The sequence below is a fragment of the Kibdelosporangium persicum genome, from assembly GCF_013280595.1.
Lineage (GTDB): Bacteria > Actinomycetota > Actinomycetes > Mycobacteriales > Pseudonocardiaceae > Kibdelosporangium > Kibdelosporangium persicum.
In genome coordinates, this window is the sequence record NZ_JAAATY010000031.1 from 1 (window position 1) to 56,589 (window position 56,589).

56 protein-coding genes and 1 pseudogene (1 of these 57 only partly in view) are annotated in these 56,589 nt (G+C 68.3%); 26 read left to right on the plus strand and 31 right to left on the minus strand.

Translation table 11 applies throughout. The features are described from left to right. Positions 1-188: 188 nt before the first annotated feature. The 4 genes from GC106_RS37275 to GC106_RS37290 all read right to left on the minus strand — a co-directional run bounded on the left by GC106_RS37275 (position 189) and on the right by GC106_RS37290 (position 4,864). Positions 189-1,421, minus strand: a complete 1,233-nt coding sequence (locus tag GC106_RS37275; protein WP_173140343.1) for a C39 family peptidase — start codon at positions 1,419-1,421, stop codon at positions 189-191. Between the two features lie 62 nt (positions 1,422-1,483). Continuing rightward, complete coding sequence (locus tag GC106_RS37280) at positions 1,484-1,978, minus strand: PadR family transcriptional regulator (RefSeq protein WP_173140345.1); 495 nt, start codon at positions 1,976-1,978, stop codon at positions 1,484-1,486. A 171-nt stretch (positions 1,979-2,149) separates the two neighbouring features. Further along, positions 2,150-3,859 carry a TIGR03767 family metallophosphoesterase gene (locus GC106_RS37285; protein ID WP_173140347.1) on the minus strand — a complete coding sequence of 570 codons (1,710 nt, stop codon included), beginning with the start codon at positions 3,857-3,859 and terminating at the stop codon, positions 2,150-2,152. A 189-nt stretch (positions 3,860-4,048) separates the two neighbouring features. Beyond that, the gene (locus tag GC106_RS37290; protein WP_173140349.1) at positions 4,049-4,864 is read right to left on the minus strand and encodes an NAD(P)H-binding protein; all 816 of its coding nucleotides are present in this window, start codon (positions 4,862-4,864) and stop codon (positions 4,049-4,051) included. Between the two features lie 66 nt (positions 4,865-4,930). On the opposite strand from GC106_RS37290, the gene GC106_RS37295 reads away from it, so the two are divergent. The 5 genes from GC106_RS37295 to GC106_RS37315 all read left to right on the plus strand — a co-directional run bounded on the left by GC106_RS37295 (position 4,931) and on the right by GC106_RS37315 (position 8,294). Next, positions 4,931-5,314, plus strand: a complete 384-nt coding sequence (locus GC106_RS37295; protein ID WP_173140351.1) for a winged helix-turn-helix transcriptional regulator — start codon at positions 4,931-4,933, stop codon at positions 5,312-5,314. Continuing rightward, positions 5,311-6,279, plus strand: coding sequence for a gamma-glutamylcyclotransferase family protein (locus tag GC106_RS49540; protein ID WP_312873189.1), 969 nt, complete (start codon positions 5,311-5,313; stop codon positions 6,277-6,279). Before GC106_RS37295 ends, GC106_RS49540 begins: the two co-directional genes overlap by 4 nt. Before the next feature lie 81 nt (positions 6,280-6,360). Beyond that, positions 6,361-6,972 (plus strand): DUF4232 domain-containing protein, encoded by a 612-nt coding sequence (locus GC106_RS37305; protein WP_173140353.1) that lies wholly within the window; start codon positions 6,361-6,363, stop codon positions 6,970-6,972. Between the two features lie 45 nt (positions 6,973-7,017). Then, positions 7,018-7,413: a hypothetical protein gene (locus tag GC106_RS37310; RefSeq protein WP_173140355.1), complete on the plus strand. Its 396-nt coding sequence runs from the start codon at positions 7,018-7,020 to the stop codon at positions 7,411-7,413. A 29-nt stretch (positions 7,414-7,442) separates the two neighbouring features. Beyond that, positions 7,443-8,294 carry a DUF3558 domain-containing protein gene (locus GC106_RS37315; protein ID WP_173140357.1) on the plus strand — a complete coding sequence of 284 codons (852 nt, stop codon included), beginning with the start codon at positions 7,443-7,445 and terminating at the stop codon, positions 8,292-8,294. On the opposite strand, the gene GC106_RS37320 is transcribed toward GC106_RS37315, so the two are convergent. Further along, a complete protein-coding gene (locus GC106_RS37320; RefSeq protein WP_246367738.1) occupies positions 8,281-9,870 on the minus strand; it encodes an FAD-binding oxidoreductase in 1,590 nt (529 codons plus the stop codon). The two genes, GC106_RS37315 and GC106_RS37320, sit on opposite strands and share 14 nt — an antisense overlap. A 16-nt stretch (positions 9,871-9,886) precedes the next feature. Here GC106_RS37320 and GC106_RS37325 point away from each other — a divergent pair, with 16 nt between their 5' ends. The 4 genes from GC106_RS37325 to GC106_RS37340 are packed head-to-tail and all read left to right on the plus strand — an operon-like array spanning position 9,887 to position 14,147. Beyond that, complete coding sequence (locus tag GC106_RS37325; protein WP_173140360.1) at positions 9,887-10,477, plus strand: TetR/AcrR family transcriptional regulator; 591 nt, start codon at positions 9,887-9,889, stop codon at positions 10,475-10,477. A 35-nt stretch (positions 10,478-10,512) separates the two neighbouring features. Further along, the gene (locus GC106_RS37330; RefSeq protein WP_173140535.1) at positions 10,513-11,964 is read left to right on the plus strand and encodes a glycerol-3-phosphate dehydrogenase/oxidase; all 1,452 of its coding nucleotides are present in this window, start codon (positions 10,513-10,515) and stop codon (positions 11,962-11,964) included. 54 nt (positions 11,965-12,018) lie between these two features. Next, positions 12,019-12,927, plus strand: coding sequence for an ABC transporter ATP-binding protein (locus GC106_RS37335; protein WP_217281442.1), 909 nt, complete (start codon positions 12,019-12,021; stop codon positions 12,925-12,927). After that, the gene (locus GC106_RS37340; RefSeq protein WP_173140364.1) at positions 12,924-14,147 is read left to right on the plus strand and encodes an ABC transporter permease; all 1,224 of its coding nucleotides are present in this window, start codon (positions 12,924-12,926) and stop codon (positions 14,145-14,147) included. The genes GC106_RS37335 and GC106_RS37340 overlap by 4 nt, the downstream gene beginning before the upstream one ends. 104 nt (positions 14,148-14,251) lie before the next feature. Here GC106_RS37340 and GC106_RS37345 read toward each other — a convergent pair whose 3' ends face one another. After that, positions 14,252-15,571 (minus strand): citrate synthase, encoded by a 1,320-nt coding sequence (locus GC106_RS37345; RefSeq protein ID WP_173140366.1) that lies wholly within the window; start codon positions 15,569-15,571, stop codon positions 14,252-14,254. Positions 15,572-15,774: 203 nt separating this feature from the next. Further along, positions 15,775-16,701, minus strand: coding sequence for a carbohydrate kinase family protein (locus GC106_RS37350; protein ID WP_173140368.1), 927 nt, complete (start codon positions 16,699-16,701; stop codon positions 15,775-15,777). 69 nt (positions 16,702-16,770) lie between these two features. Between GC106_RS37350 and GC106_RS37355 the strand changes: the two genes are divergently transcribed. Next, the gene (locus tag GC106_RS37355; RefSeq protein ID WP_173140370.1) at positions 16,771-17,919 is read left to right on the plus strand and encodes an acyl-CoA dehydrogenase family protein; all 1,149 of its coding nucleotides are present in this window, start codon (positions 16,771-16,773) and stop codon (positions 17,917-17,919) included. Between the two features lie 354 nt (positions 17,920-18,273). Here GC106_RS37355 and GC106_RS37360 read toward each other — a convergent pair whose 3' ends face one another. The 4 genes from GC106_RS37360 to GC106_RS37375 form a co-directional block, all read right to left on the minus strand. Continuing rightward, positions 18,274-19,488 carry an amidohydrolase gene (locus tag GC106_RS37360; RefSeq protein WP_173140372.1) on the minus strand — a complete coding sequence of 405 codons (1,215 nt, stop codon included), beginning with the start codon at positions 19,486-19,488 and terminating at the stop codon, positions 18,274-18,276. Between the two features lie 508 nt (positions 19,489-19,996). After that, a complete protein-coding gene (locus GC106_RS37365) occupies positions 19,997-20,404 on the minus strand; it encodes a cytotoxic translational repressor of toxin-antitoxin stability system (protein ID WP_173140374.1) in 408 nt (135 codons plus the stop codon). Next, positions 20,401-20,808, minus strand: a complete 408-nt coding sequence (locus GC106_RS37370; protein ID WP_246367739.1) for a RelB antitoxin-like protein — start codon at positions 20,806-20,808, stop codon at positions 20,401-20,403. Before GC106_RS37370 ends, GC106_RS37365 begins: the two co-directional genes overlap by 4 nt. A 59-nt stretch (positions 20,809-20,867) precedes the next feature. Further along, entirely contained in the window at positions 20,868-21,761 is an 894-nt protein-coding gene (locus tag GC106_RS37375; protein WP_173140376.1) for an aldose 1-epimerase family protein, read from the minus strand. 82 nt (positions 21,762-21,843) lie between these two features. Here GC106_RS37375 and GC106_RS37380 point away from each other — a divergent pair, with 82 nt between their 5' ends. The 3 genes from GC106_RS37380 to GC106_RS37390 all read left to right on the plus strand — a co-directional run bounded on the left by GC106_RS37380 (position 21,844) and on the right by GC106_RS37390 (position 24,355). Next, positions 21,844-22,650: a S1 family peptidase gene (locus tag GC106_RS37380; protein WP_173140378.1), complete on the plus strand. Its 807-nt coding sequence runs from the start codon at positions 21,844-21,846 to the stop codon at positions 22,648-22,650. 341 nt (positions 22,651-22,991) lie between these two features. Next, on the plus strand, positions 22,992-23,537 hold the full coding sequence (locus GC106_RS37385) for a TetR/AcrR family transcriptional regulator (protein WP_173140380.1): 546 nt from the start codon (positions 22,992-22,994) through the stop codon (positions 23,535-23,537). After that, positions 23,537-24,355 (plus strand): MBL fold metallo-hydrolase, encoded by an 819-nt coding sequence (locus tag GC106_RS37390; protein WP_173140382.1) that lies wholly within the window; start codon positions 23,537-23,539, stop codon positions 24,353-24,355. The genes GC106_RS37385 and GC106_RS37390 overlap by 1 nt, the downstream gene beginning before the upstream one ends. Here GC106_RS37390 and GC106_RS37395 read toward each other — a convergent pair. The 10 genes from GC106_RS37395 to GC106_RS37440 all read right to left on the minus strand — a co-directional run bounded on the left by GC106_RS37395 (position 24,352) and on the right by GC106_RS37440 (position 33,606). After that, positions 24,352-25,752 (minus strand): APC family permease, encoded by a 1,401-nt coding sequence (locus tag GC106_RS37395; protein WP_173140384.1) that lies wholly within the window; start codon positions 25,750-25,752, stop codon positions 24,352-24,354. The genes GC106_RS37390 and GC106_RS37395 overlap by 4 nt on opposite strands. Before the next feature lie 44 nt (positions 25,753-25,796). Then, on the minus strand, positions 25,797-27,035 hold the full coding sequence (locus tag GC106_RS37400) for an MFS transporter (RefSeq protein ID WP_173140539.1): 1,239 nt from the start codon (positions 27,033-27,035) through the stop codon (positions 25,797-25,799). Positions 27,036-27,350: 315 nt separating this feature from the next. Continuing rightward, the gene (pdxH, locus tag GC106_RS37405; RefSeq protein WP_173140386.1) at positions 27,351-28,022 is read right to left on the minus strand and encodes a pyridoxamine 5'-phosphate oxidase; all 672 of its coding nucleotides are present in this window, start codon (positions 28,020-28,022) and stop codon (positions 27,351-27,353) included. Between the two features lie 114 nt (positions 28,023-28,136). After that, a complete protein-coding gene (locus GC106_RS37410) occupies positions 28,137-28,844 on the minus strand; it encodes an urease accessory protein UreD (RefSeq protein WP_173140388.1) in 708 nt (235 codons plus the stop codon). After that, positions 28,841-29,536 (minus strand): urease accessory protein UreG, encoded by a 696-nt coding sequence (ureG, locus tag GC106_RS37415; RefSeq protein WP_246367740.1) that lies wholly within the window; start codon positions 29,534-29,536, stop codon positions 28,841-28,843. The genes GC106_RS37410 and ureG overlap by 4 nt, the downstream gene beginning before the upstream one ends. Beyond that, entirely contained in the window at positions 29,526-30,191 is a 666-nt protein-coding gene (locus GC106_RS37420; protein ID WP_173140392.1) for an urease accessory protein UreF, read from the minus strand. The genes ureG and GC106_RS37420 overlap by 11 nt, the downstream gene beginning before the upstream one ends. After that, on the minus strand, positions 30,191-31,909 hold the full coding sequence (locus GC106_RS37425; protein WP_173140394.1) for an urease subunit alpha: 1,719 nt from the start codon (positions 31,907-31,909) through the stop codon (positions 30,191-30,193). The genes GC106_RS37420 and GC106_RS37425 overlap by 1 nt, the downstream gene beginning before the upstream one ends. After that, the gene (locus GC106_RS37430; RefSeq protein WP_173140396.1) at positions 31,890-32,204 is read right to left on the minus strand and encodes an urease subunit beta; all 315 of its coding nucleotides are present in this window, start codon (positions 32,202-32,204) and stop codon (positions 31,890-31,892) included. The genes GC106_RS37425 and GC106_RS37430 overlap by 20 nt, the downstream gene beginning before the upstream one ends. A 9-nt stretch (positions 32,205-32,213) precedes the next feature. Further along, a complete protein-coding gene (locus tag GC106_RS37435; RefSeq protein WP_173140398.1) occupies positions 32,214-32,516 on the minus strand; it encodes an urease subunit gamma in 303 nt (100 codons plus the stop codon). A gap of 142 nt (positions 32,517-32,658) precedes the next feature. Further along, a complete protein-coding gene (locus GC106_RS37440; RefSeq protein ID WP_173140400.1) occupies positions 32,659-33,606 on the minus strand; it encodes an ornithine cyclodeaminase family protein in 948 nt (315 codons plus the stop codon). Between the two features lie 180 nt (positions 33,607-33,786). Here GC106_RS37440 and GC106_RS37445 point away from each other — a divergent pair, with 180 nt between their 5' ends. The 6 genes from GC106_RS37445 to GC106_RS37470 all read left to right on the plus strand — a co-directional run bounded on the left by GC106_RS37445 (position 33,787) and on the right by GC106_RS37470 (position 40,100). After that, positions 33,787-34,932: a citrate synthase 2 gene (locus GC106_RS37445; RefSeq protein WP_173140402.1), complete on the plus strand. Its 1,146-nt coding sequence runs from the start codon at positions 33,787-33,789 to the stop codon at positions 34,930-34,932. A gap of 440 nt (positions 34,933-35,372) precedes the next feature. Continuing rightward, a complete protein-coding gene (locus GC106_RS37450; protein ID WP_173140404.1) occupies positions 35,373-36,602 on the plus strand; it encodes a cytochrome P450 in 1,230 nt (409 codons plus the stop codon). 81 nt (positions 36,603-36,683) lie between these two features. Then, positions 36,684-37,520, plus strand: coding sequence for an ABC transporter ATP-binding protein (locus GC106_RS37455; RefSeq protein WP_173140406.1), 837 nt, complete (start codon positions 36,684-36,686; stop codon positions 37,518-37,520). Then, positions 37,517-38,326, plus strand: coding sequence for an ABC transporter permease (locus GC106_RS37460; protein ID WP_173140408.1), 810 nt, complete (start codon positions 37,517-37,519; stop codon positions 38,324-38,326). The genes GC106_RS37455 and GC106_RS37460 overlap by 4 nt, the downstream gene beginning before the upstream one ends. Beyond that, a complete protein-coding gene (locus GC106_RS37465) occupies positions 38,305-39,486 on the plus strand; it encodes a sensor histidine kinase (protein ID WP_312873194.1) in 1,182 nt (393 codons plus the stop codon). Before GC106_RS37460 ends, GC106_RS37465 begins: the two co-directional genes overlap by 22 nt. Then, positions 39,483-40,100: a response regulator gene (locus GC106_RS37470; protein ID WP_173140410.1), complete on the plus strand. Its 618-nt coding sequence runs from the start codon at positions 39,483-39,485 to the stop codon at positions 40,098-40,100. Before GC106_RS37465 ends, GC106_RS37470 begins: the two co-directional genes overlap by 4 nt. 69 nt (positions 40,101-40,169) lie before the next feature. Here the strand turns inward: GC106_RS37470 and serC are convergent, their stop codons facing one another. Both serC and GC106_RS37480 read right to left on the minus strand, forming a co-directional pair. Further along, positions 40,170-41,306: a phosphoserine transaminase gene (serC, locus tag GC106_RS37475; RefSeq protein ID WP_173140415.1), complete on the minus strand. Its 1,137-nt coding sequence runs from the start codon at positions 41,304-41,306 to the stop codon at positions 40,170-40,172. Positions 41,307-41,402: 96 nt separating this feature from the next. Then, positions 41,403-42,761: a serine hydrolase domain-containing protein gene (locus tag GC106_RS37480; protein ID WP_173140417.1), complete on the minus strand. Its 1,359-nt coding sequence runs from the start codon at positions 42,759-42,761 to the stop codon at positions 41,403-41,405. Between the two features lie 78 nt (positions 42,762-42,839). Here GC106_RS37480 and GC106_RS37485 point away from each other — a divergent pair, with 78 nt between their 5' ends. Continuing rightward, positions 42,840-43,406: a DUF7711 family protein gene (locus GC106_RS37485; protein ID WP_173140419.1), complete on the plus strand. Its 567-nt coding sequence runs from the start codon at positions 42,840-42,842 to the stop codon at positions 43,404-43,406. Here the strand turns inward: GC106_RS37485 and GC106_RS37490 are convergent. From GC106_RS37490 to GC106_RS37515, 6 genes are read right to left on the minus strand one after another with little or no spacing between them, the layout of a single operon-like run. Then, positions 43,403-43,657, minus strand: coding sequence for a YxzC family protein (locus GC106_RS37490; protein ID WP_217281445.1), 255 nt, complete (start codon positions 43,655-43,657; stop codon positions 43,403-43,405). The two genes, GC106_RS37485 and GC106_RS37490, sit on opposite strands and share 4 nt — an antisense overlap. A gap of 13 nt (positions 43,658-43,670) precedes the next feature. Next, positions 43,671-44,375, minus strand: coding sequence for an MBL fold metallo-hydrolase (locus GC106_RS37495; RefSeq protein ID WP_173140421.1), 705 nt, complete (start codon positions 44,373-44,375; stop codon positions 43,671-43,673). 56 nt (positions 44,376-44,431) lie between these two features. Then, a complete protein-coding gene (locus tag GC106_RS37500) occupies positions 44,432-45,661 on the minus strand; it encodes an ABC transporter permease (protein ID WP_173140423.1) in 1,230 nt (409 codons plus the stop codon). After that, positions 45,658-46,338, minus strand: coding sequence for an ABC transporter ATP-binding protein (locus tag GC106_RS37505; RefSeq protein ID WP_173140425.1), 681 nt, complete (start codon positions 46,336-46,338; stop codon positions 45,658-45,660). The genes GC106_RS37500 and GC106_RS37505 overlap by 4 nt, the downstream gene beginning before the upstream one ends. Then, positions 46,335-47,432 carry a peptidoglycan-binding protein gene (locus tag GC106_RS37510; RefSeq protein ID WP_312873195.1) on the minus strand — a complete coding sequence of 366 codons (1,098 nt, stop codon included), beginning with the start codon at positions 47,430-47,432 and terminating at the stop codon, positions 46,335-46,337. The genes GC106_RS37505 and GC106_RS37510 overlap by 4 nt, the downstream gene beginning before the upstream one ends. Then, entirely contained in the window at positions 47,429-47,968 is a 540-nt protein-coding gene (locus GC106_RS37515; RefSeq protein ID WP_173140427.1) for a hypothetical protein, read from the minus strand. Before GC106_RS37515 ends, GC106_RS37510 begins: the two co-directional genes overlap by 4 nt. Positions 47,969-48,126: 158 nt before the next feature. Here GC106_RS37515 and GC106_RS37520 point away from each other — a divergent pair, with 158 nt between their 5' ends. Next, entirely contained in the window at positions 48,127-48,783 is a 657-nt protein-coding gene (locus GC106_RS37520; protein ID WP_173140429.1) for a response regulator transcription factor, read from the plus strand. Continuing rightward, on the plus strand, positions 48,780-49,952 hold the full coding sequence (locus tag GC106_RS37525; RefSeq protein ID WP_173140431.1) for a sensor histidine kinase: 1,173 nt from the start codon (positions 48,780-48,782) through the stop codon (positions 49,950-49,952). Before GC106_RS37520 ends, GC106_RS37525 begins: the two co-directional genes overlap by 4 nt. A gap of 206 nt (positions 49,953-50,158) precedes the next feature. Here GC106_RS37525 and GC106_RS48375 read toward each other — a convergent pair. Then, positions 50,159-51,010 (minus strand): annotated as a pseudogene (locus tag GC106_RS48375) (glycosyltransferase 87 family protein); the annotation flags it as partial. A gap of 177 nt (positions 51,011-51,187) precedes the next feature. Between GC106_RS48375 and sepH the strand changes: the two are divergent. Both sepH and GC106_RS37535 read left to right on the plus strand, forming a co-directional pair. Further along, the gene (gene sepH / locus GC106_RS37530) at positions 51,188-52,279 is read left to right on the plus strand and encodes a septation protein SepH (RefSeq protein WP_173140546.1); all 1,092 of its coding nucleotides are present in this window, start codon (positions 51,188-51,190) and stop codon (positions 52,277-52,279) included. 289 nt (positions 52,280-52,568) lie between these two features. Next, a complete protein-coding gene (locus GC106_RS37535) occupies positions 52,569-52,721 on the plus strand; it encodes a hypothetical protein (protein WP_173140433.1) in 153 nt (50 codons plus the stop codon). 49 nt (positions 52,722-52,770) lie between these two features. Here GC106_RS37535 and GC106_RS37540 read toward each other — a convergent pair whose 3' ends face one another. Continuing rightward, a complete protein-coding gene (locus GC106_RS37540; RefSeq protein ID WP_173140435.1) occupies positions 52,771-52,992 on the minus strand; it encodes a hypothetical protein in 222 nt (73 codons plus the stop codon). 166 nt (positions 52,993-53,158) lie between these two features. Between GC106_RS37540 and GC106_RS37545 the strand changes: the two genes are divergently transcribed. Both GC106_RS37545 and GC106_RS37550 read left to right on the plus strand, forming a co-directional pair. Beyond that, the gene (locus GC106_RS37545) at positions 53,159-54,931 is read left to right on the plus strand and encodes an ABC transporter ATP-binding protein (protein WP_173140437.1); all 1,773 of its coding nucleotides are present in this window, start codon (positions 53,159-53,161) and stop codon (positions 54,929-54,931) included. Then, positions 54,928-56,589, plus strand: the 5' portion of a protein-coding gene (locus GC106_RS37550; RefSeq protein ID WP_312873197.1) for an ABC transporter ATP-binding protein. 237 nt of this gene lie beyond the right edge of the window; 1,662 of the gene's 1,899 nt are visible here — the first part of the coding sequence; its start codon is at positions 54,928-54,930; its stop codon lies beyond the right edge, outside the window. The genes GC106_RS37545 and GC106_RS37550 overlap by 4 nt, the downstream gene beginning before the upstream one ends.

Genomic DNA, 56,589 nt, shown 5'->3' on the forward strand with positions numbered 1-56,589 from the left:
AGCATTGACCACCCACCAAGGCACCCCCGCCCCAACAACTCACAGTGGAAAAGCTGGGCAGACCAGCGGCTCCCGCACGCCCACGACAGAAACCACCGGCCCACCAACACAACCACCCACGACCAAGATCACCAACAAAACCCATCGGTGGATCTGGGTTCTAACCCGGATAAACACTCACGAGGGGGTCATGGGGTGATGATGTAGGCGATGCCGCCGGGACCTCCCGCGACCGAACCGTCCGTGCGGTACCGCTTGGTGCGTTGCCAGATGTTTTCGAACTGGGCTCGCTTGTAGACGTTGCGGACACGGTCGTTGCTGGCGGACGCCGGGTCGTTGACGATCACGTCGCCGTCCTTCGTGAAGCCGATGACCACCATGATGTGGCCGGCCGTGCCGTAGCCCGCGCCATCGAGCTCCGAAGCCAGGAACGACTGCGAGGTGATCACCGGGATGCCGCGCCTGATGTACCGCTCCAGCTCGGCGAGCGAGCGCAGCCGGGTCACGTGCGCCTTCAGGCCGTACGTCGCCGCGTAGGCGGTGTTGAACGGCCAGTTGCCCGTTCCGTCGTAGTCCTTGTCGTAGGTGAACCGGGCCGCGTGGTCGACGCTCGGGTCCGCATAGGACGGATCGACCCATGCCAGATCCTCTGGGGAGGGCCGCTTTCCCCAGTACTCCACGACCATCTGCGTCGAGGTCGGGCTGCACCAGGCCTCACCGCCGCCGCCGTACTCCGGATACTGTCCGATGTGGATGTTCTGGGAGTACCGCGGCACCGTCAGCTCGATGCCCCAGGCACCGGCATTCGGGCTCGTCGGAACCGTGAAGCGGTCCGGGATCGCGGACGTCATCGCGCCGGCCATGGACAACGTCGGCGATTCGTCGGTTCCCGCGGCACGGTAGAGCGTCACGCGGAGCTGGTAGGCGCGCAGCGGCGACCGAGCGACGAACGTGTCGACGTCGATGTAGCCGTGCTCGTCAGTCTGCTGCGGCAGGCTCGTGCGGCGGATGTCCGTGTCGGGCAGGGCCCATCGGCCCATGCCGTACCAGATGGTCTCGGCCCCGGACGCCGTCTTCCCGCGCATGTCCACGCGCAGCCAAGTGCCCTTGGGCGTGGTGGCGTTCCACGAGGCGACGAGCTGCGTCGCGTCGAATCCCTGGCGGTAGTACGGCGACGTCCACGTGCCGTACTCGTACGCGCGGGTGCCCATGTCCGGCTCTGTATGGTCGATCGTGCCCGCCGGGCGCCCGATCCGCAGGCCGCGCAGGGTCGGGATCAGGCCGTCGCGCTGGCCCGCGAAGAAGAAGTCGTGCTTCTGCCACGAGTGGAAGTCGACCGGCGCCTGCGGCTGGGCCGCCGTCGCGGGAAGGACGGGCAACGACAGCAGGGTGGCTATGGTCAGCAGGGCTAAGCGGGTCATGGCGTCTCCCTCGGATCCGTGGGAGATATTTTCATCATTGTGATAGATCATGTAAACAGCTGTCAGGGTGGATCACGGTCGAGCTCGTCCAGGAAGTCCTTCCAGAACTGCTCCACCGTGCGCTCGTAGCGCAGCCCCAGCTCCAGGGTCTTGAGCTGCCACCGGTCGGCCACCGCCTCGATCTGGGCGCGCTGCTGGTCGTAGCCGTCCGCACGGGCCCGGTGCGACCGGTAACGGTCTCTGGCCAGTCGGCGGATGTCGTCGGGCGTCGCGCTGACTCCGAAGAACAGCTTGAGCAGACCGGTGTCCCGGACCTCGGTCTGCTCAAGGGTGGGCTCGGCGAGCCAGTCGGCCAGCGCTTTGCGGCCCTCGTCGGTGATCGCGTACGTCCTTTTGCGTCTGCCGCCCTTCTCGGTGGTCTGGGTGACCAGGCCGGCCGCGGCCAGCCGGGCGGGTTCGTCGTACAGCTGCGAGTGCGCGAACGCCCAGAAGTTGCCGACGGTCCGGCCGACCCGTTGTTTGAGCTCGTAGCTCGTGGCCGGACCGTACGAGAGCATGCCGAGAACGACGTACGAGGTCGCGTTGAGCTTGCGGGAGCGGCCTGCGGCCGGCTCGTCGAAATCGGCGGGCAGCGGGAGTCACCTCCTGGGAACGAGGCCCTGACCATAGCGATCACCCGGCGGTTGCGCCGCTCCCCATAGCACCACACTCCAGCGGTTCCCGCCTGGTCAGAACGGTTTCGCCAGGACCAGTTCCGTGTTGTGGTCGACGGCCGCGCCCATCAGCCCGGGATCCCTGTGCAGGTCGTTGAGTGAGATCTGCCGGTACAGCGACGCCAGCCCGGCAGGCGAGCTGTCGCCGTAGTCGGCCTCGTACGGGCTGTCGGCCTCGATGAGGGTGGTGAACAACGACAGCGTGCCGTCGCCGTTGTCGGTCAGCTCGATGATCCTCGCGTGCTGCGGGAAGTCGATGTGCGAGGCGGTGTTGATCTCCCAGAACCCCTGCGCGGGCGTGGCGCCGCGATGTGCGGTGATCGCGTTGCGGTGCGAGTGGCCGTTCACCCACGCGACGACGTTCGGGAACCGGTTGAGCAACGCGACCAACGCCTTGCCGTCCCGCCTCGGTTCGAGCAGGTTCGTCGGGTCCGGCAACAGGTTGTCCATCGTGGTGCTCGTGTGGTGGCTGAACAGGATGAACAACGTGTCCGCGGCACTCGTGCGGACCAGATCGCCTTTGGTGTCGTAGTAGCGGGAGCTGCCCGCTTCCAGCGTGCGCTCGATCCGCTTGAACTGTCCGTCGCCCAGCGAACCGTCCGCCAGTCCGGCGCGGTTGGTCGTGTCCATACCGATGCCGACGACACCGGGCGCGATCGGGAACGTGTAGTAGAGGTCGCGGCCCGTGGCGTTGGCGGGTCCGAAACCGTGACCGGCCGGGCCGGGGCCGGTGTTGCGCGGATCGCGGTGCGCGGCGACGTACTCCTTCGGCGTGAAGGGCCTTCGGCGCGCGTCCGGCGTGACCCGGCGGACCGGTCCGCTGAAACTCAGCAGCAGTTCGACGGCCCTGAGCGGCGACGTGCGCATGGCCTCGGCGAGTTTGGCGGCGTCCGACTGGGAGGAGAAGCCCTCGATCTTGAACGAACCGGTGTAGAGGGCGTCGACCAACGGCACACCACTGGGGAACGTGCCTTGCACGCTGTCGTCGTGGTTGCCGAAAACGCTGTACCAGGGCCGGTTCAGGCCGGGACTGGTGAACGGCTTGACGGCGTTGGCGAGCAGCTCCGGCATCTGCGGGAAGCCCTTGTCCTTGTACATGTCCGCGACACTGTCGCCGGGGTTCCAGTAGAGCTTCGACCGCGAGTTCTGCACGCCTTCGAACCGCGCGGGATCACCGGTGTCGGGCGTGATCGTGCCACCGTTGAGGATGGTCAGGAACCAGTCGAGCTCGACGAGCTCGTGGTTGTCGGTGTTGTCGCCCGTGCTGAGCACGAAGTCGAACGGCCGCCCGGTGTAGGGGCCCCGCGTCGCGTTGACCCGCTTGATCAGCGCGGCGGCGCCCTGCGTTCCCAATGTCTCTTGTGGACGATGTGCGGACCCGATGAACGGGTGCACGTACTCGACCCGCGCCGGGCTTTGCGCGTCGATCACGTGCATGTCGGTGAGCTGCACGAACGAGGTGAGCGCGGTCCGCCGGTCGTCCCGGCCGGTCCGCGGTTCGACGAGGTCGGGGCGCACGACGAGCGGCCAGCCCGGCCCCGGGACCAGACGCCGGAAGCCGGTGCCCGCCGGCACACCGACGACTTCCAGCGTCGTTCCGGCGGGATTGACCGTGCGCTTGATCGTTTCACGCGACGCGTGGTCGCGGGCTTGCGCCGGAGTGGCGGCGAGCAGACCCAACGCACCAGTGGCAGTCAGCAGACGACGACGGCTAAGGGTGGCCATGCGCCGATCCTGCCGGAGAACATGAAGAAAAGTCACTACTCCGAAGGTAGCTGCCGAGCCTCTTGGCTCCACTGTGGACGTGAGCACAAACTTGAGTTCTCACACGGGAAAGTGCTCAACTTTGGGCTTCGGGACGGGCGCGTTCGCCCCCGGCCGGGCGGCGGGAGCGAACGCGAAGCGCCCACGCGGTTACTTGCCGAGTGCCGCGCGGATCGCGTCGGCGACCGGGGTGGCCGGGCGGCCGATCAGCTTCTCCAGGTCCGGCCGGACCTCGGCCAGGGCGCCCCGCTCGATGTGCACGTGGATGTCGGTGTACAAGTCCGCCGCCTCGGGCGGAAGCCCGGCGGCGATGTAGCCCGCACGCAGGTCCTCGGCCGGAATGCTCTTGTGCACGAACGGTTCGCCGGAGATCTCGGCGACCAGCTCGGCGAACGTGTCGAACGTCCACGCGGTCGATCCGGTGAGTTCGTAGGCCGTGTTCTCGTGGCCGGGCGTCGTCGCGACAACCGCTGCGGCCAAAGCGAAGTCGTCGCGGGCGGCCGAGGCGAGCAGGCCGGAACCGGCGGAGGTCAGGAAGGTGCCGTCGGCGTGCGCGAGCTGACCGGTGTAGTTCTCGTGGTACATGTTGTTGCGCAGGAACGTGTACGCGATGCCGGAGTCGACGATCGCTTCCTCGGTTGCCTTGTGGTCAGCGGCGAGGGCGAGCGGTGACGTGGGCGCGTCGGTCACACTCGTGTAGATGATGTGCCGGACGCCTGCCTTCTTGGCCGCCGTGACGGCGTTGCCATGCAGCGTGACGCGGTCGCCCCCACTGGTCGAGATCAGGATCAGGGTGGTCACGCCGGCGAACGCCTGCTCCATGCCCGCGGGGTCGGCGAAGTCCACGACCCGGCCGTCCGGTGACGGCGTGCGTGAACCCACCACGAACGCCGCGCCGCGTTCCGTCAGGTGCTTTTTGATCAAAGTGCCGAGCTGGCCGTTCGCCCCGGTCAACAAGAGTGTCATGACACTAACTGTAAGCAGGGTACTAACTCGCGGTAAGTACCCACTTTGCTGTCATATACTTACTTCATGGAAAGTGCCTTGGTCGACGTCTTCGACATGAACTGTCCGTCGAGGGCGGTCATGGAACACCTGTCGAGCCGCTGGGGCGTGCTCATCCAGGTCATGCTGCTGCGGGAAGGCACTCTGCGGTTCAGCGAGCTGCGCCGGGCGATCGGCGGCGTCAGCGAGAAGATGCTGGCGCAGACGCTGCAGGCGCTTGAGCGGGACGGCATCGTCCGCCGCGTCGTGCACCCCGTCATCCCGCCGCACGTCGACTACAGCCTGACCGACCTCGGCGAGGCCGCCGCGAAGGCCGTGAACACCCTGTTCGACCTGATCGGCGACCGGTGGGCCGAGTTCGAGAAGGCACAGGTGGAGTACGACCAGCGCAAAGCCGCCCAGCCATTGTGAGCACGTTCACCGACGCCGACTACCCTGCCGCGCCGTACCCGGGCACACGCCCGCCCTTCTCCTACGTCCACCTCGACGGCAAGGGCTGGCGGATCGCCCCGGACGACGACCTGGACGAGTGGCTGACCAAGCACAACGCGCCCACGCTCGCCGAACGCGTTCCGGTTCTGACGTACGGCTCCAACGCCAACCCGAGCAAGATCACCTGGCTGCGGGAGAACCTCGGCTTGGACGGACCGGTCGTCGTGCTGCGCGCGACGTGCACGGGCCTGTCCGCGGTCTGGGCCGCCGGGTTGCGGGTCGTGGACACGCAACGACCGGTCACGTTGACCGCGATGCCGGGCGTCACCGAGGTCCACGCCGTGTGGATGGCCGATCCCGCCCAGGTCAGGGTGCTGGACGTGTGCGAAGGCCGGGGTGATCGATACCAGTTGTCCCGCTTGTATTCCGGCCGGGTCGAACTGGAGGACGGCAGCGTGTGGGACGGGCCGCTGGCGTACACCGGCAAGGCCGAGATCCGGTGGCCCCTGCTCGTTTCCGGCGCCCCGGTCCGGCTGGCCGAGCTCGGCCAGGACCAGGCTCGCCGCCTGGTCGGCACCGCGGCCCCGGTGATGGGCCTCGATGTGTCCGTTGTGGACGGAGAACCGGGACCCGAGGAGTTCCCGCCCCGGGTTTTCGTCTACGGCACGCTCAAACCCGGCGAATCCGCGTGGGACCTGGTCGAGCCCTGGGTGGACGGTGAGCCGTACCCGGCGAGCGTCACCGGCGAGGTGTTCGACACCGGCTTCGGCTACCCCGGCCTCAAACGCGGCACGGATCAGGTGCCCGGCTGGGTTCTGCCGTTGCGCAGCCCGAAAGCCGCACTGGCCACTTTGGATTCCTACGAGGGTGACGAATACCGGCGAATCCGGGTGACGCTGCCGGACGGGACGATTTGCTGGGCCTATCTGTGGAAATTCGCCTGAGCGCGTGAACGCTCACACTTCGCCGTGCGGGTACCCGTTCTTACTGGTAGGACCGGATAGCAACGTTACGGAGGTGGCAGCATGGCCCACTACAAGGCGCTGGCCGTGGGGGTGACGGTGGTCGCAGCCGGCACGCTGGCCGCGTGCGGCGGGGAGACCACGACAACCCAGCCGCCGCGAACCGTGACGGTCACCGAGACACCGGCACCGCCGTCCATGCCACCGGCGACGTCGGCCGGCCCGGAGCGCCCGGAAAGCGTCGCGCGCGGCAGCCAGACCGCACGCTGCGGCCCGACCGTGCTGAAGGGCGAGATCCAGGGCGGCGACGCGGCGGCGGGCAACCGGTACGCCAAGCTGGTCGTCACCAACACCAGTTCGAAAGCGTGCACTTTGTACGGTTACGGCGGCCTGCAGCTGACAGACGCCAACGGCAACCCGACGCCGACCAAGCTGACCCGCAAGCCGGACCCGGGTCCGGCGCTGGTCACGCTGGAGCCGGGGCAGCAGGCGTACAAGAACCTGCACTGGGGCATGGTGCCGGACGGCACCGAACCGACCACCGGGCCATGCGAGCCTGAATCCGCAGGTGCGAAGGTGATTCCGCCGGACGAGACCGAGCCGTTCACGGTGACGTTCGGCTTCGGATCGGTCTGCCGGCACGGCGCGATCGATGGAAGCGCGTATTACAAGTAGTCCGTTCGTTACCCGCAGGCCGGGGAAAAGAGGCACCCTGTCGCCATGTCGACAGAGATCGTCCCGCCGGCCACGACGCAGCACATCGAGGAAGATCCGCTGGACAAGATCACTGTGCCGCCGCGGGTGTTCGTCGCGTCGCTCGCGTCCATCGCGCTGGTCGTCGGGCTGCTGCTGGGCCTGCTCCCGGTCCGCGTCGCCACGCTGGACACCACCGCCACGGTCAAGGTGAGCTGCGGTAACACCCTCGGCGGTGTCGAGACGCCACGCCTCGCCGCGAGCCTCGGCTACCCCGAACGGCCGATCCTGGCCGAGTACGTGGCCATGTGCGATCGCGGCATCGACGCCCGCGCGATGCCCGCGTGGACGCTGTTCTTCGGCGGAATGATCGGCTGGATCTGGCTCGGCGCGGTGCGCAGGCGGAAATCAAGGCTCGAATAGGTCTGGACCATTAGGTACTATCACGGTGTATGAGGGTTCGAGCGCACACCGTGATCGTCACCCTGCTCCTGCTCGCGGGGTGCTCCGCGCAACCAGTCCAGTCCACCGCGTCCGTGCCGTTGCCGCCGGACGAATGGGCCTCGTTCCGGATCGTCGACTCCTGCGCGATCCTCGACGAGGCCGCGCTGTCGAAGCTCGGGACAGTGGGTGCCCGCACCTTCAGCGGTGCGAGCGCGCACAACTGCGTCGTCACGATCACGCCGCCGGACGGGCCGCCTTACACCACACGGGCAGCCGTCGGCGAGCGCGTCGGGCCCGACGCCAAACCGGTTGATCTCACCGGCCTGAGCGCCTTCCAGGACTCGGGCTGCACGGTCACGGTCAAGACCGCGGGCGAACTCGGGGTCAGCATCTCCATCGAGGGCACTGACTACGAGAAACAGTGCGCGCAGGCCCGCGATGTGGCCACGGCCGTCGCCCCTCGGATGCGGACGCTGCCGCAGAACCCGGCCGTGTCGCCGTTCCACGGCAAGGACCCCTGCCAGCCGGTCGAGCGGTTCACCCAGCAGATCGGCGCCCTCACGCAGGCCCGGCGCCCGACGCTGATCAACTGTGAGCTGACCGGGACCGACGGCACCCTGTTGATCAGCCATGAGATCGAGAACATGGCCGGGCACGTGCACGGCGAACCGCTCACCGTCGGCGGCAAGGAGGGCATGCGTCACCAGGAGCCCGAACAGCAGGACCGCTGTGAGGTCATGGTGCTTGTCCGGCCCGTGCTCGAACAGTCCTACTTCACCACCCGGATCGAGGTGGGCGGGACGTCCGACCCGTGCACGAAGGCGACGAACGCCGCCAACGAGTCGGCTAGGGAGCTATGAGCTTGCCGGGGTTGAGAATCCCGGCCGGGTCGAGCGTGTTCTTCACCGCGGCAAGGACTTCCGTGCCGAGATCGCCGATCTCGGCGGTCAGATAAGGAGCGTGATCGACGCCGACGGCGTGGTGGTGCGAGATCGTGCCGAGCCCGGAGATCGCCTCGCACGCCGCGGCTTTGGCGCGCAGCCACTGCCCGGCCGGATCGTCGACGGACCTCGGCGTGATCACCGTGAAATACAGCGAAGCCCCGGTTTCGTACGCGTGCGAGATATGGCACATGACGATCGCGCGCCCCAGCGAGTCGGTCAACGCCAGCCGGACTTTGTCGTACAACTCGTCGAGCTGCGACCAGTGCGTTGCGGTTTCCAGGGTTTCCACGCACACGCCGACGTTCATCAACGCGTCACGTTGGCGGGGGCCGTTGAACCGCCCGTGCCGCCACGCCTCGCCCAGCACGCGGCCCAGCCGGACCGCACCGCGCAGCCTGCTGATCGTCGCGGCCCGCCGCGTCGCCAGTTCCCGCTGGTCCTGGGCCTCCCAGCCGACGATCAGCATGCAGGGCCGCCGGATTCCGCGCGCCCTGAGGTAAGCCCGCAACCCGGCGGCTTTCAGGCCACCGGCCAGCGCGAACGACACCCGCGTCTCGTCCACATCGGACAGACGAGTCACGTCCGCGAGCACGCGATCCTGCGCCAGCCGCCGGACGATCTCCGCGCCCCGCTCCCAGCCGTCCACCACAAAACCTTCGTAGCGACGGACTTTCGGCAGCGGACGCACGCGCACCGTCACTTCGGTGATCACCCCGAACGCGCCTTCGCTGCCGATCACCAGATGCCGCAGATCCGGGCCCGCGGCTGATGCCGGTGCGACGCCGAACCGCAACTCACCGCGCGGCGTGGCGACGCGGATACCCTCGACCATGTCCTCGAATCGGCCGTAGCCCGACGAGGCCTGGCCGGCGGACCGGGTCGCGGCGAACCCGCCGATGGTGGCCCGTTCGAACGACTGCGGCACGTGCCCGAGCGTCAATCCGTACTCCGCCAGGGCTTTCTCGGCGTCCGGCGCCCGCACACCGGCCTGGAACACGGCCAGCCGGGACACCTCGTCCACCAGCACCAACCGGTCCAGCCGTGCGAGGTCGAGCACGATCGCACGGTTCGCCGCCTGCACACCGCCGACCACGGAAGTCCCGCCACCGAACGGAACGATGGTCAGCCCGAGCTCCGCGCAGGCCTGGACCACGGCGGCGACCTCGCTCGGGTCGGCGGGCAGCACCACCGCGTCCGGCACCGAAATCTCACCGACCCCCTTGTGCGCCAGGAGATCCAGGTACGACAGGCCACCGGTGCGGCCAAGCCTGCTCGCCTCGTCGGTGAGCACGTGCTCGGCGCCGACGATCCCGGTCAGCACCTCGCGCGCCTTGTCGGGCAGTTCCGACGGCGGCGCGGTGAGCGGCTTCGTCGGCGTCCAGGCGTCCGTCAGACCGGTCTCCTGCCGGAGCCAGCGCAGCGTGTGCGGCGGCAACTCGACCTGGTCGGCCGTCCACGCGGACCTGAGGAGCTGGTCGGTTCGGATCGCCATGGGTACAGTGTGACACATGACGTCACAACGTCACACCTATCGAGTCGACGACGACGTGCTCCTCGACGCGGCACGCAGCTGCGTGCTGGCCATCGGCGTCGGCCGGACCACCCTCACCGAGGTCGCCCGGCGTGCCCAGGTCAGCCGGATGACGCTGTACCGCCGGTTCCCGGACGTGCGCAGCCTGATCGCGGCCCTGATGACCAGGGAGTTCGGCGGGCTGCTCGCCGAGATCTCGGCGTCGTTGACCGCGCCGGCGGCTCGCGAGCGGCTGGTGACCGGCCTGACGACCGGCATCCGGGTGCTCGTGGACAACCCAATCATGCGGGCGGCGCTGGACCTTGAACCCGAACTGATCCTGCCGTACGTGGTGCAGCGGCTGGGCAGCACGCAACGGCTGACTGAGCAGTTCATCGCCGACCAGCTGAAGGCGGGGCACCAGGACGGCTCCATCCGGGTCGCCGACGTACCCACGCAGTCGCGGGCGGTCCTGCTGGTCATCCAGTCCTTCGTCCTCTCGCTGCGACCTGCCACGTCCGATGTGGACAAAGACGCGCTGCTCACCGAACTGGGCACGATGCTGCACGGTGCCTTGGAGCATCGGTGAACACCTCGCTCAACGCGCGGCGGCGGACCGCCGACATGACCGAAGCGGCCAAGGACGTCGTCGACGTGCTGGTCATCGGCGGCGGGGTGACCGGCGCCGGTGTCGCGCTGGACGCCGCTTCCCGTGGCCTGTCGGTGGTCCTGGCCGAGGCGCACGACCTGGCGTTCGGTACGTCCAGGTGGTCGAGCAAGCTGATCCACGGCGGGCTTCGGTACCTGGCAAACGGCGACGTCGGACTCGCGTACGAGAGCGCGGTCGAGCGCGGAATCGTGATGACCCGCACCGCGCCACACCTCACCAGGCCGCTCCCCCAGCTCATTCCCTTGCACGAAGGCGTTTCCGGCACGCTGGCGATGACCGGCCTGCAGGCGGGCGACGTGCTGCGCCGGTTGGCGCGGACGCCTTCCGCTCTGCTTCCGAGGCCACGGCGCGTGCCCGCGGCCGAAGCGCTCGCGCTGGCGCCCGGGTTGAAGCGCGAAGGTCTGCGGGGCGGCCTGCTCTCGTATGACGGTCAGGTGATCGACGACGCACGGTTCGTGGTCGCACTGGCCAGGACCGCCGCCGGGTTCGGCGCCAGAATCCTGACCAGGACCAAGGCCGTTTCGCTCGACGGCGACGGCGCGCGGCTGCGGGACACGCTGACCGGGTCGGAATTTGACGTCCGGGCCAGGAAAGTGATCAACGCGACCGGCGTTTGGGCAGGTCAGCTCGTTCCGGCCGTGCGGTTGCGCCCGTCGCGCGGCACGCACGTCGTGCTGGCGTCCACCGGGATCACGGGGACGTCGCTGACCGTGCCGATTCCCGGTTCCCGCAACCGGTTCGCGCTCGTTCTGCCCCAGGTGGACGGCCGGATCCACATCGGGCTGACCGACGAGCCGGTGGACGGCGAGATCCCGGACGTGCCCACGGCACCGGACTCCGATGTGGACTTCCTGCTCTCGGTCGCGTCTTCGGTGCTCGAACGGCCGCTCACCCGCGCTGACGTGCTGGGTGCGTACGCCGGACTGCGTCCGTTGCTCGACGCATCAGGCGCGAGCGCCGACCTTTCCCGGCGGCACGCCGTGCTGACCGCGCCCAACGGCGTGATCACCGTTGTCGGCGGCAAGTTCACGACGTACCGCCGAATGGCCGCCGACGCGGTCGACGCCACCGGGCTCACCACGGTTCCGGCACGTACCAAGGACATTCCGCTCGTCGGTGCCACGGCACGCGGGCGACTCACCCGAATCGACGCACCGGCTAGGCTGATCGCCAAGTACGGCACGGAAGCCGTGCAGGTGGCCAAGCTGGACCCGACGCGGCTGCACCCGGACCTCACGGCGGCCGAGGTAATTTGGGCCGTCGAGCACGAGGGCGCGCTGGACGCCGAGGACGTGCTGCACCGCCGCAGCCGTGTGGGCCTCGTTCCGGCCGAAGCGAACCCCCTGGTAGACATCGTGAGTGTTTATACGGGTTCTAACCCGTACAAACACTCACGAGGGTCTTGAGCACGGACGGGGTCCAGGCTGGATACTGGGGGTACGTCCAGCGAGGAAGGATCGATGGTGCCTGAGGCGGGACTGGAGATCGACCACGTCTCCAAGCGCTACGGCGACGTCGTCGCCTTGTCAGACATGACGTTCGAGGTACGGCCCGGTGAACTCTTCGGGTTCGTCGGCAGCAACGGCGCGGGCAAGACCACGACCATGCGCATCGCGCTGGGCGTGCTCGAAGCCGACACCGGCGCGGTGCGCTGGGCGGGCGAACCGGTCACCCTCAGCATGCGCCGCCGGTTCGGCTACATGCCTGAGGAACGCGGCCTGTACCCGAAGATGAAGGTCCTCGACCAGCTGGTCTACCTGGCCAAGCTGCACGGCCTCGCGGCCAACGACGCCCATCGCGCCGCGGACGACTGGATCGTCCGGCTCGGCCTGCGGGAGCGGCGGCTGGACGAAGTGCAGAAACTGAGCCTGGGCAACCAACAGCGCGTCCAGCTCGCCGCGGCGCTGGTGCACAACCCCGAGGTGCTCGTGCTGGACGAGCCGTTCTCCGGCCTGGACCCGGTCGCGGTGGACGTGATGAGCCAGGTGCTGAAGGAAAAAGCGGCCGAAGGCATCCCCGTTGTGTTCTCCAGCCACCAACTCGATCTGGTGCAGAGGTTGTGTGACCGTGTCGGGATCGTGAACAAGGGCACGATGGTGGCCTGCGACACGGTCGAAGCCCTGCGTTCGTCGGGCGCCTCGGAACTCGTCGTGCACGCGCCCAAGGCACCGGCCGGTTGGGCTGCTTCGATTCCGGGCGTGACCGTGGTGTCCGAACAGGACGGACACACCACGCTGCGGATCAACGACGACACCGACGATCAGCAAGTGCTGCGAGCCGCACTGGACACCGGCCCAGTGCATGAGTTCAGCCGACGCCGTCCGTCGCTGGCGGAGTTGTTCCGCAATGTCGTCAAGGAGGGGCAGTGACCGAAGGTCCGCTTGCGCGATCGAGCGTCGGCACTGAGCTCAAGCCCGCTCAGGCGGTGTTGCTGGTCGCCGGGCGCGAGCTGAACACCAAGCTGCGCACCCGGTCCTTTGTGCTCAGCACGATCGTCTCGGTCGTCGTGCTCGCGGCTTTCGTGCTGCTGCAGAGCTCCACGTTCGACGACGGCGGCCGCAGCGAGGTCGGGCTGAGCGGCCAGGCGACCGCGCTGGGGCCGCAGATCGTGGAATCGGCCAAGCAACTGGGTCATCGGGTCGAGATCGTCGACATCGCCGAGCCGGCGCAGGGCGAGCAACAGGTCCGTGACAACGACCTGGACGCGTTGGTCACCGGACCGGTCGGCTCACTCCAGGTGACCGTCAAGGACACCTTGAACACCGAGCTGCGCAACACGCTCAACGGCCTGATGCGCCAGGAGATCCTGACCTCAGAACTGGCCGCGGCCGACCTGGATCCCAAGGAGGTCCTCGGCACCGCGGCGGCCGCGCAGGTGACCGTCAAGCAGCTCGAACCCCGGGGCGACGACCAGGGCCAGCGGCTGGTGATCGGCCTGATCGTGGCGTTCCTGCTCTACATGGCCCTGATGATCTACGGCCAGATGGTCGCGCAGGGCGTGGTCGAGGAGAAGTCCAGCCGGGTGGTCGAACTGCTGCTGGCGACCGTGCGGCCCTGGCAGTTGCTGGCCGGCAAGGTGCTCGGGCTCGGGCTGGTCGGGCTGATCCAGTTCGCGATCATCGGTGTGGTCGGCGTGGTCGCCGGGCTGGCGACCGGGGCGCTGACCATCTCCGGTGCCGCGGTCGGCGGCATGCTCGCCGGGCTGCTCTGGTACCTGCTCGGCTTCTTCTTCTACGCCACCATTTTCGCCGCGCTCGGCTCGTTGGTGTCGCGGCAGGAGGACACCCAGAGCGTGCTCACCCCGGTCACCATGGTGATCGTGATCGGCTTCGTCTTCGCCATCAACCTGTTGATCAGCAACAGCGACGGCGCGCTGACCACCGTGATGGCGTTGCTGCCGCCGTTCTCGCCGATCCTGATGCCCGGCCTGACCGCGCTCGGCCTCGCGCCGATCTGGATGCAGGCGTTGGCGATCCTGCTGTCGCTCGGCGGTATCGCGCTGGTGGCGTGGCTCGGCGGCCGAATTTACCGCAATGCCGTGCTACGCACCGGAAGCCGCGTCAAGCTGCGTGAAGCGGTGTCGTCTTGATTGCCGGCCAGCTCGTGCGGGCGTTGTAGCGGGCCAACGAGAACTCAGCGGTACCGGAGGCGCGTGTCCACCGTTCCGGCACGGTGGACACGCGCTTTCCCTTGCTACGCCCGGGCGTCCATCGCGACGTAGTCCCGCTGCTTGGGTCCGATGTAGACCTGACGCGGGCGGCCGATCTTGGTCGCCGGGTCGTTGGTCATCTCGCGCCAGTGCGCGATCCAGCCGGGCAGCCGGCCCAGTGCGAACAGCACCGTGAAGAACTTCGTCGGGAAGCCCATCGCGCGGTAGATCAACCCGGTGTAGAAGTCCACGTTCGGGTAGAGCTTGCGCTGGATGAAGTAGTCGTCCGCGAGGGCGTGCTCCTCCAGCTGCTTGGCGATGTCGAGCAGGCTGTCGTCGCCGCCCAGCTTGCCGAGGATCTCGTCGGCGGTCTTCTTGATGATCGCGGCCCGCGGGTCGTAGTTCTTGTAGACCCGGTGGCCGAAGCCCATCAGCTTCACGCCTTCTTCTTTGTTCTTGACCTTCGTGACGAACGACTTCACGTCGCCGCCCGAGTCCCGGATGCCCTCGAGCATCTCCAGCACCGCGCTGTTCGCGCCGCCGTGCAGCGGGCCGAACAGGGCGTTGATGCCCGCCGAGATGCTGGCGAACAGGTTCGCCTCGGACGAGCCGACCAGGCGCACGGTCGACGTGGAGCAGTTCTGCTCGTGGTCGGCGTGCAGGATGAACAGCAGGTCCAGCGCGCGGGCCAGGTCCGGGTCCACGTCGTACGGCTCGGCCGGGAAGCCGAAGGTCATCCGCAGGAAGTTCTCCACCAGGCCCAGCGAGTTGTCCGGGTAGAGGAACGGCTGGCCGACCGACTTCTTGTACGCGTAGGCCGCGATGGTCGGCAGCTTGGCCAGCAGCCGGATGGTGGCGATCTCGGTCCGTTCCTCGGTGACCGGCTTGAGGGTCTCCGGGTAGAACGTGGACAGTGCGGACACCGCGGAGGACAGCACCGGCATCGGGTGCGCGTCCCGCGGGAAGCCGTCGAAGAACCTCTTCAGGTCCTCGTGCAGCAGGGTGTGCCTGCTGATCTTCTGGGTGAAGTCGGCGAGCTGCTGCTTCGACGGCAGCTCACCGTAGATCAGCAGGTAGCTGACCTCGATGAAGGTGGAGCGCTCGGCGAGCTGCTCGATCGGATATCCGCGGTAACGCAGGATGCCCGCGTCACCGTCGATGTACGTGATCTCCGAGGAGCAGGCGGCGGTGTTGACGAAGCCGGGGTCCAGTGTGACCAGTCCGGTTTTCGCCAGCAGTTTGCCGAGCTCGATTCCGTTCGAGCCCTCGGTGGCGGGTACTACCGCCATCTCAAGCTCGCCGCCGTCGTGGTGAAGCGCGACGGTACGAGTACCGGATTGCGGCGCGGTCGTCGCGTCGGGCATGAACGTCCCTCTCCCGATCGGTCAGGGCGGTGGATCTGGCGAATCAGCCACGTGCACGCGGTCTGATCGATCGCCGCACCGCAGCACCGCCCCATTGGGGTCCTGTCAACCCCCAACGCTAGTGCTCTCGACGCGAATCGCCCAGTGCGGCGTAAGTTAAGACACGCTGGTGGGACGCTTCTCACATCGATTCACAGAACGATTCAGAGGATCAAGCCCAGTTCAGCCGCATAGGGCGGCTCGGCACCGGCCCGCGACACCGTTATCGCCGCCGCCGCACCGGCATACCGCAATGCCTCCCGCCAGGCGTCGCCGTCCAGTTCGCGCAGGTGTTCGACCGAACGGACGCCTTTTGTATACAACCAGGCGAGCAGTGCGCCGTGAACCGTGTCGCCTGCCCCGATCGTGTCGACGACTTGCGCGCGTGTAGCCGGAACCTCGACCAGTTCACCGGAACCGGTGACAACGGCTAATCCTTTCGAGCCGCGGGTGAGCACAACGGTGGCCGGGCCGCGCTGCCGCCATTCCCGGACCGCCTCGAGGGCGTCTTTTCCGGCGATCCACTCGGCGTCCTCCTCGGACAGCTTGAGCAGGTCGACGTCCGGCAGCCAGCTCGCGAACCGGTCCCGGTAGGCGCCGGGGTCGTCGATGAGCATCGGCCGCACGTTCGGGTCGAGCACCGTCAGGGCGTCGGTCCTGCGCATGACCTGCTCGTACGCGCTGGCACCCGGCTCGAGCACGAGCGAGTTGGTGCCCAGCGACAGCATGGTCATCTCAGGCAGGTCGCCCGGTGCCTCGAAGAGCCGGTCGGCCGTGCCTTCGGAGTAGAACGTGTAGCGCGCGCCACCGTCCGGCCCGAGGCTGGTCACCGCCAAGGTGGTCGGCTCGGGCCCACGCTGCAGGTACGTAGTATCTACATTGGACAGATTGAGCCGGTGCACGAGGGCCTCGCCGAAGTCGTCCGACGAGATCCGGGACAGGAAACTCACCGGAGCGCCGAGGCGACCCACCGTGACGGCGACGTTGTACGGGCCGCCGCCCAGGCGTGGCAACAGCGCGCCAGGCTCACCGTCGAGTGTGGACTTCGCGGGCACGAGATCGACGAGTGCCTCGCCAGCGACAACGATCACGGCCGACAACCTACCCCGGACGGTAGCCTGGGCTGTCCTCTAGCACTGCATACATACGGAGATCCCGCGATGGCAGTCGAACGTCTGCTCCCGGACACCGAGGCGGAGGACCTCATCGCCTTGGCACGGGACATAGCCGCCAACGAACTGGCCCCCAAGGCCGGCGAGTACGAGGAGAAGGAGCTCTTCCCGCGGGAACAGTTCCGGCTGCTCGGCCGATCAGGCCTGCTCGGCCTGCCGTACCCGGAGCGATGGGGCGGCGGTGGAGTGTCGTACGAGGTGTACCTGCAGGTTCTCGAGGAAATCGCGGCCGCCTGGATGACCGTGGGCGTCGGCCTGTCCGTGCACACGATGTCCTGCTACGCCCTCGCCGAGTACGGAACCGACTCGCAGCGCGACGAGTGGCTCCCCGACATGCTGGGCGGTGACCTGCTCGGCGCGTACGCGCTGTCCGAGACCCACGCGGGCTCCGACGCGGCCGCGCTGTCGACCCGTGCGGTCCTCGACGGCCCTGACTACGTGGTCACGGGCACGAAGGCATGGATCACCCACGGCGGCCAGGCAGATTTCTACACGACCATGGTGCGGACATCCCCGGACGGCGGCCGTGGCATCAGCTGCCTGCTCGTCCCCGCGGACACACCAGGCCTGTCCGCCTCCGCCCCCGAACGCAAAATGGGCATGACGGCGTCGACCACAGCGCAAATGATCTTCGACGGCGCGCGGGTGTCCACGGGACGGCGCCTGGGCGAGGAAGGCATCGGCCTGAAGATCGCCCTGTCGGCCCTGAACTCCGGGCGCCTGGGCATCGCGGCCTGCGCGGTCGGCCTGGCCCAGGCAGCGTTGGACGAGGCCGTGCGCTACGCGAAGGAACGCAGTCAGTTCGGCCGGTCGATCATCGAGTTCCAGGGAATGGAATTCCTGCTCGCCGACATGGCAGCCGCGGTGGAGTCCGCACGGGCGACGTACCTGGAAGCGGCGCGGCGCCGAGACCGTGGCCTGCCGTTCAAGAGGCAGGCGTCCATCGCGAAGCTGGTGGCCACGGACGCGGCGATGAAGGTGACCACCGACGCGGTGCAGGTCCTGGGTGGCGCCGGATACACAAAGGACTTCCCCGTGGAGCGCTACATGCGGGAAGCGAAGGTCCCGCAGATCTTCGAAGGCACGAACCAGATCCAGCGCATGGTGATCGCCCGGGAACTGCGGAACAAGGCTTGACCCCCTGCTCGCCGACGCCGAGCGGGCCTTCGCGTTCGCTCCCTCCCGTATGACAGGGAGCGGACGCGCCGGACAGGACATCCTTTTCACAGTTTTGAGCCCACATCGACCGAGCGAGTTGGCGACTGCGGCCTCCGGCCCCAAATTCCAGCGTAACGAAAAGGTCTGACAAAACCGGCGGGCTGTCGCGCGGTACGCCACAGTTATCCACAAGCCGCTCTTGTCCACAGCCCCACTCACAGCCGAGCCGGAATTGTCGGCCCCTCTGAGTACGCTGGAAATCGGGGGGCCGTGGCCGCCCAAAGCCGTGTAGACCACCTCGCCGAAACGGTCGGCAAGGCGGCCTTCACGCCGTCATCGCTCGCTGTAGAACGGGCTCTTGGTGATGCCTTCGCCCTTGGCGTCGTCGTAGTGGTAGACCTCGTTGCCCTCGATGAAGACGCGGACCGCGCGGCTCATCACATCCAGAGGATCACCGGACCAGATCACCACATCCGCGTCCAGGCCGGGCTTGAGAGCGCCGACCCGGTCGTCGAGGCTCAGGATCTCGGCGGGGTTGATCGTGATCGAGCGCAGGGCCGTGTCCGTGTCGAGGCCTTCCTTCACGCACAGGGTCGCCTGGTGCACCAGGAAGTCGATCGGCACGACCGGGTGGTCCGTGGTGATCGCGATCTTCACGCCGGCCCGTGCCAGGATGCCGGGGTTGCGCAACGAGCGGCGGTTGACCTCGACCTTGCTGCGGCTGGTGAACAGCGGGCCGATGATCACCGGGATGCCGCGCTCGGCGATCAGGTCGGCGATCAGGTGCCCTTCCGTACCGTGGTTGAGCACCAGGCGGTAGCCGAACTCGTCGGCGAGCCTGATCGCGGTGGCGATGTCGTCGGCCCGGTGGCTGTGCTGGCACCACGGGACCTCGCCGCTGAGCACCAGCGCCAGCGTCTCCAGGGTGTTGTCGCGGTCGAACGGCTTGTCCTCGCTGGCCGCCTGGTCACGCTTCTTGACGTAGTCCTGGGCCTGGGTCAGCGCGTCACGGATCACCGCTGCGACGCCGAGCCTGGTCGACGGGAGTTTCTTCTGCTCGCCGTAGACCCGCTTCGGGTTCTCCCCGAGCGCGCTCTTCACGCTGCACGGGGTGCGGATCAGCATTTCGTCGACCGTGCGGCCCCACGCCTTGATCGCGGCCGTCTGCCCGCCGATCGGGTTGCCCGAGCCGGGCTTGACGACCAGCGTGGTGACCCCACCGGCCAGCGCGTCCCGCAGGCCCTGGTCGTCGGGGTTGATCCCGTCGATCGCCCGCAGCCTGGCGCCGTTCGGGTCGGTCATCTCGTTGTAGTCACGGCCCTCCCAGCCGAGACCTTCCTCACCGATACCGGCGTGCGCGTGCGCCTCGACAAAACCCGGCAGCACCCACGAGCCCGACGCGTCGACGATCTCGGCGTCGTCCGGCACATCGACATCGGCATCCGCACCGACCGCGACGATCTTGCCGTTCTCGATCAGCACGATGCCGCCCTCGATGGGCTCGCTCGTTACAGGTACAACGTATCCACCCGTGATTGCGACTGTCACGGATGGACACCGTACTAGTCCGGACCCGGTCGGGGTGCGGAACCGGCAGCCGGAACATCTCCCAGCGGCACGTCCGGGCTGCTGCCGCGAGGTGGGACGACGGCTGTTTCGCCCCGCCGGAGCCGGATCTCGATGGTGCTTCGTCCGCCATGGCAGCGTGCGTCCGTGTTCGTCCCGTACGTCCACTTCGCCGGAAGTCCGTGACACAGGGCCAAAGGCGCACTGGCGCGGCCGCGGCCCCTGATCCACTCGGCCCGGTAGGACGCGTCAGCGCGAAGGCTCCTGTGACGTTTCTCCTTGTCGCACAAGCCATCTTGCGCAACTGGGCCCGTCTTGTGGTGGTCGCGTCCAAGATGGACCCGCCGACGGTCCGTTCCTCCATGAGGCCTACACCGAGCGGACACACGGTGCCGGAAAGGTCGACACGGGGTGCCGGAAAGGCGGACACGGGGTGCCGGAAAGGCGGACACGGGGTGCCGGAAAGGTCGACACGAGGTGCTGGAGTGGGTCAGAGGGTGTCGGACTGTTCCCAGTAGGCGTCTATTCGGGCTATGGCTTCCTTTCTGGTCATGGCGGCGACCGCTCGCTCGGAGAGGCCTAGGCGGGTGATGAGCAGGTGGACCAGGTCGACGGGGAGGGCGTCGGGGCGGGGTTTGGCGATACCGCGGTCGGGCTTCTCGTTGTCGTGGACGCAGGCCCAGAACGTCGGTTCGTCGACCTCCAGTTGGTCACGCAGGATGTGGTGCCACAGTTCGGGCCCGTACGACGTGTCCCTGGCCGAGAGGCGGGTGCGCAGGACGCGTCCATCGGGTAAGCCGAGCTCGTAGGTGGTACGACCCGCGGAGCGGACGCCTATCCACCCTTCGTTCGTGCAGAAGCGGTCGTGGTCGGCCGGGGTCGGCGCCTGCTCGCTCACTCAGCGACCCCAACCAGCCATTCGCGGAGCTGGGCGTCGTCGCTCAGGCCGATCAGCTGGACGAGGCCCCAGTTGTCACGGTGGTTGGGGGTTTCCAAGAGCCGCTCCTGCCAGTCTTGGGCGTACTCGCGCAACGACGTGATCATCTCGGCGATGGCCTCGTCGAAAGTCGCACCGTCGGCCGAGATCGGTAACCCGGGGATGAACACGGACCAGCCGCCGGACTCCGCGACCACGTGAGCCCGGGGCTGGTTCATGCTGACCAAGACGTGTTGCAGCCGAACGACATCGACCACCGCGGTGCGTGCGTGGTCGCGGCGGATGGTCGCCACCCGTCCTTTTTCCGCCGCGTCCAGCAGGTCCTTGAGATGGGTGCGGGCGTCGGTGTAACTGTCGAAGTGCATGACGTTCCCTCTCGGTCGGGGTCCATTTTCGCCGACCATGGTCAGGTACGTCAAGTACTTCAGGTACTTAGCGGGGTGATTCCCCAGCGTCCCGCCCAGGACTCCCCGGGCGCCAGCGTGATCAGGTCCGTGCCCGAGTTCAGCGCGTCCGGCGGGCACGTCATCGGCTCGACGGCGATCGCCCGGCCGCGCCCGGGGTAGTCGCCGGGCGTGAACACCTGAACCCACTTGAAGTCGGGATCGGCCCACAGCTCGACGCCACCGGACGGGCCCGACACCACGTGCCGGACAAGACCATCTTCCCCGGGCAGGCAACCACCGAACGGGGTGTCCAGCTGCACGCCACGCAGCGGCCGCGGGGCAAGGAAGTCGTACTCGGTGCCCACGACGGGAACAGCAGGCCCGTTCGGGACCATCCGATCGGGGTCCAACGGCAGCACAGTCGTCGCAGCCAGCTGCAACGTGCACGAGTCTGTCGCGTCATTGCCCGCGCGGGGATACGGGTGGGTACCGACACCGAACGGCGTCGGCCGGTCGCCGATGTTATGCACTCCGTGCGTAACGGTGAGCCCGGTGTCGTCCAGCGCGTACTGGACCGTGGTGCGCAGCCGGACGGGCCAACCGGCCTGCGGCTCGATCTCGACCTCAAGGGAGACCGACGACGCCACATGCTCCAGGACCGTCCACTGTAGACGTCGAACCAGGCCGTGGATGGCGTTGCCGCGCGCGGGCTCGGTGACGTCCAGCTGCTGAAGCTCGCCGTCGAGGTGCCATCGGCCGCCCGCTGTCCGGTTCGGCCACGGCACCAACACCACGCCGGCGCCGAACGGTGGCGTCTCGCCGTAACCGAAAGTCTCGCTGTACGGCACGCCGTCGACTTCGTAGGCCCGCAGGCCCGCGCCGGTTTCAGTGATCACGGCCCGAGCGGCGCCGTGCACGATCTCCAGACTCATGATTTGCAGCCTAACGGCGGGTGGTACTCGGCACGCGGAGCGTTGACGCTGGAGGTCCCTGCGATTTCGGAAGGACCCTGCCATGTTCAAGCGTGTTGCTGGCACGCTCTTCGCAGCCCTGTCGATCAGCGCTCTCGCGGCCGTCCCGGCCAGTGCCGTCCAGGCCGACTTCACCGGCATCGTGGCACTGAGCAACTGCTCCGGCTCGGTCGTGCGGCCGCCCGCCGCGAAGGACACCGACCCGGCGCTGGTGATGTCCAACGGACACTGCGTGAAGTTCATGGGCGCCAACGAAGTGATCCTCAACCAGGCGTCGACGCGGACGTTCACCCTGCTGAACGGCGCGGGCCAGAACCTCGGGACGCTGCGCGCGACCAAGCTGGCCTACGCCACGATGAAGGACACGGACGTCTCCTTCTACCAACTGAGCCAGACGTACGCGCAGATCCAGCAGCAGTACGGTTCCCGCGCGCTGGAACTGACCACGACGCGCCCGGCCGCTGGGACGAGCATCCAGGTCGTGTCGGGCTACTGGAAGCGGATCTACAACTGCCGGATCGACGGTTTCGCCTACCAGCTCAAAGAGGACGTCTGGACGTGGCGTGACTCGGTGCGCTACGCGTCGCAGTCCTCGTGCAACACGATCGGTGGCACGTCGGGCTCGCCGGTGATCGACACCGCTTCGGGCAAGGTCGTCGCGGTCAACAACACGGCGAACGAGAGCGGCGGCCGCTGCACGCTGAACAACCCGTGCGAGGTCAGCCAGTCCGGCCAGGTGACGGTCCGCTCCGGTTACAAGTACGGCCAGCAGATCCACAACATCCCGGCCTGCATCGGCGCGGGCAACCAGTTCACCCTCACCGCATCGGGCTGCACCCTGCCCCGATAACGCACCCGGCTCCCCTGAACGGCAGAACGACAAAACCCGCCATTCAGGGGAGCCCTTGTTTTCACGGTAGCGCGTGGGTCTGACAGTTTCCGCCGCTCACCGGGCTGACCTGGGGACCTGGCTGCTCCTCGGCCAGTTCCAGGTCCAGATCCACCGCCCCAAGCGCGCTACCGCAAGCCCGCCGCTCCAACTCCGCTACCCCAACTCGACTTGTTCCAGGCCCACCGCTCCAGCTCCACCGCGGCAACCCACGCCACTGCCGATCACACGGGCGCCGCCCTAATCCGGGCGGCGCCCATTCCCCGGTCGCGCGGTAGTAGACCAGTCTGTATAGTCACCGCATGCCCAAGAAGAACGACACGCGTGAGCGGGTGCTGAAGACAGCGGCGGCGCTGTTCCGGACCCAGGGGTATCACGCGACGGGCCTGAACCAGGTGCTGGCCGAGGGTGGCGCCCCGAAGGGCTCGCTGTACTTCCACTTCCCGGGCGGCAAGGAGCAACTGGCCGTCGAGTCGCTGCGACTGTCCGGCGGTGAGCTGTCCGAGCGGTTCAGGCAGACGCAGTCGCTCGACGAAGTCCTGGAGTTGCTGGGGAAACGGCTTGTCGAGTCGGACTTCCGGGAGGGATGTCCGATCGCGACAGTCGCGTTGGACGCGGCGGCCGACAGCGAACAGATCCGGCAGGCGTGCGACGGCGCCTACGCGGGCTGGGAACGTGTCATCGCGGATTCCTTGGCAGAACAAGGGATCAAGAACGCCGAAGCGCTCGCGACGACCGTTCTCGCGGCGATCGAGGGGGCACTGCTGCTCGCCAGGACGCGCAAGGACCTGGCGCCGCTGAGGCAAGTCGGGCACCACCTGAAGCTGTTGATCGAGAAGGAGCGATGATGCGCGTCCACCACCTCAACTGCGGGACCATGCACCCGTTCGGCGGCAAACTGCTCGACGGCAGGCCGGGCATCCTGCGGCGCGGCACGATGATCTGCCACTGCCTGCTGATCGAGACGAACGACGGCCTGGTTCTCGTCGACACGGGCATCGGGCTCGACGACATCGCGAACCCGGGCGGCTCGCTGACCCGCGAGTTCCGGCTCGTGGCCAATCCTGTTCTGAAAGAAGAGGAAACGGCGGCGCGGCAGGTCGTCAGCCTCGGGTACCGGATCGAGGACGTCCGGCACATCGTTCCCACGCACCTGGATTTGGACCACGCCGGTGGTTTCCGTGACTTCCCGCATGCCAAGGTGCACATCTACGCCGAGGAACTGCGCAACGCCACGGCGCAGGCCACCGCGAGGGACCGTTCACGATTCCGCAAGGCACAGTGGGAACACGCGGACTTCGAGAGCTACGACGCGACCGGCGACGAGTGGTTCGGCTTCGACGCGGTCCGCAACCTCAAGGGCCTGCCGGAGGAGATCCTGCTCGTTCCGTTGCGCGGACACACTCTCGGGCACGCGGGGGTGGCGGTCGACACCGGGGAGAAGTGGTTGCTGCACTGCGGCGACGGTTACTTCTCGCACAGCGAGATGGACTGGCGCAACCCGCACTGCCCGCCGGGGCTGGCGCGGTTCCAGAAGATCGTGGAGACCGAGCGCGCGTCGCGGGTGCACAACCAGCAACGGCTCCGCGAACTCGTCCGGGACCACGGCGACCGGGTCGAGGTCTTCAGCGCCCACGACCCGGCCGAACTCGCGCGGTACCGCTAGTCCCTGCCCTTGCCCAGGGCCTCCGGGTTCACCTCGACCTTCTGTCCCTTGGCCTTGGTGTAGAAGTAGTTGATCACCCAGAGCAGCAGGCCGACGCCGAGCAGGATGCCTGCGACGCCGTACTCCCTGTCCGGCCTGCCGGACAGGCCGGGGATGACGAGGTACGCACACAGGCACGCCGCCACGACCGCCACGACGGTCGGGGTGCGGAAGTGCTTGTGCGCGACCTTGTCCCGGCGCAGCACCAGAACCGCGATGTTGACGATGGTGAAGACCGCGAGCAGCAGCAGTGACGTGGTCCCGCCGAGCCCGCCGATGTCCACTGTGGACACCAAGATGACCGCGAGCCCGGTGGTGAACAGGATCGACACCCACGGCGTGCGCCGGAACGGATGCACGGTCCCCAGTGCGCGCGGGATGATCCGCTCGTTGGCCATGCCGTAGAGCAGCCGGCTCGCCATCATCATGTTGATCAACGCCGAGTTGATCACGGCGAGCATGCCGATCGCGGAGAACACCACGTGCGGGAAGCCCGGCGCACCGACGTCGAGCACCTTCAGCAGCGCCGAACTGCCCGCCGTCTTCAGCTGGTCCGAGGGCACCAGCAGCGACGACGTGATCGCGACGAGGATGTAGATGGTCGCCGCGATGACCATGCCCCACAGCAACGCCTTCGGGAAGATCCGGGCAGGCTCGCGGCATTCCTCGGCCATGTTGACCGAGTCCTCGAACCCGACCATCGCGAAGAACGCCAGCGAGGTCGCCGAACTGATCGCGACCAGCCAGGTCTGGTCCGCGGTGTTGAGCTCGGTGAGCCTGCTGCTGTCGCCGTCGCCGTTGGCGACCGCGTACACGCCGACCGCGATGATGATCAGCAGACCGGACAGCTCGACGCACGTGAGCACCACGTTGGCCTTGACCGACTCGCTGACCCCGCGGAAGTTGATCAGTGCGATCAGCAGCACGAACAGGATCGCGATCAGGGTGGTCCGCAGTTCGGAGGCGGTCAGGCCGAAAGTTCTGACCATGTAGGTCTCACCGAACGCGACCGCGGCCGAGGACGCCGACGTGATGCCGGAGCACATCACCGCGAACGCGACCATGAACGTGAGGAACTGGATTTTGAACGCCCGGTGCGTGTACAGCGCCGCGCCCGCCGCTTTCGGGTACTTGCCGACCAGTTCCAGGTAGCTGAACGCGGTCATGAAGGCCACCACGAACGCGATCAGGAACGGCAACCACAGCGCGCCGCCGATCTTCCCGGCGACCTGCCCGGTCAGTGCGTAGATCGTCGTACCGAGGATGTCCCCCACGACAAAGAACAGCAGAAGCTTCGGTCCGATGGCCCGCTTGAGCTCCGGTTGCCCGGTGGCCTGTTCCTTGATCCCTTCCGTCATTCCTGGGAGTGTGCCGTAACTCACTGACGATTCGGGTAACGACATCACTCGTTCGGCGTAGCGACTTCCTTATCAGCTCGGTAACGCCAGAACGCGGAGAGCCAGATGGCCGCGCCGACGGTCAGGACGATCACGAGGAATCCGCCGCCTGCCGAAGCGACGGTGGTGCCTGTGGCCGCGGCGGTCCAGCCGTGCGTGAGGTCGGCGAGCCGCGGCCCACCTGCGACGACGACGGTGAAGACGCCCTGCATCCGGCCGCGCATCTCATCCGGCGCGGCGGTCTGCAGGATCGACGACCGGTACACCGCGCTGACCATGTCGGCGGCACCGCCGATCGCGAGGAACACCACGGCCAGCCACAGCGAGCCGGACAGACCGAACCCGGCCATCGCGGCACCCCAGACGCACACCGCGACGATCACGCCGACACCGTGCCGGTTGATCTTCGACAGCCAGCCGGACGCCAGCCCCATCACGAACGCGCCGAGCGGAATCGCGGCGTACAACCACCCGAGCGCGACGCCACCACCCGGCGGATCACCGAACGTACGCTCGGCCATCTCCGGAAACAGGGCACGCGGCATGCCCGCGACCATCGCGATGATGTCCACGAGGAACGACGCGAGCAGCACGGACCGCCCTGCGAGATACCGGAATCCGTCGGCGACGTCGCGCAGCCCGGCCCGTCTGATCTCCCCGCTGAGCGGTGGCAACGGTGGCAGGCGCCACACCGCCCACATCGCCAGGATCAGCGCGACCGAGTCGATCAGGTACAACGTGGACAGACCGAGGACCGGCAGCAGCACACCGGCCAGCAGCGGGCCGAGCACCGAGCCGAACGTGAAGACCGTTGAGCCCAATGCCATCGCGGACGGCATCAGCTCGGCGGGCACCAGCCGGGCGATCGCGGCCGAGCGGGTCGGCATGTTGACCGCGAAGAACGACTGCTGCAATCCCAGCAACAGCAGGACGATCCAGACCGAGTTCAGCTCCATCGCGGCCTGCAGCCACAGCAGCACCGAGCTCAGCGCGATGCCGGAGTTGGTGATCAGCAGCAGTTTGCGGCGGTCCATCATGTCGGCGATCGCGCCGCCCCACAGCCCGAAGACCAGCAGCGGCACCAGCGCGACCGCGCCGGTCAGTCCGACAAAACCGGACGATCCGGTCAGATCGAACACCTGCTTGGGTACGGCGACCGCGGTGAGCTGCGCGCCCATGGACGTGACCGCCGTGGACATCCATAACCGGCGATAAGGCCGTACACGCAGGGGGCGAACGTCCATCACCAGGTCACGTAGGGCCACGTCCCAGAAGCTTAGGACCCCTAACCATTTCGGCGAACGTGATTTTCACCCCCGGCAGCCCTCGCCCTGCCAACCAGGCCATGTCCCCATCAGACCCGCCGGAACCGCCATCCCCACCCAATCCGACAAATCCCGCCATTCAGGGGAGCCCTTGATTTCACGTTAGCGCGGAGGTCCGACAATTCACCCGCGCACGACCGGCCAGTCACCCAGGGCACCGACGGCCGGCTGGAAAACCCTGAACACGACGACGCCCCCGGTCCAAGCTGACCGGGGGCGTGCGTCCAAGACGGGTCACGGGCCGAGGCGCTCGACCTTCCAACCGTCGCGCGTCAGCTTGTAACGCAACCGGTCGTGCATGCGGTTACGGCGGCCCTGCCAGAACTCGACGATCTCCGGCCGGATCCGCCAGCCGCCCCAGTGCGGGGGTACGGGTACCTCTTCGGCGTCGGCGAACTGGCGCTGGATGTTGGCCAGGGAGGAGTCCAGGGTGTGCCGGCTGTTGACCACGACGGACTGCGGCGAGGCCCAGGCGCCGAGCTGCGACTCGCGTGGACGGCTGGCCCAGTAGGCGGCGGTCTCGGCGGCGTCGACCTTCTCCACAGTGCCGCGGACGTGTGCCTGGCGCTGCAAGGAGTACCAAGGGAAAGTGGCCGAGGCGTAGCGGGTGGCCATGAGCTCATGGCTCTTGGTGGACGTGTAGTTGGTGAAGAACACGACACCGCGCTCGTCGAGTCCCTTGGCCAACACGGTCCGTGACGACGGCCTGCCCTGCGGATCGGCGGTGGCCAGCACCATCGCGTTCGGTTCGACCACCCCTTGCTGTGCAGCCTGGTCGAGCCAGTACTGCAACTGCTCGTACCACGTCGCCGCCAGCTCGGATTCGTCGAGACTGCCGCCTTCGTAGTGCGCACGCATCGTCGGTAGGTCGAGCGTGATGTTGGACGTGATGTCGGCGTCCGTCATGCCTATCACCCTCCGCCTCGGGATCTCCTTGGTTCCCAAGGACGTTACGGGTTCCGGGCGTCCGGAGAAACAGCACGAACGGTGATTACACCCACGCGGAGCGAACGAAATCGATCAACCAGATCGATTCAGCAAGCCGATCATGCGCTGGGCGGCGACCGCGTCGTGGGCCAGCGCGGTCGCCAGCGACCCACCGGCGGCCAGCGGCACGAGCGAGCACCATTCCCCGGCGACGGCCGAAGGCGGATCTTCATAGCCCACACGGAGATCAGTCGCGAGCACACGCCGCCCGGCGAGCACGGCCGGGCTCGCGATCAACGAGTCGATCTCCAGCCGTTGGCTGAGCACCGGGCGCTCGCCGCGGCGGACGGTCGTCTCGCTGGTCAGCCGGCCCGGGGATTCGCCTTCCCGGCCGAGGACAAGCATTTCCCGCACGATCAACCGGGCGGACGGTTCCAACGATCCGGTGAAGACCGCCGCGTGATGCGCACGCTGCGTGACCACCGTGGCTTCCGGCAAGTACTCCACTGTGGACCCCTCGGCCGCCTCGACGTGCACGGTGAACCGGCTCAGCGCGGGCTTGGGCCCGGGCAACACGAGACTCGCGGCCACACCGGCGATCCGCAACGCCGCGCCGGGCCCCGCGATCAGGGTCAGGTCGAGTTCGTCGCCGCCGAGCGGGGCCGACGCCGAGTTGACCAGATGCACCAGACCTGGTTTGCCACGATGCGGAACGAGAGTGAGCGGGGACTGGGATCGCAGTTCCCGCAACACTGTCCGCCCGTCGACCAGCTCGGCGACGACCCGCGCGTGCGCCTTCATCCCGTGCGCACAGGCAACTGGGAGCGCACCCAGTCCGCGACAACGGGCGCGTCGGGCGTCTCGGCCAACGACTGCGCGATCACGGGCAGTTCGCCGCGCATCCGGGCCGCGTCCGAGGCCATCACCTCCAGGTCGGCGCCGACCAGCGGGGCGAGGTCGATCTTGTTGATCACAAGCAGGTCGGCCGTGGTCACGCCGGGACCGCCCTTGCGCGGCACCTTGTCGCCGCCGGCCACGTCGACCACGAAAATCTGCCGGTCGACCAGGCCACGGCTGAACACCGCTGTCAGGTTGTCGCCGCCGCTCTCGATGATCACCAGTTCCAGCCCCGGGTGCCGCTCCTCCAGCGTTTCCACGGCGTCCAGGTTGGCGGTGATGTCGTCGCGGATCGCGGTGTGCGGGCAGCACCCCGTCTGCACGGCCTCGATCCGGTCGACGTCCAGCACACCCGCGCGACGCAGGAAGTCCGCGTCCTCGGTGGTGTAGATGTCGTTGGTGACCACGGCGAGGTTCAGCTCGCCCCGGAACGCGCGGCACAACGCGGCGGTCAACGCCGTCTTGCCACTGCCGACCGGACCGCCGATACCGATCCGGTACGCGCGCCCCTGTTCGGCCGCGGGTTCGTGGTGATCCGGCTCGGACCAGGTCGGGTCGAAGTTCACCGGGTGGGTGTGGACGTGATCAGCTTGCAAAGAGACGCACCTCTTCCTTGTGATGACGCACATGCGCCTCCGCCAACAAATCCAGCCCCGGCGCTCCCGGGCCGGGCAGGTCGGCGGGTGGCAGACCGGCCACGGACACCGCACGGTCGGCGACGGCCTGGATCGCCTCACCGAGCCGGGTCACTTGCGCGTTCACCGCGAACGGATCCAGGCCCAGCAACCGGATCGCCGCGCTCGCGGGCCCGCTCACCGAAAGGTACGCGGCCGTCAACGCGGCATCGGCCGACGATCCCCCGGCGATGCCGGTCAGCGCACCGAGGACGATCGCGTGGTGTGGCCGAGGAGTGGCCTGTACCAAGGAATCCAGCACTGGTGACGGCCACGCTCGACGACCCGCGCGAACGGTGGCGCGGCCTTGTGCTCGCGAAGCCTCGCGTTGAGCGGGCGACGGCGTCCGCGCGTCCAGCTCCTCGTCCAAAGTAGACCATTCGTGGCACTTGACCGAAGCCGCGGCGAAGATCGCGGCCAGCTCCCCGGCCGTGCGCAGGCGTCCGGCCAGGAACAGGCCCAGCGACCGGATGTCGCTGACGAGCCCGCGCGCGGCGGCCTCCTCGAGACCGCCGGAGTGCACGTGCCCGCCGCCCGGGAACCGGGAGTCGGACAGGACGAGCGCGACGGTGTGCATCAGAACAAGAAGTAGCGTTGTGCCATCGGCAGTTCCGCCACCGGCCGTGGTTCGATCAGCTCGCCGTCGACGTGCACCGCGAAGCTGTCCGCGTCCACCCGGACGTCCGGCATCGCGTCGTTGAGCAGCATGTCCGACTTGCGCACGTTGCGCGTGCTGCTCACAGCGACCAGTTCCCGGCCGATACCGAACACGTCGGCCACATCGGACTCCAGCGCCTCCGGCGCGACGAAGTGCAGTCCGCTGGCGAGCGCGACCGAAGGCGCGGCGCCGAACATCGGCCTGGCGTAGACCGGTTGCGGGGTGGGGATCGAGGCGTTCGCGTCGCCCATCGCCGCCCACGCCGTGAATCCGGCCTTCAGCACGACGTGCGGCCGGACACCGAAGAACTTCGGTTCCCACAGCACGAGGTCCGCCAGCTTGCCGACCTCGACCGAGCCGACCCACTTGTCGATGCCGTGCGCGATCGCGGGATTGATCGTGTATTTGGCGACATATCGACGCGCCCGCATGTTGTCCGCGGCCGTGTCACCGGGCAGCGATCCGCGGCGGTCCTTCATCACGTGCGCGGTCTGCCACGTCCGGATGATCACCTCGCCGATCCGGCCCATCGCCTGGGAATCCGAGCTGATCATCGAGATCGCACCCATGTCGTGCAGCACGTCCTCGGCCGCGATCGTGGTCGGCCGGATCCGGGACTCGGCGAACGCCAGGTCCTCGGGCACCGAAGGATTCAGGTGATGGCACACCATGAGCATGTCCAGGTGCTCGTCCAGGGTGTTCGCGGTGTGCGGACGCGTCGGGTTCGTCGACGACGGCAGCACGTTCGGCTCGGAGACCACGCGGATGATGTCCGGCGCGTGCCCGCCGCCCGCGCCCTCGGTGTGGTACGCGTTGATCGACCGGCCGCCGATCGCCTCCAAAGTGGACTCGACGAACCCGGCTTCGTTCAGGGTGTCGGTGTGGATCGCGACCTGCACGCCGGACTCGCCGGCGACGGTCAGGCACGCGTCGATCGCGGCCGGGGTCGTGCCCCAGTCCTCGTGCAGCTTGAAACCACCGGCGCCGCCACGCAGTTGCTCGCGCAGGCCTTCCTGGCTGACCGTGTTCCCCTTGCCCAGCAACATGACATTGACGGGCTGTGCCTGCATTGCCTGAAGCATCCGGCCGAGGTTCCACGCTCCCGGCGTGACCGTGGTGGCCTTGCTGCCTTCCACCGGGCCGGTGCCGCCGCCGATCATCGTGGTCAGGCCCGAAGCCAGCGCTTGGTCGGTCAGCTGCGGGCAGATGAAGTGCACGTGGCAGTCGATGCCGCCCGCGGTCAGGATCTTCCCGTTGCCCGCCAGGACTTCCGTGGACGGGCCGACCACCAGCGCCGGGTCGACGCCGGCCATCACGTCGGGGTTGCCCGCTTTGCCGATGCCGACGATCCTGCCGTCCCGCACGCCGACGTCGGCCTTGACCACGCCCCAGTGATCCAGGATCACCACGCCGGTGATCACCAGGTCGGGCGCGCCGTCCGCCCGGGTCGCCATGCCCTGGCCCATCGACTCGCGGATCACCTTGCCGCCGCCGAAGATCACCTCGTCGCCCGCGCCGGCGCCCATGCTGCGGTCCTCGGTGACCTCGATCAGCAGGTTCGTGTCCGCCAGCCGGATCCGGTCGCCGGTGGTCGGGCCGAAGAGCTCGGCGTACCGCTCACGATCGATCGAGGTCACCGGACCACTCCTTCCGAAGCCCTGGCACCGTGCGGTTTCCCGCGATCGGCACGAGGTCCACCTCGCGCTCGACGCCTGGTTCGAAGCGCACCGACGTGCCCGCGGGCACGTCGAGCCGGTGGCCCCACGCGGCCTCACGGTCGAAATCCAGCCCCGGATTGACCGCGGCGAAGTGGTAGTGCGAGCCGACCTGCACCGGCCGGTCGGCGGTGTTGCGGACCGTGAGGCGGACGCGGGGCCTGCCCGGGTTCAGCTCGATCGGCTCGTCGGCCGGGATGATCTCGCCTGGACGCACCTGGGCTCCCTAGATGATCGGGTCGTGCACGGTGACGAGCTTCGTGCCGTCCGGGAAGGTGGCCTCGACCTGCACCGCGTCCACCATCTCCGGCACGCCGTCGAGCACCTGGTCACGGCTGAGCACGTGCCGTCCGCTCTCAACCAGGTCGGTGACCGTGCGGCCGTCGCGCGCGCCCTCCAGCACGTGGTCGGTGATCAACGCGACCGCTTCCGGGTAGTTCAGCTTCACGCCCCGGTCCAGCCGCCTGCGGGCGACGTCGGCCGCCACGTGGATCAGCAGCTTGTCCCGTTCGTGCGGGGTCAGGTGCATGACGAAGGTCTATCACCGCACCGGGCCTGTGTCCCGATCTGGAAACACAGGTGTAACTCGGAGCGGGCGCTGCCCCTGAAACCCCTCGTGAGTGTTTATCAGTGTTAGAACACGGATAAACACTCACGAGGGGTCGCTGCTGTCACAGCGGCACGTCGACGCCGACGCCCAGCTCGGCAGCCCGGCGCAACACGTGGTCGGCGGCGTACAGGTCCTCGGTGGCGATGCCCAGCGACCGGAACATCGTGATCGCGTCCGGACCGGAGCGGCCGGTGGCCTTGCCGATCAGCAGGTCCCCGAGTTCACCGCGGACGTCCGGCGGGTCGATCTGGAACTCCTTGGCCTCGCCTTGGACGGACTGCATCGCGTCGACGTAGAGCTCGGCTGCCTTGGCGGTTCGCGTGTCGACTTCCTGATGGTGCACGGTGCTCGCGCCCACGGCGTTGACGTGCGTGCCGGGACTGAGCCAATCCCGTTGCACGACAGGCTCTTTCGAAGTCGTCACGGTCACGACGATGTCCGCGTCCCGGACGGCTTGCTCGGCGCTGCCGACTGCTTTCAGGTCGAAGGCGACGTCCATCCGCTCCACCAGCGCGGGCGCGGATCGCGGCGAGAACACGCGCGCTTCTTTGATGTCCCGGACCAGAGGAATGGCGCGCAGATGCGCCTCGGCCTGCACACCGGCGCCGATGATCGCGAGCGTTTCGGCGTTTTCCCTGGCCAGCAACCGGGTCGCCAAGGCGGACACCGCGGCGGTCCGGATTTCGGTGATCGCCGAAGCGTTCAGAAAAGCCAGCGGCTCGCCGGTGACACCGTCGAAGAGGATGACCGCGCCCTGGTGCGTGTCCATCCCGCGTCCCGGATTGTCCGGCACGATGCACAACAGTTTTGTGCCGAAGATCGCGTGTTCCCCGCCACGGTAAGCGGGCATCCACACACCGAACGCATTCGTGGCGGACGGCGTGAACACTTTCCGCAGCGGCTGCTCGACCAGGCCCTCCGCCCTGGCGCGGAGGGCCGCGGCCATCACCTCGACGCACTCGCTCATCGGCAGTGCGCGGTGGACGTCCGCCGCGGAGAGGATTTGCATGCACGCAGGACTATCACACTGAATCGTTCACGGAATCGTGACACAAGCCACGGCGCGCGTCATTGCGGACACCGGCCCGGGAGGAGAAGTGTTTGGGTTGAGCCCGCGCAGTGTCGCCGACTCGTATCCGGACGCCGGCGCGGCGCGTATCAAGTCGGGGTTTCGGAAAGGCGACCGCGTATGTCGACACCAACAGTGAATTCATCGCACGTCGGCTCCGAGGACGACGGTTACAAACCGGGTCTCGAGGGAGTCATCGCGTTCCGCACGCAGATCGCCGAGCCCGACCGGGACGGCGGCGCGTTGCGGTACCGCGGCGTGGACATCGAGGACCTGGTCGGGCACGTGACGTTCGGCAACGTCTGGGCGTTGCTGGTGGACGGCCGGTTCGGGCCCGGACTGCCGCCCGCCGAGCCGTTCCCGATCCCGGTGCACACGGGGGACGTCCGGGTGGACGTCCAGGCCGCGCTGGCGATGCTGGCGCCGATCTGGGGATTCCAGCCCCTGCTGGACATCACGGACCTCGAAGCCCGCGCGCAACTGGCCCGCGCGTCGGTGATGGCACTGTCCTATGTAGCGCAGTCGGCCCGCGGGATCGGCCACCCGGCGGTGCCGGAAAGCCGGATCAACGAGTGCGAGACGATCACCGAGCGCTTCATGACCCGCTGGCGTGGCGAGCCGGATCCCGCGCACATCAAGGCGATCGACGCGTACTGGGTGTCCGCGGCCGAGCACGGCCTGAACGCGTCCACGTTCACCGCACGTGTCATCGCCTCGACCGGCGCGGACGTGGCGGCGGCACTGTCCGGCGGAATCGGCGCGATGTCCGGCCCACTGCACGGCGGCGCGCCCGCCCGCGTGCTGCCGATGATCGAAGCGGTCGAGCGTTCCGGGGACGCCCGCGGGTTCGTGAAGGGCATCCTCGACCGGCGTGAACGGCTGATGGGCTTCGGCCACCGGGTCTACCGGGCCGAGGACCCGCGCGCCCGCGTGCTTCGGCGTACGTGCCGCGAGCTCGGAGCGGCACGCTACGAGGCCGCGGCGGCTCTGGAAGAAGCCGCGCTGGCGGAGTTGCGCGAACGCCGCCCAGACCGCGCGATCGAGACGAACGTCGAGTTCTGGGCCGCGGTGATCCTGGACTTCGCCGAGGTCCCGCCGCACATGATGCCCGCGATGTTCACGTGCGCCCGGACGGCCGGCTGGTGCGCGCACATCCTCGAGCAGAAGCAGACCGGCAAGCTGATCCGCCCCTCCGCCCGGTACACCGGGCCCGAGCCGCGGCGCCCGGACGAGGTCGACGGCTGGGACTCCATCGCCCACCACTGAGATCGATTCGCGATGCGGCATCAGGGTGCTCCCCGATGCCGCATCGAGGCATTCAGGCGGAACAGAAGGCATTCCCGGACTTCGCGGCTGGTCCCTGACCAGAGCGCCAAGAGATGACGAAGGCGCCAGAACTGACCGAGCAGAAGCCAAGACCAAGACGCTAAAGCCGAGGCCGAACAAACCCGGTCGAGCCGTCCAACACCGCCCCCAACCATCCCCCACCACTCCCGGGGGGCGACCCCGAACCCATTCTACCGGTGGTAGCGCGTGGGCAAAGGGCTACCGAGCGGTTGTGGACAACCAGATTCGCGAACGGACCGTTCGTACGGATTGGCGGCATCAACGGGTCCGGATTCCGGCCGGCCCTGGCGCGACCTGGCCGCTGTGGTGAACATTTCTGTACAGTTGTGAACAGAGATGTTCACCACGGAGGGATCACAATGCTGTCGTTCAGTGAAGTCCGGACGATCGCCACCTCGCTCGCCATCCGGGGCACGACGAGCCTCCTCGCCGATGCGGGCGACCTGGTGTGCGCGATCGACAGCGGGCGCTACCAGGGGAATCCCTATCCGCTGTACGAGCGGATACGTGCGGCAGGCCCGGTCTACAGAGGACTCTCCGGCACCTACGCACTCACCTCGCACGCGGCGATCTCCGCCGCCCTGCGGGATCCGCGGTTGCGGGTCCGCAAGACCTCGGGCCGGTTGGCCGGGGCGTCGACGAACGCGCTCGCGGACACCTTCCTGTCCATGGACGAGCCGGATCACGGCAGGTTGCGCCGCATCGCCGCGCCGGCGTTCCGGCCGAAGCTGATGCGACAGATGCGAGCGGGCATCGAGGCCACCACCCATCGCCTGGTCGACCGGCTGAACGACGAGTTCGACCTGATGACCGACTTCGCAGCACCGCTTCCGATCGCCGTGATCAGCGACCTGTTGGGCATCCCCGAAGCTGACCGCACGCGGTTCGCGCACTACGGCCAGATCGTCGGCCGGGCGTTCGACGGGCTCGGGAACCGCGGTCTGGTGCGTGAGTACCAGGCCGCCGTGGCGGACCTGCGGAACCTGTTCACGCGACTGATGAACGAGCGACGCACCAACCCGGGCGAGGACGTGATCAGCGCCCTTGTCCAAGCCGAGGACCTGACCGCGGACGAACTGATCGCCACGTGCCGTCTGCTGCTGCTCGCCGGATTCGAGACGACCGTGAACCTGATCGGCAACGCCGTCGTGCTGTTCGACAGCCACCGAGACCAGTGGGATCTGCTGAAAGGACAGCCGAATCTCGCGCCGCGGGCGGTCGAGGAGGTGCTGCGGTTCGAGTCGCCGGTCCCGGCGCTGTTGCGCCATCCGCATGAGCCGTTCGAGATCGGCGGCCGGGTGGTTCCGGTGGACGGCGACTTGGTGGTCCTGCTCGCCGCCGCCAACCGGGATCCCGAAGTGTTCACCGAACCGCACCGGTTCGACATCACGCGTGAAGATGCCGTCGAGCACCTCGCGTTCGGCGGCGGCGCGCACTACTGCCTCGGCGCTCCACTGTCGCGTCTGGAGGGTGACGTGGCGCTGCGCACGCTCGCCGAGCAGTTGCCAGGGCTGCGGCTGACCGGTGCGCCTCTGCGCCGCAAGTCCACCGTGGTGCGCGGCTACCTGCACGTTCCGGTCACGAAGTAGTCGGTGTCCACCGATCGGTGGACACCACGATTCAGTCCTGCGGTCGTCCCGCCGGAACTGTCCCGGCTGGACGATGGGGGCATGACGGCGATACACGTTCGCGGGCTGCGCAAGGCGTACCCGAAGATCCAGGCGGTGGCCGGGATCGACCTGGACATCGAACGCGGTGAGGTGTTCGCGTTACTCGGGCCCAACGGCGCCGGCAAGACCACGACGGTGGAAATCCTCGAGGGACACCGGAAACGTGACGAGGGCACGGTGTCGGTACTCGGCCAGGACCCGGGCACCGCCGGCCGGGAGTGGCGGGCCAGGCTCGGCATCGTGCTGCAGACCGCGACGGACGCCGCGGAACTGTCCGTCCGGGAGACGATCCGGCACTTCGCGCGGTACTACCCGCGGCCACGGCAGCCCGAGGACGTGATCGAACTCTGTGGCCTGGAAGAAAAAGCGGGCGCACGGGTGAAGAGCCTGTCCGGCGGGCAGCGCAGGCGGCTGGACGTCGCACTGGGCATCGTCGGCACGCCTGAGCTGCTCTTCCTGGACGAGCCGACCACCGGCTTCGACCCGCAGGCGCGCAGGCAGTTCTGGGGCCTGATCCAGAAACTCGCCGCGGACGGCACCACCATCGTGCTCACCACGCACTACCTCGACGAGGCCGAGGCGTTGGCCGACCGGGTCGCCGTCATCTCCCGCGGCGAGATCGTCGCCCAGGGCCCGCCGGGTGAGCTCGGCGGGCGCGCGACCAGGGAGGCCGTCGTGCGCTGGTTCGACCGCGACGGTGAGCAGGAAGTCCGTACGCCGACGCCGACCAAGCTGATCGGCGAGCTCTCCCTTGGGGGTGGGGAGCTCGCCGGTCTCACCGTCACCCGGCCGACGCTCGAAGAGGTCTACCTCGACCTGGTCGGAGGCACCCGATGACCACCGTACACCTGCCGTCGCCGCTGAGCATCGGGCTGGCCCGTGGTGTGGTGGAACTGAAGTCGTTCTTCCGCGTCAAGGAACAGGCCCTCTTCACCTTCTCCTTCCCCGCGCTGATCCTCGCGATCCTCGGATCGGTCTTCGACCGGGAGATCGAGGCCGGGGTGACGGCCGGCCAGGTCCTCACCGCGAGCATGGTCGGCGCGGGCATCATCGCGACCTCGTTCGTGAACCTGAGCATCAGCGTCGCCCTCGACCGGGAGGACGGCACCCTGCTGCGGTTGCGCGGGACGCCGATGCCGCTGCTGTCCTACTTCACCGGCAAGATCATCCTGGTGTTCGTGGCGAGCCTCGCCGAGACCGTGCTGGTGCTCGGGGTCGGCGTGCTGCTGTTCGACCTGCCGCTGCCCAGCGACCCGGCGAAGTGGCTGACGTTCGCGTGGGTGTTCGTGCTCGCGGTGGTCAGTTGCTCACTGATCGGCATCGCGACGGCGTCGTTGGCGAAGTCCGCGCAGAGCGGCGCGGCTGTGTCGAACGTGCCGTACGTGTCGCTGCAGTTCATCTCCGGCGTCTACGTCAGCCCGATCACGATGCTGCCCGCGGGTATGGTCACAGTGGCGTCGTTCTTCCCGATCAAGTGGACCGCGCAGGGATTCCGGTCGGTGTTCCTCCCGGACAGCATGACCAAGTACGAGATGGCGGGAGCATGGGAACTCGGCAAAACCGCACTGGTCCTTGGCGCCTGGTGCGTCGTCGGTCTCGTGCTGTGCCTGATGACGTTCCGGTGGAGCAACAAACGCCGGTGACCGAAGCGGCCGACCGTTACTTCTGGCTGTGGGACACGTTCTTCGCACTCGTCTACGTCACGGTTGTCCTCTTGGTTCTGTTCATGGCCGAGGGAGCGACCACGGCTGAGCGCGCGGGTTCGATCGTGCTGTTGACCATCATCGCGGCCTGCTACGCCTTCTTCGGCAGGCGCGAGATGCACGCCGAACGATTCGGTTGGCGGCTCAACCTGTTCGTCGGCATCCTGTTCTGTTGCCTTGTCGCGTCGGCGTTCCTGGTGCCGATCACCCAGTACAGCTTCTTCGGCGTGATCCCGCTGCTGTTCATGAGCTTGCGGTTGACCGTGGCGATCGTGCTGGTCGCGATGTCCATCGTGGTGACGACGCTGTTCGCGACCTTAGGCGATCCGTACACGAACTGGCTGGCCACCGGCGTGGCGATCGGGATCAGCACGCTCTTCTCGGTGATGATCGGCATCTGGATCGACAAGGTGGTCCGGCAGAGCACCGAACGCGGCGAGCTGATCAAGCAGTTGGAGGCCAGCCAGGCGGAGGTCGCCCGGCTGTCGCGGGAGGCCGGCGTCGCCGGGGAACGCGAGCGGCTGGCGGGCGAGATCCACGACACCCTGGCCCAGGGCTTCACCAGCATCGTCACGTTGGTGCAGGCCGCGGAATCCGAACTCGGCAGGGACGAAACGCAGGTACGTAAGCATCTGGCGCTCGCGTTGCGGACCGCGCGGGAGAACCTGTCCGAATCCCGTGCCCTGGTCGCGGCCCTGGCGCCGGCCGAGCTGGCCGAGAGTTCGGTGCTGGACGCGATCCGGCGGCAGGCGGCCAAGCTGACCGAGGAGACCGGTGTCTCGGCCGAGGTCGCCGTGCAGGGTGAGCGGCGGCCGTTGGCGACCGGGATCGACGTGGTGCTGCTGCGGACCGTGCAGGAGTCACTGTCCAATGTGCGCAAGCACGCCGACGCGCGCAGTGTCGAGATCGTACTGTCCTATCAGGAGAGTTCAGTCGTGCTGCTGGTCACCGACGACGGCAAGGGCTTCGACCCGGCCGCGGTGACCAGCGGGTTCGGGTTGCGCGGGATGCGGTCGCGGATCGAGCACGTCGGTGGCGCGTTGTCGGTGACCAGCTCGACCGGCTCGGGCACCACCGTCGAACTGGAGGTGTGCACGTGATCAAGGTGCTGCTCGTCGACGACCACCCCGTGGTGCGGGAAGGGTTGCGCGGCATGCTCGACGCCGAGCCGGATCTGGTGGTGGTCGGCGAGGCCGGGTCCGGCGAGGAGGCCGTGGCCATGGCGACGGCGGCACGTCCCGACGTCATCCTGATGGACCTGCGGATGCCCGGCCTGGACGGCGCGGGCGCCACCGAGAAGATCACGTCCCTGAACATCGGCAGCCGTGTCATCGTGCTCACGACGTACGAGACGGACGCGGACATCCTGCGCGCCGTCGAGGCGGGCGCGACCGGCTACCTGTTGAAGGACGCGTCCCGTGCCGAACTGGCCGGTGCCATCCGGGCCGCGACGCGAGGCGAAACCGTGCTGGCGCCTTCCGTGGCCGGGCGGCTGATGCGGCGGATGCGCCAGCCCGCGCAGCAATCCCTGAGCGCGCGGGAGATCCAGGTGCTCCGGCTTGTCGCGAAAGGACAGACCAACGCGGAGATCGGAGCCTCGCTGCACATCAGCGAGACCACCGTGAAGACGCACCTGCTGCGCGTGTTCAACAAGCTCGGCGTCTCCGACCGGACCGCGGCCGTCACCACCGCCATGTCCCAAGGCATCCTCTGAAAAACCCCTCGTGAGTGTTTATCCGGGTTAGAACACGGATAAACACTCACGAGGGGTGAGCTGGGGTTTTCAGCCGAGCTGGTCGACGACCCACTCGATGGCGTTGGTCAGGATGGTGACGTCGTCCGGCTCGATCGCCGGGAACATCGCCACCCGCAGCTGGTTGCGGCCCAGCTTGCGGTACGGCTCGACGTCGACGATCCCGTTGGCGCGCAACGCCTTCGCCACGGCGGCGGCGTCCACGTCCTCGGCGAAGTCGATCGTGCCGACGACCTGCGAGCGGTGCGCCGGGTCGGCCACGTACGGCGTGGTGTACGCGGTCTTGTCGGCCCAGTTGTACAGCCGCGACGACGAGTCCGCGGTCCGGCCGGTGGCCCACGACAGGCCGCCGTTGCCGTTGATCCACTCGATCTGGTCGGCCAGCAGGAACAGCGTGGCCACCGACGGCGTGTTGTACGTCTGGTCCTTGACCGAGTTGTCCAGCGCCGTGGGCAGCGACAGGAACTCCGGCACCCAGCGGCCGCTCGCGGCGATCGAGGAGACCCGCTCCAACGCCTTCGGCGACATCAGGGCGATCCACAGGCCGCCGTCCGAGGCGAAGTTCTTCTGCGGCGCGAAGTAGTAGACGTCGAAGTCCGCGGCATTGACGGGCAGACCGCCCGCGGCGCTGGTGGCGTCGATCGCGATCAGCGCGTCGTCCGAGCCTTCCGGCCGGAGCACCGGCATGGCCACGCCGGTCGACGTCTCGTTCTGCGCCCAGCCGACGAGGTCGGCGCCCTCGGCGTAGGTGATCTCCGGAGCGGTGCCCGGCTCGGCCTTGATCACGATCGAGTCGGACAGGAACGGCGCGGTCTGGGTGACCTTGGCGAACTTCGAGGAGAACTCGCCGTTGGTGAAGTGCTGGGCCTTGTCGTTCACCAGGCCGAACGCGGCCGCGTCCCAGAACGCGGTGGTACCGCCGTTGCCGAGCACGACCTCGTAGCCGTCCGGCAGCGAGAACAGCTCACGCAGGCCCGAGCGGACCCGGCCGACCAGGGACTTGACCGGCTTCTGGCGGTGCGAGGTACCCATGTACGCGGCACCTTCGCTAGCCAGACGCGCCAACTGCTCGGGCCGGACCTTGGACGGGCCGCAGCCGAAGCGGCCGTCGGATGGCTTGAGCTCGGCGGGCAACTGCAGCGTGGTCGGATCAACGGTCTGCGTCATGGCGCCTCTTCGGGGATCTCTTCTGGATCGAAATGAACTGCGGCGGTACCGGCGCCGTTGCCGGGAGGTAACGAGGATGTCATCTTGTCACGTGGTCTAGCGGCGCGTACCCCACCCGTGAGGGTCGACACCTCCGGGGATCGGGCCGGCCGGTTCGTACGGGCGGCGGGTGAAGATGAACGTCGCGAGGTCCAGATGCGACACCTCACCGGTCGCATCCCGCACGACCTTGAGCGTTTCCCCAGCGTAGTAGGCATCGAGGCCGACCCACGTGCCGTCGCCCGCCGGCTTGAACCGCGACGCGCGCCCGGCGCCCTGGACCGGGACGAGCTCCAGCCAGGCCTGGTCGAGCAGCCGCAACTGGTACACGGCCGGGCCCCAGTACCAGACACCTGTGAGGTCCAGCAGGTCCTGGTTCACGGTGGTCGCCGGTGCCCATTCGGTCGGCAGGATCGGCTCGTGCTCGTCCGCGATTTTCATCAGATCGTATGAAAGGCCCACGATGCCGACACCGGCCGTGCAGTTGGTCAGCACGAGCGAGCCCGTGCCGCTGCCCGTGTCGGTCAACGCGCACGCCAGGAAGCCCGGCATCGAGCCGGTGTGCCCGGCCATCCGCCGCCCGGAATCCCGGGTGACCTGCAGACCGAGGCCGAAACCCATCAGCCAGCTGTCGCCGTCGTCCACCATCACGGGGGCACGCATCTCCGCCACGGTGTCAGGGTGCAGCACCTCGCCGGAGTCTCCGGCGATCAGACGCAACCAGCGTGACAAGTCGTTAAGTGTCGACCACAGCTGACCCGCGGGGGCCATCGCGCCCGCGTCCGGCGCCGGCTCCGGCAGCAGCACGTCGGCGTGCGGGTGCACCGCCCAGCCCAGCGCGTGCGGCTCCTCCGGGTGCGGGGTCGTCCGCGTCATCTCCAGCGGCACGAGCAGCTCCCGGTTCACCGCGTCGAGCCAGCTCACGCCGCGGTGCCGCGCGACGAGCTCACCCAGCACGCCGTAGCCGACGTTGGAGTAGTGCAGCTTGCTGCCCGCACGCAGCACCACCGCCTCCGGCCCGAGGCTCGCCTGCAACGCCGCCCAGTCCGACCCCGGCGCGCGCTCCCACCAGCTGCCCGGCGACTCGGCCGTCAGCCCCGACGAGTGCGACAGCAGCTGCAGGATCGTGCGGTCGCCGACGACCGTGCCGGGCAGGTGTTTGTCGAGCGGGTCGTTGAGGTCCAGCTTGCCTTCGTCGCGCAGTCGCATGACCAGCACGGCGATGAACGTCTTGGTGATCGAGCCGATCCGGTACTGGGTGTCCGGCCCGGGCGGTTCGCCGTGGACACGGCCACGCGCACCGGACCAGACCAGGCCGCCTTCCCGGACCACCGCCGCCACCAGCGACGGGGCACGACACGCGGCCTGCTCGTGCGCGACTCGTCGGAGAAGGGCCAGCTCAGTCGTAGGCAGCATGTCGTGATTCTGGCCTGCCGGGCCGGGAGCGTGCCCAGGCGTAGGGCATCAACCCGGTCTATGGGCAGAATGTCCCGGGTGAAGTGGATCCGGGCGTGCCAGCACGTGGAGGCACTGGCGACGGCGTGTGAAGAGGCGCGCGGCCTGCCGTTGCCGGTCGTGCAGTTGTGGGTGTTCGGCCCGGTGCTGGAGTCCCAGGACGATCTCGACGCGGTGGACGTGGCACTGGCCGTCGACTTGCCGCCCGTGCCCTGGCTGTCGGCGCCGACCGGCGCGGCTCACTGGGCCAACGCGACCCGGCTGGCCCGCAACCCGTTCGCGCCGGTGTGGCGGTCGGCGCGGGCCCCGATCTGGAACCACTTCGTGGTGCGGCCGGTGCTGGTGTGGGATGCCGCTGACGGCGTCCTGTCCGATGCCTTGACGGCCGTCCGGGAGGGCAGGGCCGATCAGGTCCGGCTCGACGCTCCGAGCCCCGATGCCCTGCGGGCCCGGATCGACGAGGAGCTCACGGTCAGCCTCGGCGCCATGCGGGCGAGCGTTTCGGCGTACGACGAGAAGCGCTGGCGGCCCGGCAAGTTGGAGCCCGTGGCGGACGAACTGTGGTCGGTGACCAACGGCTACCTGGACCTGCTTGACGCGCACTAAGCCTGTGCTTCGGCCAGCCAGGCACGGAAGTCGTCCGAGCCGTGCAAGTACACGCCGGGTGCTTGGTGGAGATCCGCGCCCGCCAGGCGATCGAGGGCAGTCCACAGCTTGTCGTGGGTGTGATACCCGGCTTGGTCGTCGGCGTACTTCGGCATCGCCCAGTTGGCGGCCTGCTGTGGGCTGACCTCGCCGGTCACCAGGCCCGCAAGTAATCGCTGCGCCTCGGCGAAGGTCCCGTCCAGGTCGGTCACGCCCGTGATCTTCCTATATCCGGCGGCGTTTCTGGTGGGTCCTGGCCGCTTCCCGCAGGATCGGGCCCGCGCCCCGCACGATCGGTTCGCCGTGCCCGAAGCAGACGGTTTCGACGTCCAGGTCCGCCAGCCGCCGGAACCCCGCCAGCATCTGGTCTTCGTCCTGGTTGAACACACCGAGGATCACGCCGCCCTCGTTCGCCACCGTGTCACCGGTGAACAGGATCTTGTGCACGGGCAGGTAGATCGCGATGCTGCCGGCGGTGTGCCCGGGGACGTGGATGATCTGGGCGCCGCCGCCGAAGCCGAGCACGTCGCCGTCGGCCAGTTCGACGTCCACCGTGGACGGTGGCACAGGCATGTCGGGGATGCCGAGGGACTTGATGTGTTCCCAGATCGGCTGGTCGAACTCGGTGAGCACCGGTTCGGCCTTACGGGCGGTGCCACGGACGACCGCCGCGTCCGCACTGTGTACGTGGACGGGTGCGCCGTGCCAGGAGCGGATCTCGGCGGCCGAACCGTAGTGGTCCTCGTGGCCGTGGGTGATCACGATCCGGCGGATCGCCGACGTGTCCGGGAGGGCGTCGGCGATCTCCGCGGCCGCGCCGGGCACGCCGGTGTCGATCAGAGTGAGCTCGTCCCCGTCCTGCCAGACGTACGCCTGCCCGAACTTCAGCCGCAGGATGGACAGCGACGGCCGCAGAACCATGATCCCCATGACGCCACGCTAGGCGCGGGATCATGGCCGCGGCCACCTGTTTCGCCGACAGCGGATCAGGCCAGCGCCGACGTCGGCGTCAGCCGGGCCGCGCGCATGGCCGGGTACGCACCGGCGATCGCGCCGACCAGTGCCGAGATCCCGACGCCGCCGACCAGTGCCAACGGCGGCAGCACGGCAGGCCAGTTCTGCGACAGGGCATAACCGGCCGTCACACCGACGCCGATGACCACGCCGACGATCCCGCCCAGCCCGGACAGCAGCACCGATTCGGCCAGGAACTGGCCCCGGATCTGCCGCCGGGTCGCGCCCAACGCCCGCCGCAGGCCGATTTCCCGGCGTCGCTCCAGCACCGAGATGACCATGGTGTTGGCGACGCCGACACCGCCGACGAGCAACGCGACACCGCCCAAAGCCAGGAACAAGGCGCTGTACGACTGGTCCACGAGCTCCTGCGCGGCCAGTGCCTCGGACGGCAGGGAGACCTCGACCTCGTTGGGGTGCTCCGGGTTCACGGTCGCGGCGAGCACACCACGGACGTCCTCGACCTGAGCGTCCTGTGCCCGGGTGTAGACCGTGGTCGGGTGCCCGTCGAAGCCGAGACGTTCCTCCGCCACTTCCCAGCCGACCAGGACGGACCGCTCGATCTCCGGTGCCAACGGCATCGCGTTGAGGATGCCGGTCACCGTGAACCACTGCCCGGCGATCCAGACCTGCGGCGGCTTCGCGGGATCGACCCGGTCGATGCCCAGCCGGGTCGCCGCGACCGAGCCCAGCACCACGGCCGGGAACCGCGCCGACGCGGCGTCCAGGAACTTCCCGCTGTGGATCGTGCCGTTCAGCACGCCGAGCAGGTCCGGCCGCGCCGCGAACACCGCCAGGCCGGAGGTCTCGTCCGGGTTGACCTGGTCGTTGCGGCGCACCGTGGCCTTGACGGTGCCGGTCGACGAAGCACCGGTCACCGGGCCGATGCGGTGCACCATCCCGACCGCGCTCCTGGGCAGTTTCGCGTCCTCGCCGAAGAACGTCCGCCCCGGCTTGGCGACCAGCAGGTTCGGTCCCAGCGCGGCGATCTGGTCGGCCAGCGCCTTGTTGCTGGAAGCCGGAATGCTGACCACCGCGATCATCGCGGCGATCCCGATCGCGATTCCCAGCGCGGACAACACCGCTCGCAGCGGACGCGTCCGCATACCGTGCGCGCCAAGGCGAAGCATGTCCCGTGAGCCGAGCCGACGTGGTGACGGCAGCGGCTCGGCGTCCGGCGCACGATCCAGCAGAACGGTCATGCGGCGGCTCCCGTGTCGTGGCGCAGCACGCCGTCCCGCATTTCGATCCTGCGCGGCACCGCTGCGGCGATGTCGTTGTCGTGCGTGATGATCACGATCGTCGTCCCGGCCGCGTTCAGCTGGTACAGCAGCGACAGGATGCCGGAGCCCGTTGTGCTGTCGAGGTTTCCGGTGGGTTCGTCGGCGAGCACGATCGCCGGGCGGTTCACCACCGCCCGGGCGATCGCGACACGCTGCCGTTCCCCGCCGGACAGCTCGTTCGGCAGATGCCACGCCCGGGCGCCGAGACCGACCTGTTCCAACGCTCCCAACGCGATCTGCCGCCTGCGCCGGGCCGAGACGCCCGCGTACAGCAGGCCCGTGGCGACGTTCTCCACCGCGGGCAGGCCGTCGGTCAGGAAGAACTGCTGGAACACGAACCCGATCCAGCGCGACCGCAACGCCGAGAGCCTGCGGTCGTTCAGCCTTGCCACATCGTGCCCGCGCACCTCGATGCTGCCCGAGGTGGGTGTGTCCAAAGTGCCCATCAGCTGGAGCAAAGTGGACTTGCCCGACCCGGACGGGCCGACGATGGCCAGCAGTTCGCCCTGGGAGACCGTCAGGGACACGTCACGAAGTGCCCGCACACCACCGGGATACGTCTTCGCGGCGTTACGGACAGCCAGAACCGGGGTCACGACGTGGTCACCACCCGCATGCCTTCACGTAGGTCGGGACCGCTCACTTCGACCTTGCCGTCGGCGAACAGGCCGGTCCGCACGGGGATCAACCGGCGTGCGGCCCCTTCGACGACCTCGATGGCGTAACCGCCTTCGGCCAGCGCGAGCAACGCCCCGACCGGGACGGTCAGCACGCCTTTCTGGCTCCGCACGGTGAACCGGACGTCCACCGAACTGGCGTCGGGCGCGGTGATCGCCGCCGGATCGTCCAGCGTGATCGAGACGTCGAACTTGGTGCCCTGGTCCTGTCCGGGCATGCCCTGGTTGTCGTCCGGTGGCGCCAACGTGACCTGCTGGACGGTGCCCGTGGCCTGCTTGCCGCCCACGCTGACCGTCACCTTCGCGCCGGGTTTGGCGCTGTCCCGCTGCTCGGCCTTGATCCGCACGGTCACGCCGCGGTTCACGCCGGTGTACTTCAGCACGTCCGTCCCGCCCTGGCTACCCAGGGACGCGAGCAGGGTGCTGACCCGGAACGACCCGGTGGTGATCACCACGTCGCCGACGTCGACGGTGCCGTTCTGCTCGAGTTTGAGCGCCTTCTGCCACTTCTTGACGGCGTTCGCGGTGGCGGTCGTGAACTTCTCGTCCGGCGTGCCGAACCCGCCGAATCCCAGCGCCCTGAGGTTCTCCTCGACCAGCCGGACGTCCGGCCCGTCGGACACGCCCGGCCCGACCGGCCGGTACATCGGGATGTCGCCGTGGAACAGCGGCACCGGCTTGGCGTCCACTTTGTACACGGACTCGCCGCGGTCCAGCACGTCGCCGATCGCGGGCAGGCCGGTGATGGTGCCCTGTTTACGCCCGGCGAGCGTGGTTTCGACGCCGTAGCCGAGCTTGCCGCTCACGGATCGCTTGTCCGCCAGGTCGGTCCTGGTCACCTCGGCGGTCTGGATCGGCGCCGGTCCCTGGGGCGACGCCACCGCGCTGCCTGAGCTGACACGGGTCAGGACGACCGCGGTGCCGACGCCGAGGGCGACCACGGTGGCCGTCCCGGCGATCATCCAGCGGGTCCGGCGCCGTTTGTGCAGACGCCGTGGTCCTTCGCCGGTCACCTGCCGCCACCCGCCACACCGGCCGCGACCCGGCCTTCGCCGCCGCACTCCTTGAAGGCCTTCTCGAGCTTCTCCTGGTCGCCGTCGCCGAGGTCGATGGCCGTCCCCGGGTTGTTCGGGTCGGGATCGGGCATGTTGATGCCGTGCTCACGCATGCACTTGGCCTGGGCGCGCTGCTTGTCGAGCTCCTCGGGCGAAAGCGGCTTCGGTTTGCCGCCGTTGGGCAGCAGCTTGTTGCACACCTCCCCGGCCTTGTTCATCTTCTCCATCTCGGCCTCGCCCTCCACCCGCTGCGCGGTCATGGTGCCGCCCGGGCCCGGGTCGGGCATGTCGATGCCCTGCTCACGCATGCATTTCGCGAACTCCCGCATCCGGTCCTCGTCGGTCTTGCCGTCCGCGGAGTCGGCGCTGTTCTGCGCGTCGCCGCCCTTGCCGTCACCCAACGAGGCGACCTTGTCGCCTGCTGAGTCGCTGCCGCACGCCGTCGCCAACGCGAACAGCGCGGTCACGGCGGCCAGTCGCCACCTGGCTCCCATCAGGATCTCCCTTCCTCTGCCGGTCTCCAGTGGTCCGGCGGGTCCGGCCCCCGACAGCCCGGACCCGCCGGTGACCAGTTCTAGGGACCGGGCGATTCGGGCCCGTTAAGCGAAAGCGCTTATCCGGCGCTTAACCGCTGATCAGCGAGACTGTCCGAATGCGAGTACTGGTCGTTGAGGACGAACGGCTGCTCGCCGACACCCTGGCCGAGGGGCTGCGGCGGCTGTCCATGGCGGTGGACGTCTGCTACGACGGCGACGCGGCCCTCGAACGGGTTCACGTACACAGCTACGACGTCGTCGTGCTGGACCGTGACCTGCCGAAGGTGCACGGCGACGACGTCTGCCGGTCGCTCATCAAGGCGGGCGGTGAGGCCAAGGTGCTGATGCTGACGGCCTCGGGCGAGGTGACCGACCGGGTGGCGGGCCTGCGGCTGGGCGCCGACGACTACCTGACCAAACCGTTCGCGTTCGACGAGCTCGTGGCCAGGGTGCAAGCGCTTGCGCGCCGGGCGCGGCCCGCGCTTCCGCCCGTGCTCGAACGGTCCGGGGTCGTCCTGGATCTGCCCCGCCACCAGGCCTCCCGCGACGGCAGGCACCTGCCGCTGTCGCCGAAGGAGTTCGCCGTGCTGGAGGTGCTGATGCGGGCCGAAGGTGCCGTGGTCAGCGCCGAGGATCTGCTGGAGAAGGCATGGGACGAGTACGCCGACCCGTTCACCAACGCCGTCCGGGTGGCGGTGATGACCTTGCGGCGCAAACTCGGTGATCCCCCGGTGATCGACACGCTGCCCGGCGCGGGCTACCGGCTGTCATGACGCGCTGGTCGGTCCGAACCCGCCTGACGGTGATCTACGGCGTCGTCTTCATGGCCGTCGGCGTAGTGCTGCTGGTGATCAACTATCTGCTGGTCGTGAGCGTGCTCCCGCAGCCGGCCGCGTTCATCGCGGCGGCCTCACCCGACGTGCTGACCGGCACCGGCGGCGTCGCGATCGAGCGCGCGCCCGCCGAGCAGACCACCATCTCCACCGTGGCGGACTACCGGGCGTCCACGATCCGGACGATGCTGATGACCTCGGGCATCGCCCTGCTGGTCGCGGGCGGGATCGCGGTGCTGGCGTCCTGGTACATCGCGGGCCGGGTGCTGCGGCCGGTGCACATGATCACGGCGACCGCCCGCAGGCTGGGCGCGGAGAGCCTGAACCGGCGTATCCACCTGGACGGGCCGGACGACGAGCTGAAAGAGCTGGCCAACACGTTCGACGGGATGCTCGACCGGCTCGCGTCGGCCTTCGACAGCCAGACACATTTCGTGGCGAACGCCTCGCACGAGCTGCGCACGCCGCTGGCCGTGCAACGGACCCTGGTCGAAGTCGCCATGGCCGACCCGCAGGCCACTCCTGAGCTGCGCAGGCTCGGTCAGCACCTGCTCGTGACCAACGAGCGCAGCGAGCGCCTGATCGAGGGCCTGCTGGTGCTGGCCCGCAGCGACCGCGGCCTGCTCGGCCGGGTCCCGGTACCGCTGGCCGAGGTCGCCGAGAACGTCCTGGTCGGCTGCATCGGCCTGGCCGACGAGCACAACGTGACGATCAGCAAGACCATCCGGCCGAGGACGGTGGCCGGTGACCCGGTGCTGCTCGAACGCCTGATCATCAACCTCGTGCACAACGCGATCCGCTACAACGAGCCCGGCGGTTCGGTTTCGGTCGAAGTGGGCGATTCGCCCGCGGTGCGCGTGATCAACACCGGCCCGGTGGTGCCCGCCGAGGCGTTGCCCGGGTTGTTCGAGCCGTTCCGCAGGCTGGAGCGAACGGCCACGTCCGGCGGTTCCGGGTTGGGGCTGTCGATCGTGCGTTCGGTGGTCAGAGCCCACGACGGGTCGATCGGTGTCGCCGCGCGCCCGTCCGGCGGGCTGGACCTGCGGGTCGAGCTGCCGCCCGCGTACGCCACGGCGACGGATAACAGGATGATTCCGGCCAGGACGTAGCTGTCGCTCACGGCCTGCTGCCAGACGCCGTCGCTCCACCCACCGAACTCGAACGCCCAGATCGGTGTGGAGATCGCCACGGCAGCGGCCAGGACCACGGCCACGCCCATGACGATCCGGCGCTCCGTGACGGCGACCCAGCCCAGCACGACAAGCACCGGGACCAGCCAAACCCAGTGGTGCACCCACGAAACCGGCGACACGAGCAACCCGCACAACGCGGTTACCGCCAGTCCCATCGGCACGCTGGTACGCCGGATCACGAACACTGCCAGCGAAATGATCAAGATGGCCGGCGCGACCCACCAGAAATCAACGGACAACCGGGCGAAAGCACCGCGAAGGGACTGGTTGGCAACGTGATCCGGCGCGCCGATTCGTCCGCCGTCGAACAACAGCTTCGTCCAGTACGTGACCGAGCTGCCGGGCAGGACCGCGAAGCCCAGCGCGGTCGCGGCGAGGAACGTCACAACGGCCCGAGCCGCCGCCCGATAGTCCTTGCGCACCAGGAAGAACAGCACGAACACGGCGGGCGTCAGCTTGATCGCCGCGGCGACGCCGACCAGCACACCACGCCACCGTTTGTTCGTCATCAGGCAGTCGACGGCCACCAAGGCCATCAGCACCATGTTGATCTGCCCGTAGCCGAGTGTCGAGCGCACCGGATCCATGCCCGCGGCGAGCAACTGCACGCCGATCGCCAGGAAGGCGGGCAGGACCAGGCCGTTCTCCCGGCCCCGTAAGGCCACCAGGAAGCCGAACACCACGGCGAACAGCAGGCCGGTGGAGATCACCGTGAGCAGCAGGAAACCCGCCCAGGCGGACAGTGAAGTCGTGGGGAGGAAGGTGAGGATGGCAAATGGCGGATAGGTGAACGGCAGAAGTGTGCCACGGCTCGTCGGCGGCAACTGTCCGTAAGGATCACCACCGTGCAGCCATGTCAATGCGCCAAGCCGGTAGACCTCGAAATCCAGGCCGTCCAACACCTTCAGCCCGACGATTAGCCCGATCGTGGCCAGCTCGGCGGCGACCACGAGGGCGAGTGTTCTCCCCCGCACAGTGACATTCCTCCGTTCGGCAACCAAAGTACTGACTAAGGGAGTGCGAATCCGCTGGGGATGCGGGAAGATCGACGGAGAGGATCTCGCTGAGGCGCGGCGCGCCTACTTCGTCAAGGAGGCGCGCCGTATTAGCGTCACAAAGTCAGCGAGGTGAAGTCATTCGGGAGGCTTGAAGTGCGCGCGCTGCGAGTTGTCGGGCTCGGCGAGGATGGCAGGACTGTCATCCTCGAAGACCCGATGCGTGGCGAGCGTTTCCAGCTCCCGGCGGACGAGCGGTTGCGTGCGGCTGCCCGTGGCGACGTCACCAGACTCGGCCAGATCGAAATCGAGCTGGAGAGCCAGATGCGCCCACGTGAAATCCAGGCCCGTATCCGTGCGGGTGAGTCCGTCGCCCAGGTCGCCGAGGCGTCCGGCCTGCCGGAGGACAAGGTCGAGCGGTTCGCCTACCCGGTGCTGCTCGAACGGTCCCGCACGGCGGACCTGGCCCAGCGCGCCCACCCGGTCCGGGAGGACGGGCCGGACGTGCAGACGCTCGGCGAGGTCTGCGCGCACGCGTTCGGCCTGCGCGGGCAGGAGTACTCCGAGGCGGTCTGGGACTCGTGGAAGAACGAGGAGAACAAGTGGATCGTCCAGCTGCGCTGGACGGCGGGCCGCTCGGACAACCGCGCGCACTGGTCCTTCCACCCGGGTGCGCACGGCGGCACGGTCACTCCGCTCGACGACCACGCCCACGACCTGCTCGACCCGAACCCGAACAGGTCGCTGCGGACCGTACGGCCGGTCACCGAACTGGCCAGGCAAGCGCTTGCGGTCGAGGCTGCGGCCCGTCCGCAGCCGGTCACGCCTGAGCCGATCGAGCCGGTCTACACCGAGCCACGCCACCAGGCGGAACCGGCCTACCAGCCGGAGCCCGCGCGCCAGCCGGAACCGGAACCGGTCTACCGCCAGCCGGAGCCCGAGCCCGCTCCCGCCGTGGCACACCGCCCGGAGCCGCAGCCCGAACCGCAGCCGGTGGTACGGCCGGACCCGGTTCCGGCTGCGGTCGAGCCCGAACCGGCGCCGGCACCGGAGCCCGAGCCCGCACCCGCTCCGGCGGCCCCGGCCGCGTCGGGCAAGCCGGTGCAGGAGGAACTGGTGCCGGAGCCCGAGCCGAAGCCGGAAGCGGCCAAGGACAAGCCCGCGCCCCGGCGTGGCAAGAAGAAGAACCACCCGGTCGTCCCGGCCTGGGAGGACGTCCTGCTGGGCGTCCGCTCCAACCGAGGCTGACACCCCCCTCGTGAGTGTTTATCAGGGTTAGAACCCCGATAAATACTCACGAGGGGGTACAGCACCGCGCTGGACCGCGCCGCCGCAGGGCTTCGGTGAAGAACGGCGGCGTCTCGGGGTTGCTCGTGAACCGCGAACGGTACCGGCGCCAACGGCACCAGCACCGCTGCCAGCGTGCCGAACCACAGCAGTCGCAGTGGAACGTGCGTGGCGTTCTCGGCGAAGGTTTGGATTCGTTGGCACGCCATCGCGAGCAGGATTCCGACCGCCGGAACACACGCCATGAACCGTGATCACCAGTGCCCGGGCGGCGGCCACGCACCACGACCAGATTCCCAGCACCGCCAGGAAAATCACCAATGACCAGCCGAGAAACGCGTTCTCCTCGGTCGGGTTGATGGCGAACTGCCTGCTCACCTCGGACGGGCCCGCCAGCGAGTAGCTGCCGAACGCGGTCACGGTTGCCAGGTCGTTCCCGGCGAGGGCGTGGTTCATGTCGGCGTAGCTCTGCGACCCGAAGAACTGGTGCCACAAGGGATACGCGACAACATGTGCTGGTCCTGCCCGGCGCCGGGCAGATAGCCGTGCCGCAGGTCAGTCCACATGCGACTGTAGAGCAGCGCCGCCGCGAGCGCGTACACGCCGACGACGAACGCGTCCGTCGCGGTCGGGCGAGCGGCCGTCTGCCGGATCCGTTGGGTCAACCCGATCACAACCCGAAGACACAGCCGTGTGGTGCTCGGGTTGTTGACCTCCAGTGCACTTGAGGTCGCAGGATGGCCCATGGCGAAGGTGGCGGCCGCGGCACGGAAATTCGGGTGCACCGGATCGCGTTGCTTTGTAACGTCGAAGGCTGGCATCTACCTGTTTGGGGGCAAGATGGAGGAGGCGGAGCAACCACGCTCGGCCTATCGATCCCTGTGGCGCCTCGGTCCTTACGCGCGACCGTGGCGCCGTCGGCTGGTACTCGCGATCGTCGCCACGATCTGTGCGATGGCCGCGGGCCTGACTATTCCGCTGATGATCCAGAGCATCCTGGACGGCCCGATCGCCCGGGGTGAGACCACCGGCCTGATCTGGCCGGTCCTCGGGATCGCACTGCTCGGCTTCGCGGAGGCCGGGCTTTTCTATTGCCGCCGAAAGATGCTCGCGCGGCCGACGACACACATCGAGGCGCGGATGCGCCATGACATCTACGCGCACCTGCAGCGCCTGCCGGTCTCGTTCCACGACCGTTGGCAGTCCGGGCAGCTGCTGTCCCGCGCGGTGACCGACTTGTCCACCATCCGCGGGTTCTTCGCGTTCGTCGGGGTTTTCCTCGTGGTGAACAGCCTCACCCTGGTCGGTGGCCTGGTCGTGCTGTTCTCGCTGGACTTCTGGCTGGGCCTGACCGTGCTGATCTCGGCGCTGCCGTTGATCGCGATCTCCACGGTGTTCGAGCGCAAGTACAAGGTCGTCGCCCGGCTCGCCCAGGACCAGGACGGCGACCTCGCCACCACGGTCGAGGAGTCCGCGCTCGGTATCCGGGTGCTCAAGGCGTTCGGCCGTGGCCCGCACCTCGCGGCCAAGTTCGCCAAACAGGCCAAGGTGTTGCGCGGCACCGAACTTCACAAAGTACGGATCTCCTCGCTGCTGTGGGGCGCGATCGTGCTGCTGCCGGAGATCGGCATCGCCGGGCAGTTGCTGGTCGGCACGTCCGGGATCGTCAACGGCACGATGACCGTCGGCACGCTCGTCGCCGCCGTGACCGTCGCGGCGTACCTGCGGTGGCCGACCGACTCGATCGGCTGGCTGCTCGCCGAGACCAACCAGACGTCCGCCGCGACCGACCGGTACTTCGAAGTGCTGGACGAGCCGGTGACCGTGGCCGATCCGGCCGACCCGAAGCCGCCCGCCAGTCCGCCGCGCGGCCTGCTGCGGTTCGACAACGTCCACTTCAGACACACCGAAGGCGGCAAGGAGATCCTGCGCGGCGTGGATCTGGAGGTCCGGCCCGGCGAGACGGTCGCGCTGGTCGGTGCCACCGGAACCGGTAAGACCACGCTCACCGCGCTGGTGCCGCGGCTTGCCGACGTGACCGAAGGCCGGATCACGATCGACGGCGTGAACGTCGCGGACATGCGGCTGGCTGACCTGCGCACCCTGGTGTCGGTCGCGTTCGAGGAGCCGGTGTTGTTCTCCGCCAGCGTGCGGGAGAACGTCGCGCTGGGGTCCACGGACGCCACGGACGAACAGGTCTGGGAGGCGCTGCGAGTCGCTCAGGCCGACGGGTTCGTCACCGCGTTGCCATGGGGCCTGGACACCCGGATCGGCGAGCAGGGCCTGTCACTGTCCGGCGGTCAACGGCAGCGGCTCGCACTGGCCCGCACGATCGTCGGCAGGCCGGCGGTCCTGGTGCTCGACGACCCACTGTCCGCTTTGGACGTGCACACCGAGGCCGAGGTGGAACGCGCGCTGCGCGAGGTGCTGTCCGGCGTGACCGCGTTGGTGGTCGCGCACCGGCCGAGCACGGTCCAGCTCGCCGACCGGGTCGCGATGCTGGCCGACGGCCGGATCGCCGCCGTCGGGACGCATTCCGAGCTGCTGGCGGGCAACTCGGCCTACCGCAGGCTTCTGTCTACTTTGGATGAGTCGGAGGAGGTGAGGGCGTGAGCGAGCTTGCGAGCGAATCATCCGGCGCAGGGCCGGGCTCAGGCGACGGGACTGCCGGACCGCGCGAGATCCGTATGAGTCAGGACGAGTCGTGGCGCGGGGTCGCGGCCGAAGAGGTCCAGGAACTGGACTCCGTGGTGGGCGCCAAGTTGCAGGCCCGCTCGCGCAAGCTGCTCGGGTCGTTGATCCGCCCGCGCCTCTGGCCGGCCGCGGCCGCGCTGACCCTGGTGATCCTGCAGAACCTGTCGTCGCTGGCGGGTCCGTTGCTGATCGCCGCGGCGATCGACACCGGTATCCCGTCGGCGATGAACGGTGACCACAGCGTTCTCGCCTGGTGCATCGGCGCGTACGCCTTCAGCGCGATCGCGAACTCCGGCCTGCTGATGGCGTTCCAGCGGCTGGCCGCCCGGATCAGCCAGGACGTGCTGCTCGACCTGCGGCAGCGGCTGTTCCGGCACGTGCAGCGGCTTTCCTTGTCGTTCCACGAGTCCTACACCTCAGGCAAGGTGATCTCGCGGCTGACCGCGGACATGGAGTCGATCAACAAGCTGTTGGAGGACGGCTTGGACAACATGCTCAACGCGATCCTGTCGCTGGTTTTCATCGGCACGCTGTTGCTGGTCCTGGACGTCCCGCTGGCGTTGATCGTGATGGCCGGGTTCGTCCCGCTGGTCCTCATGCTGCGCTGGTTCCGGAACACGTCGGGCCGGGCGTACCGGCACACGCGCGGCGCGATCGCCAAGGTGATCGTGCAGTTCGTCGAGACCATGAACGGAATCCGCGCGGTGCAGGCGTTCCGCCGGGAACGCCGCAACGAGGCCATCATGAACGTCGAGAACGTCGCGTACCGGGACGCCAACCACACCGCGATCGGCGCGGTGGCGACGTTCGTGGCGAGCGTGCGGTTCATCGGCAACCTGTCGCTGGCGATCGTGCTGGGCGTCGGCGCGTGGCGGGTGACCGGCGGCAGCATGGAACTCGGCGTGCTGACCGCGTTCACGCTGTACCTGCGGCGGTTCTACGACCCGCTGGACGACCTGGCGCAGGTCGCGAACTCCTACGCGTCGGCGAGCGCGGCACTGGAGAAGATCTCCGGCGTGCTCGAAGAGGCGCCTGCGGTCGTCGAGCCCGCGAAGCCGAAGCTGTTGCCCCGCGCGGGAACCATCGAGTTCGACAACGTGGAGTTCCGGTACGGCCCGGACGGGCCGGTGGTGCTGCCGGCGTTCGACCTGACCATCCCGGCCGGGCAGACCGTCGCCCTGGTCGGCGCGACCGGCGCGGGCAAGTCCACGATCGCCAAGCTGGTCGGCCGGTTCTACGACCCCACAGCGGGGTCCGTCCGGCTGTCCGGAGTGGACCTGCGGGACGCCGCGGACGCGGACCTGCGGTCCAAGGTGGTCACCGTGACCCAGGAGAACTTCCTGTTCTCCGGCTCGGTCGCGGACAACATCGCGCTCGGCAGGCCCTCGGCGAGCCGCGGCGAGATCGAGTCGGCAGCCGCGGCGGTCGGCGCGCACGAGTTCATCGCGGCCCTGCCGGACGGCTACGACACTGACGTGCGCAAGCGCGGCGGCAGGCTTTCCGCGGGCCAACGCCAGCTGGTCGCGTTCGCGCGGGCGTTTCTGGCCGACCCGGCCGTGCTGGTCCTCGACGAGGCC

Coding starts and splice junctions, on each gene's coding strand:
- GC106_RS37275 (WP_173140343.1), bottom strand. CDS start 1,421: ATGACCCGCTTAGCCCTGCTGACCATAGCCACCCTGCTGTCGTTGCCC.
- GC106_RS37280 (WP_173140345.1), bottom strand. CDS start 1,978: ATGCTCTCGTACGGTCCGGCCACGAGCTACGAGCTCAAACAACGGGTC.
- GC106_RS37285 (WP_173140347.1), bottom strand. CDS start 3,859: ATGGCCACCCTTAGCCGTCGTCGTCTGCTGACTGCCACTGGTGCGTTG.
- GC106_RS37290 (WP_173140349.1), bottom strand. CDS start 4,864: ATGACACTCTTGTTGACCGGGGCGAACGGCCAGCTCGGCACTTTGATC.
- GC106_RS37295 (WP_173140351.1), top strand. CDS start 4,931: ATGGAAAGTGCCTTGGTCGACGTCTTCGACATGAACTGTCCGTCGAGG.
- GC106_RS37305 (WP_173140353.1), top strand. CDS start 6,361: ATGGCCCACTACAAGGCGCTGGCCGTGGGGGTGACGGTGGTCGCAGCC.
- GC106_RS37310 (WP_173140355.1), top strand. CDS start 7,018: ATGTCGACAGAGATCGTCCCGCCGGCCACGACGCAGCACATCGAGGAA.
- GC106_RS37315 (WP_173140357.1), top strand. CDS start 7,443: ATGAGGGTTCGAGCGCACACCGTGATCGTCACCCTGCTCCTGCTCGCG.
- GC106_RS37320 (WP_246367738.1), bottom strand. CDS start 9,870: ATGGCGATCCGAACCGACCAGCTCCTCAGGTCCGCGTGGACGGCCGAC.
- GC106_RS37325 (WP_173140360.1), top strand. CDS start 9,887: ATGACGTCACAACGTCACACCTATCGAGTCGACGACGACGTGCTCCTC.
- GC106_RS37330 (WP_173140535.1), top strand. CDS start 10,513: ATGACCGAAGCGGCCAAGGACGTCGTCGACGTGCTGGTCATCGGCGGC.
- GC106_RS37335 (WP_217281442.1), top strand. CDS start 12,019: ATGGTGCCTGAGGCGGGACTGGAGATCGACCACGTCTCCAAGCGCTAC.
- GC106_RS37345 (WP_173140366.1), bottom strand. CDS start 15,571: ATGCCCGACGCGACGACCGCGCCGCAATCCGGTACTCGTACCGTCGCG.
- GC106_RS37355 (WP_173140370.1), top strand. CDS start 16,771: ATGGCAGTCGAACGTCTGCTCCCGGACACCGAGGCGGAGGACCTCATC.
- GC106_RS37370 (WP_246367739.1), bottom strand. CDS start 20,808: ATGCACTTCGACAGTTACACCGACGCCCGCACCCATCTCAAGGACCTG.
- GC106_RS37375 (WP_173140376.1), bottom strand. CDS start 21,761: ATGAGTCTGGAGATCGTGCACGGCGCCGCTCGGGCCGTGATCACTGAA.
- GC106_RS37380 (WP_173140378.1), top strand. CDS start 21,844: ATGTTCAAGCGTGTTGCTGGCACGCTCTTCGCAGCCCTGTCGATCAGC.
- GC106_RS37385 (WP_173140380.1), top strand. CDS start 22,992: ATGCCCAAGAAGAACGACACGCGTGAGCGGGTGCTGAAGACAGCGGCG.
- GC106_RS37390 (WP_173140382.1), top strand. CDS start 23,537: ATGCGCGTCCACCACCTCAACTGCGGGACCATGCACCCGTTCGGCGGC.
- GC106_RS37395 (WP_173140384.1), bottom strand. CDS start 25,752: ATGACGGAAGGGATCAAGGAACAGGCCACCGGGCAACCGGAGCTCAAG.
- GC106_RS37400 (WP_173140539.1), bottom strand. CDS start 27,035: ATGGACGTTCGCCCCCTGCGTGTACGGCCTTATCGCCGGTTATGGATG.
- pdxH (WP_173140386.1), bottom strand. CDS start 28,022: ATGACGGACGCCGACATCACGTCCAACATCACGCTCGACCTACCGACG.
- GC106_RS37410 (WP_173140388.1), bottom strand. CDS start 28,844: ATGAAGGCGCACGCGCGGGTCGTCGCCGAGCTGGTCGACGGGCGGACA.
- GC106_RS37420 (WP_173140392.1), bottom strand. CDS start 30,191: ATGCACACCGTCGCGCTCGTCCTGTCCGACTCCCGGTTCCCGGGCGGC.
- GC106_RS37435 (WP_173140398.1), bottom strand. CDS start 32,516: ATGCACCTGACCCCGCACGAACGGGACAAGCTGCTGATCCACGTGGCG.
- GC106_RS37440 (WP_173140400.1), bottom strand. CDS start 33,606: ATGCAAATCCTCTCCGCGGCGGACGTCCACCGCGCACTGCCGATGAGC.
- GC106_RS37445 (WP_173140402.1), top strand. CDS start 33,787: ATGTCGACACCAACAGTGAATTCATCGCACGTCGGCTCCGAGGACGAC.
- GC106_RS37450 (WP_173140404.1), top strand. CDS start 35,373: ATGCTGTCGTTCAGTGAAGTCCGGACGATCGCCACCTCGCTCGCCATC.
- GC106_RS37455 (WP_173140406.1), top strand. CDS start 36,684: ATGACGGCGATACACGTTCGCGGGCTGCGCAAGGCGTACCCGAAGATC.
- GC106_RS37460 (WP_173140408.1), top strand. CDS start 37,517: ATGACCACCGTACACCTGCCGTCGCCGCTGAGCATCGGGCTGGCCCGT.
- serC (WP_173140415.1), bottom strand. CDS start 41,306: ATGACGCAGACCGTTGATCCGACCACGCTGCAGTTGCCCGCCGAGCTC.
- GC106_RS37480 (WP_173140417.1), bottom strand. CDS start 42,761: ATGCTGCCTACGACTGAGCTGGCCCTTCTCCGACGAGTCGCGCACGAG.
- GC106_RS37495 (WP_173140421.1), bottom strand. CDS start 44,375: ATGGGGATCATGGTTCTGCGGCCGTCGCTGTCCATCCTGCGGCTGAAG.
- GC106_RS37500 (WP_173140423.1), bottom strand. CDS start 45,661: ATGACCGTTCTGCTGGATCGTGCGCCGGACGCCGAGCCGCTGCCGTCA.
- GC106_RS37515 (WP_173140427.1), bottom strand. CDS start 47,968: ATGGGAGCCAGGTGGCGACTGGCCGCCGTGACCGCGCTGTTCGCGTTG.
- GC106_RS37520 (WP_173140429.1), top strand. CDS start 48,127: ATGCGAGTACTGGTCGTTGAGGACGAACGGCTGCTCGCCGACACCCTG.
- GC106_RS37525 (WP_173140431.1), top strand. CDS start 48,780: ATGACGCGCTGGTCGGTCCGAACCCGCCTGACGGTGATCTACGGCGTC.
- GC106_RS37545 (WP_173140437.1), top strand. CDS start 53,159: ATGGAGGAGGCGGAGCAACCACGCTCGGCCTATCGATCCCTGTGGCGC.